Origin of the sequence: Qipengyuania algicola (assembly GCF_042492175.1) — a bacterium.
Taxonomy (GTDB): Bacteria; Pseudomonadota; Alphaproteobacteria; order Sphingomonadales; family Sphingomonadaceae; genus CAJXSN01.
This window is the reverse complement of the sequence record NZ_CP170453.1, coordinates 2212360-2269000: the sequence shown is the minus strand read 5'-3', so window position 1 is coordinate 2269000 and position 56641 is coordinate 2212360. Positions and strand designations below refer to the sequence as shown.

Here is a 56641-nt window from a genome sequence, read left to right as displayed (position 1 = left end):
GCCAGCAATATCGACGACAGCGTTGTCCATATCGGCGATCGTTTCCGCCTCGGCAGTGCGCTGCTGGAAATCAGCCAGCCGCGCCAGCCCTGCTGGAAGATCGAGCATCACTTCGGCACCAAAGGCATGGTCGCAAAGATCGTCACCAGTCACCGCTGCGGATGGTATTTCCGCGTGCTGGAGGAAGGCACGGCGCAGGCTGGCGACACTCTGGAACGGGTAGAAGAAGGCCACACGGATTGGTCCGTCGCGCGGCTGTTCGCCAAATTGTACGACAAGGCGCACAAGGCCTCGGCAGACGAATTGCGGGAAATCGCAGCGCTCGATCGGCTGTGCGATTTGTGGCGCAACAAGGTGCGCGAGGCGATCGCAGACTAACGCCTTGTCCTGCCGATTGGCTCGGCTCATCGCGGATTACGCCTGAAATCAAGGCGTTCAGCTGACGTTGTGGACCCGGAACGCTTGCAATGCATTCTGTCTGCATACCGTCTCAGTCGAAAGGACCAGACAATGAAGACACTCGCATTCGCCATCGCCGCATCGGCAATGACTCTCACCGGCGTTGCCGCCACGCCTGCGCTGGCCGACCCGCCAGCTCATGCCAAGGCTTACGGCAAGCGCGCCAAAGACGCCCGCATCTATGACGCACAGGGCCGCTATCTCGAGCCCCGCCGGATCAGCCGCAACGACCGTGTATGGCGCGGGAATGACGGCCGCTATTATTGCCGCCGCGACAATGGCACCACGGGTCTGGTGATCGGGGCCGGCGTAGGCGCTCTTGCCGGACGCGAGCTGGCGCGCGACCGGACGCTGGGCGCTGTGATCGGCGCTGTGGCAGGCGGACTGCTCGGCCGCGAAATCGACCGGGGTAGCCTCAGCTGCCGCTGATCCGCTGACTTCATACTGACAAAGAAGGGCGCGTTCTTCCGCTGGGAAGAGCGCGCCCTTTTTTGTGCATATGTGCGCTGCTGCGCTCTCACCGCTTTCCACCTTGGCCCTGCCGTGCTCAAAGGGGGCGTGCACACACAGAACCCATCGCAATTGCCGGCTGTCCTGATTACCGGCGGAGCGCAGCGGATCGGCGCCGGTCTCAGCCGCGCTTTCGGCGAAGCGGGGTGGCATGTCGTGATCCACTATCGCAACAGCGGCGCGCAGGCAGAGGCGCTTGCCGCCAGCCTGCCCAGCGCGGAGACGATTGGCTTCGATCTCGCGGATGCCGACGCGCTGGCCAATGCGGTGCAGTCCCTCGCCGCGCGTCTGCCCGATTGGCGCGCGCTGGTGAACTGCGCGTCGGTCTTCGCCTATGACAGTGTAACCGGGCTGGACCCTGCGACGTATAATCAGGCCATGACCGTCAATGCTCTTGCCTCCGTGACCCTCGCCCAGGGGTTTCTGAAACACGCGCAGGCGGCCGAAGGGCGGCGGGTGATCCAGTTCACCGACATGAAGCTGGAAAACACCAATCCCGACTTCTTCAGCTACACGATGAGCAAGCACGCCGTGGCCGGAGCCATTCCGATGCTGTCGATGGCGCTGCCCGATGCGCGTGACCGGATCTACGGGCTCGCACCCGGCGCGATCCTCGCCAGCCACGATCAGGCGGAGGAGGAAACCGATATCTCCCATCGCCTGAACCTGCTCAATCGCAAGACCGGACTGGAAGAGATCACCGACACAGCGCTGTTCATGGCCGGGGGCTGGCTGGAAAGCGGCACCACGGTATTCGTGGACAGCGGGCAGCATCTGCTGCAACAATCGCGCGACGTCATCTATCTTGCACGGGAAGGGTCAAACCAGGGGGTACCGGCATGACAAAACCAGCGAAGAAACACGCGCTAGCCACACGGCTATGGCACTGGACCAACCTGATCTGCATCGTAGTGCTGTTCATGTCCGGCCTGAACATCAGCAACGGCCACCGCCGCCTCTATTGGGGCGATTGGGGCTTTGCGCCGGAACATGCATGGCTGGAAGTGCCGCGCTTCCCCGGCTGGATGACCATTCCCGACTATTACAGCCTGTCGCAGGCGCGTGACTGGCATATCCTGACGGCATGGCCCTTCGCGCTTGCGCTGCTCCTGATGTGGATCGCCATGCTGGTGAACCGCCATTTCCAGCGCGACATCACCACCACCCGCCGTGAATGGAAACCCGCCGCGGTGTGGGCCGACATCAAGGCGCATCTCCGGTTCGATTTCGAGCATGCCGGGGGCAAGTACAACTTCCTGCAGAAGGTCGCCTATGGCCTCGTCTTCGGCGTGTTCCTGCCGATGATGGTGTTTACCGGCATGGCGATCAGCCCCGGCGTCGAACCATGGCTCGGCTGGCTGACCGAGGTGCTGGGCGGCCGCCAGAGCGCGCGCTCGCTGCACTTCATCTTTGCATGGGCGGTCTTCGGCTTCTTCGTGATCCATGTGGCGCTGGTGATCGTCCACAAACCGCTGCATCACTTGCGCGGAATGATAACCGGCGGACGGCTGGAGGAAAGCGACAAGCCCGCGGCAGACATCAAAGGGGAAACGACATGAAACGGCGCAACTTCCTCATCGCGATGGGTGCAGGCTTTGTCGCAGGATGCCAGAAAATCGGCGATACCGCTCCGGGCAAGGCTTTGCTCGAGGCCGCGCCCAATTGGCACAAGGCGGTGCACGACGCGCTTGGTGGGCGCACCGCACTTGCCCCTGAATTCGGCCCAGAAGACGTGTCGCCCTATTTCCGTGGCAATGGCTCCACCAATCCGACCAATGGCGACTATCAGGCGCAGGCCGAGGCCGAGTTCGCCAATTGGGAAATCGCGGTTGGCGGGATGGTCGACAATCCGATGCGCCTGACGATGGCGAATTTGCGCGCCCTGCCCCAGCGCACGCAGATCACCCGCCACGATTGCGTAGAAGGGTGGAGCGCGATCGGCGAGTGGACCGGACCGCAGCTGTCCACCATTCTCGATGCAGCCAAAGTGCAGGACGGCGCGCGCTTTATCGTGTTCCGCTGCGCCGACAATCTGAACGGGGACGACTATTACGAGAGTGTCGACATGCTCGATGCCTATCACCCGCAGACCATCGTGGCGCACAAGCTCAATGGTGAGGATTTGCCGATCAAGAACGGCGCCCCCGCCCGCATGCGGATCGAGCGGCAGCTGGGCTACAAGCACGCCAAATATGTGACGGGGATCGAGGCCGTCGCTAGCCTGGACGGCATCGGCGAAGGCAAAGGCGGGTATTGGGAAGACCGTGCCGGTTACCAATGGTATGCCGGCGTGTGATCAGTCCTCCGGATACAGGCGGAGCATGGCCTCCCAGTCGTTCCGGATCATCTCCTCCAGCACATCCATGTCCACATCGGCCAGCTTGTTGATGTAGAGGCAGCTTTTGCCGGTCTTGTGCTTACCGAGCTTTGTCAGCAATGCATCGCGCCTCTCGCCCGTTAGCTCGTCGCAATATCCGCCCATCAGATACAGCGAGTGCTTGGCCTTGCGGGGGCTGAAACCGGTCCGCAGCCAACGCACCTTGCGCCCGCTGGCATAGGTAGTGCGATAAGAGCCATAGCCCACGATGCTGGGGCCCCACATGGCCGGCTCGTGCCCGGTAATGCGGCGGAACAGGGCATCGATTTCAAACGCATCGTCGCGCTTGGCAGGTGGCTCGACCGCTTCCAGAAAGTCGGCTGGGTTGATCTTGGTTTGCTTGGTCTTTGCTTCGGCCATGGACCGCATCTTAGCGCGGTTATGGGCATTGCGCCAATTTATGGCATAGATGGTGCCCTTGGTCGCACAGCGGATCATCAGGGGGAGAGAGAATGAGCGTCCGACTTCTCAAGAAACTGCTCGGCAGCAAAGTTACCAAAGGCACTCTCGAACTCATCTCGCATGACGGCAGCAGCGAGACGTTCGGCCAGCCCACCGAAGGCTATCCCGACGTCGCGGTCCGGCTGGCTGACAGCAAGGTGGCGCGGGACATATTGCTCGATCCGCGTCTGGGCGCAGGGGAATGCTTTATGGATAGCCGCCTGATTGTGGAGCGCGGCGGGATCATGGAGATGGTCCAGCTGATCCGGATGAATACGCCGTGGGAAAAGGGCGGCAGGCTGAAAGCGCCCTCCCCGCTCAAACGCGCAAAGAACCATCTGTCGTTCCTCGCCAATTCGTTCAATCGCCCGGACAGCGCCAAGCGCAATATCGCCCACCACTACGATATCGGCAACGATCTCTACGCGCTGTTTCTGGACGAGAAGCACTGGCAATATAGCTGCGCCTACTGGCCCGGCTATCCGGAAAACAACGACATGACGCTGGGCGAAGCGCAGGAAGCGAAGCTGGCGCATATTGCCGCCAAGCTCGCATTGGAACCGGGGATGCGCGTCGTCGAGATCGGCTGCGGCTGGGGCGGCCTCGCCATCTATCTGGCGCGCAATTTCGACGTGCATGTGACAGGCATTACTCTCAGCGTCGAACAGGCAAAACTGGCCAAAGAGCGTGCCGAAGCCGCCGGAGTGGCCGACAGGATCGACTTCAAACTGATCGACTACCGCGAATTTGCCGAAAGCGGCGAACAGTTCGACCGGGTGGTCTCCATCGCCATGTTCGAAGCCGTCGGGCAACCGCAATTTGAGACCTATTTCCGGTGCTGCGGCAATCTGATGAAGGAAGATGGTGTGTTTCTGATGCACACGATCGGGCGGATGGGCGGCCCCGGCTCCACCGATGCCTTTACTTCCAAATACATCTTCCCGGGCGGCTATATTCCGGCCCTCAGCGAAACTCTGGCAGCCAGCGAAAAGGTCCGCCTGATCGCCACCGACGTGGAAACGCTGCGGCTGCACTATGCGCCGACTTTGCGGGCATGGTATGACCGGTGCGAGGCGAACAAGGACGCGATTGTCGACATGTTCGACCAGCGGTTCTACAATATGTGGACCTTCTATCTCGCCGGAGCGACAGCTGCCTTCGAAAGCGGGGGCATGTGCAACTACCAGGTCCAGTATTGCCGCAGCCGCGATGCCCTGCCCATCACGCGGGATTACATACAAGAAAACGAGCGCAAGCTGATGGCCCGGTAGGACTGTGATCGCCGGAAGCCGCCCACTTTTTAAAGACAGCATCTGAACCTCCTTCGCACCTCGCACGACCCTTGGTCATCGCCGCCCATGGCGACCACGCGAAGGAGGAACACATGATCAAGAATTTCACACGCATGGCCCTGATGGCCGGCACCATTGCAATGACCACCACCGCCGCATCGGCCGAGGACACGCACGCTATTCTCGCCGGCATGGATTGCGCCGCCGACGAGATGTTTCTCGACCGGACTTCCGGCTCGGAAGACAATTACGGCGGCGCTCTGGACCCGGCCACCCCGCGCGCCAATCTTGCGGATTCCCCGGCCATCGCAAATTACAACACGACAATCGGCGCGACCACCAACCGGCAATACGATCAGGGCGGCAACAACCGCTTCTTCATCGATACGATCCGCAATCTGCGCCCCGCCGGTAAGCAGGCCACGCAGGCGATGTTGCTGATCCGGATGAAATCGACCGGCGGCCAGTTCGATACCGATTCGCTTCTGTTCGGCGACCTGCGCCGTCACGGCGATACGTCACCCGGCGGCACGGGCCTCATGCAGCCAAGCGATTTCGCCTCGGCCAAGGCCGATAACATGGGCGCCACTGGTTGGAGCCAGACGGGCGACATCTATCACGCCGATCTCAGCACCATCATGACCCGCGACGGCAGTCGCTCGCTGCTCGACATTATCAATGCGGGCAATGACCGTTCGCTCGACGTGCTGGTGCAGGACGATGCGAATGTCGACTTCATCAAGATCGCGACCTGCGTCGCACCCTGATCGAGCTCTCGGCAACCATTCTGGCCGCTTCTGTCCCGCGCGGACAGGGGCGGCCATTTTGCATCCCGCCCAATCCAGCCCTTTGCAGCCGAGCCCCGCCCTGATACCGGCGGGCGCCTGCACCAAACAGAGGGTTCCAAATGTCGGATGTGAAGCGCGTCGTCCTTGCCTATTCGGGCGGTCTCGACACCAGTGTGATTGCCAAATGGCTCGAAGTGGAGCGCGGCTGCGAGGTCGTGACATTCACCGCCGATCTCGGACAGGGCGAGGAAATCGAGCCGGCCCGCGACAAGGCGCGCGCCATGGGCATTCCCGACAAGCATATCTTCATTGAGGACGTGCGCGAGGAATTTGTCCGCGACTACGTCTTCCCGATGATGCGCGCCAATGCACGCTATGAAGGCGACTATCTGCTCGGCACCTCGATCGCCCGCCCGCTGATATCCAAACGCCTGGTCGAGATCGCCCACGAGACCGGTGCCGATGCGATTGCCCATGGCGCCACCGGTAAAGGCAACGATCAGGTCCGTTTCGAACTGTCGGCCTATGCGCTCGATCCCGATATCAAAGTCATCGCCCCATGGCGCGAATGGGACCTGACCAGCCGCACTGCCCTGATCGCCTGGGCCGAGAAGCACCAGATCGCAGTGCCGAAAGACAAGCGCGGCGAGAGTCCGTTCTCCACCGATGCCAATCTGCTGCACACGTCCTCCGAAGGAAAGGTGCTGGAAGATCCATGGGAAGAGACGCCGGGCTATGTCTATTCTCGCACCGTCGATCCTGAAGACGCGCCCGACACCCCCGAATACATCACCATCGATTTCGAACGCGGCGACGGCGTGGCGCTGAATGGCGAGGCGATGAGCCCGGCCGGGCTTCTGGCCGCCCTCAACGACCTCGGCCGCAAGCACGGTATCGGCAGGCTCGATCTGGTCGAGAACCGCTTCGTCGGGATGAAGTCCCGGGGCATGTATGAAACGCCGGGCGGCGAGATCTATGCCCGCGCCCATCGCGGGATCGAGCAGATCACGCTGGATGGCGGCGCGGCGCATATGAAGGACGAGCTGATGCCGCGCTATGCCGAGCTCATCTATAACGGCTTCTGGTTCGCTCCCGAGCGCGAAATGCTGCAAGCGGCAATCGATCACAGCCAGCAGCGGGTATCGGGCACCGTGCGTCTGAAGCTGTATAAGGGGAATGCAAGCGTCGTCGGTCGCAAAAGCCCGCAATCGCTCTACTCCGAAGCGCATGTCACCTTCGAGGACGACGCCGGGGCCTATGACCAGCAGGACGCGCACGGCTTTATCCGGCTCAATGCGCTGCGCCTGAAACTGCTAGCGAAGCGAAATTCCGTTACGTAACCCAGGCTTTGCGGCGAAGCGTTGAGTTTTCCACCACCGTCCACAGGCAATATCGCCGAAAGGGGATAGCTCGCGCCTTACCCCCTTGCCCGACTCGGAAAACAGGCGCAGCTTCAGTTCATCAGAGAGGCAAGACAACTTCGAGGTTCCAGCCCTTAGGGGTTGAAATTACGAGGGAAATCGAACCGAACTGACGTGATGGCTACTGTCCACGCGAAGGAAGAGTGCCTGTTGGAAAAGGCTTAGGCTGGATCCAAAAGGCGCGATGATGCCGGAGCGAAGTGAAGCGATCACGGGCTGGAAGACCCGGTCGGATAGAGGTGGAAAGATGGAAATGCTTTGCATGGAAATCGGCCCGTCATAAGTCTGACCATCACGGGAAAGCCAGTCTCGGTAAGGACCGGACGAGGCCGGTACGAAAGGACACGCGAAAATCTTCGGATGGACGCGAGACCGGACGGCCCCTCAACCGACCAAGCCGGATGCCGGTGCGAGCGCCGGTGACAGACCTGCCCTCCCGGCTTGCCGGAGAAGCAGGGAAACACCAGGCGCCAAGCGCGCTTTGAAACGGCGGACCGCAAGGAAAGCCATGACGAAGTGACCACGCGGCGGTGAGAGTGGGGTCGGCAGCAATGCCGGCCCCATTTGCATTTCAGGGGTCCTTTTTGGGGATATCATCGCCGGAACGGGTCGGACCCGCTCGCCCCATCACCCTGAAATCGTGCAGGTTTTCTCCCCCGCGCTCTTGGCCTTGAACGCACCGCCCTGTTTGGTGCCCCCTTTTGTCGCAATTCGGCCACGATTCGGGACGAGTCGCACCGGAACCGCGCCGAGCGACCCCCGCGCCCCTTCACCTGACGTGTGCGTAAGGCGTATATCGCGCCCCATGATGAAGGCACCGTCTCTTTCGCTGTTCGTGCGCCCCGCCCTGTTGGCAGGCGCTGCGACGCTGCTCGCCCTTCCCGCTCAGGCGTCTGCGCCGGGCATCGCGCTCCCGCTGGCCCAGATGGCGGCGGGCGAAGCGGCTGCGGCCGATGCCGAGCCTGCTTTCGAGGAAAGCTTCGAACGGTTTGACGATCTGCCCGACGCGCCCGAACCGGTGGGCAATGTGGTCGATATCGACACGATCGAGCCGCCCATCGAAGTCGAGAAGCCCAAGCCTGCACCCGAGCCCGCCACCAATGCGCGCAGCGGGCGTTCGCTCGGCACCGGCATCGCCTCCTATTACGGCAAGCGGTTCCATGGCCGCCTGACCGCGAATGGCGAGCGGTTCAATATGAACGCGATGACCGCCGCGCACAAAACCCTGCGCTTCGGCACGAAGGTCCGCGTGACCAACCCGCGCAATGGCAAGTCCGTGGTGGTGCGCATCAATGATCGCGGGCCGTTTACGCCGGGCCGCACGATCGACCTCAGCCGCGCCGCAGCGCAGAAGATCGGCCTGATCCAGCGCGGCCATGGCCGGGTGAAGCTGGAACAGATCTAGGCGCGGGAGCGGGCCTGGCCCGCACGCGGTTTAACCGGCAATCGGAATATTGTTCGCCTGCGCGCAGCTGCGGGTGATGCCCATCACCTTCTCGCGGTCACCGCCCAGCACGTCGGTGATCTCCATGCCTTCCTCGGCAAGCCGGTCCACCATACAGCCGCACAGCGCCTCGCCCTTGGCCGCATCGCCGCCCGCCATGCGCCCGAACTGACGCTCGCACTTCGCCATGGAAGCCGCGCGCGCATCCTCCGGCGTAGCCGCCCCGCACCCCGCGAGAACCGTAGCCAAAGCGCCCAGCGCAATGATGCCGCGTGTGCGGTGTGTGTTGCCCGTCATGTCGCCTATCCTCCCGGCTGTGTGGGTCGGGAACGCTGTGTAGCTGCAAGAGAGTTGCGATTGCCTTAGCGCCGCGGCAAGGGCGCGTTGGGCCGACCCGCGCAAGCGCCTATCGGGGCGCCTCCCAACGCCTGCCATCCCGGCCGCCCCCTCCGTCATCCCGGGCGCCCCCTCCGTCATCCGGGCCTTGAGCCGGGACCCAGCTGCCTTTCAGCCCTATCGAGAGCCCCGCCCTGAAGGCCCCGAACAGGACAGTTGAGTGGGTGGTGTCGGGACCGACCTGGAGGTGAATCTACAAGGGTTCCTCCTTGGGGGGATTGAAGGGAACCGGGTTATCTATACAGGTTGGACATGCAGGACAGGATTAACGCATGGCTCATGACGCAACAGTTACCGAACTCGCAGCGGCCATCACCGCGTGCGCCCGGATGCACCGTTTCGGAGTATCGGCCCTGAGTGACAGGTACGACCTGAATGACGATGGCCCGGACAAAGAATTCCCTGAGGCGAAAGCGACGGGTTGTTACTTCATCTTCGATGCCGACGACCGCTTGCTCTATATCGGCAAAGCGTCACTAAAGAGCACGATAGGCCGCCGCCTTTCGACCTACTTCCGATGGAACGCGGGTCGCCTTAAATTACAGCACTCGGGCTGGTCACAGGGTAGAGAACCCGCCTTCGTGCGCGCTGTGTCTGTGGCGGAGCCATATCAGGCAGCATCGTTGGAAGAGTATCTGATCGATCGATTGCAGCCTTCGCAGAATACTCGAAAGTAGGCTTGCGCTATGGAGTAAATTGTCCCCGGAGTTTTGGCCTGAACAGTCCGGACAAGAAAGCCGGCTAGATCGTGGTATTGGCAAATCACAAGAAGCGTGTCACTTGCAAAACATCCCTGCGTAAGAGAAATTTAATGGACAGCAATATCGAGCAAATGAACTTATTTAACGACGACGGCGACGAGGAGCCCTTGCCTGTCCAGATACCTGTCCTTCCGGAAGGAGCGAGCGATCAAGACATCGAAGATTTCTTTCGAAAAGGGCGTTTGTCTGTACAAAAGGAAGAAAATAAGATTTTTCTTACTTATGTCGTTGATTTTATTCGGACTAAGCAGTGGGGGGAACTTCGCCCGGAGTATCAACGGCGACTTAGATGGGATAATAAAAAGAAATCTCGCCTCATAGAGAGCTTCCTAATGAACGTCCCGGTTCCACCAATATTCCTCTATGAGAAGAATATCGGTGAATTTGAGGTGATGGACGGACAACAACGACTTAACGCGATCATTGAATTTTTTGATGGGAACCTGGAGCTAGAAGGCCTCGAGGTTTGGCGCGCCCTAAACGGTCGTACTTTTGCGGGTCTGCCCCCTCTTGTTCGCAAGGGTCTCCAGAGAGCGACTATGTCCACGATTACGCTTACCCCGGAAGACGACGAAACTAATCCATATGCTCATGCTTTAAGGTCTCAGGTTTTTGATCGGCTGAATACAGGCGGCGAAAAACTCAATGCTCAAGAATTGCGCAATGCGCTTTATGGTGGACCATTCAACGAGCAATTGATCCGCCTCTCGGGACTTCCAAAGTTCACCGACGCTTGGAAGATCCCACGTCATGAAGCTCATACGCTTTCTGATGGCGCAGCAGATCAAGTCCTGAGGAATCACTCACTATACAAGCGAATGCTAGATGTAGAGATCGTGTTGCGTTTCTTTGCTTTTCAGGACCCGAAGAAAATTTCAGGATCTGTCCGAAGGATGCTCGACAACATGGCGGAGACTGGCTCCAAACTCAGCATTGCAGCTGCAAATCAAAAAGCTGAAGAATTCGAAACAACATTAAACCTCGCCCATACGGTATTTGGTGATCAACTATTCAGACTTGCACCCAAAAAAGAAGGGGGAGCTACAAGTCCATCACGCCCTCTTTATGATGCTGTCATGGTTGCACTTTTCCAAATGCTCCATGAGAAAGAGACAATTGAACATGCCGCCGATGAAATCCGGGAACGCGTAGTCGCGTTCACTTATAAAGATCATCAAGAATACGATACTTTGGTAGGCCGAGCAAATACGGCGTCTTCGATACAAGATCGAATTAAGCTCATTAAGAAAGAGATAGAAGCGGCTCTGTAAATGGCTCTACACGGCCCTCTTTCACTCGCTGGACTTGAAATAGAACTTGACGCTCTCAGTTCTACCTACGCTGCGCTAGAGACCCAACAAGGCGCGCTACAAAAGATCATCACTCAACACAACGTCTCGTCCTTCTTGCCAACAAATCTCGAGGCGCAAACTCGCCAAGCAACTTACATTCAAGGCATCGACAAAACCATCATAGAAACTTTTCTGTTTGTCGGGATTATCGCTAGTTTTCAGAAATTTATAAAAGTCTTGGTGTCTGACATCTTAACTCACCACACCCAAACCTCGGCGAGGTTCTCGGATATTAGCTCCGGCATACGCGAAGCATATTTGGTGGCGGCTGCAGGAACATATAGGTTCAAGAAAAGTGGCTCAGTGCGCGGAGTTCGCGTAAATTTCCATCGGGTTGAGCAATCTCTAAAAGAGTGCCTCAACGATACTGAAGATTTCACGCTTGAGGGTGAAGCAATAACTTCCGAGATGGGCAATCCAAGTCAGGCAGCCATAGAAAACATATTTGGCAGCTTGGGACTATCCTCACCTTTCAATAATGACTTTGGTGGCCGGCTTCGCGAGTTGGGTTGGTCTGAGGGAACGAGTGATGGCGACAATACCCGAAAGGCATTGGCCATGCTTTCAAGAAACATCGAAAGAAGGAATGACGCAGTTCACGGAATGAGCAAAGTCGTATTTGGCCCGAATGAATTCACCGACATACTAGAGTTTTTCAGAAAATTTGCGACTTCACTATTCGATCAGATCAACAACGGCTTTTAGCGCGCCAATATCTACTCCGCCGCCTCCCTCTGCCGCTCCAGCATCGGCTTCAAATACTGCCCCGTATAGCTCTCGGAAACTGCGGCCACTTCCTCCGGCGTCCCCTCCGCCACAACCTCACCCCCGCGCACGCCGCCATCGGGGCCGAGGTCGAGGATATGGTCCGCAGTTTTGATCACATCCAGATTGTGCTCGATCACCACCACGCTGTTCCCCTGATCCACCAGCCGGTGGAGCACTTCCAGCAATTTGCGCACGTCCTCGAAATGCAGGCCGGTGGTCGGTTCATCCAGAATATACAGCGTCTGGCCGGTGCTGCGTTTGCTCAGTTCCTTGGCCAGTTTCACCCGCTGCGCCTCGCCGCCTGACAGCGTGGTCGCCTGCTGGCCGACCTTGACGTAGCTCAGCCCCACCTCGTTCAGCATATGCATTTTGTCGCGGATGGGGGGGACGGCCTTGAAGAAGCTCTCCGCGTCCTCGATCGTCATGTCCAGCACATCGGCGATGGAGTGGCCCTTGAACTTCACCTCCAGCGTTTCGCGGTTGTAGCGTTTGCCGCCGCATTCCTCGCAGGTGACGTAGACGTCGGGCAGGAAGTGCATCTCGATCTTGATCAGGCCGTCGCCCTGGCACGCCTCGCACCGGCCGCCCTTAACGTTAAAGCTGAACCGGCCGGGCTTGTAGCCGCGCGCCTGCGCTTCGGGCAGGCCGGCGAACCAGTCGCGGATATTGGTGAAGGCGCCGGTGTAGGTGGCGGGGTTGCTGCGCGGGGTGCGTCCGATGGGCGACTGGTCGATCTCGATCACCTTGTCGCAATATTCGAGGCCGGTGACCTTGTCGTGCGCGCCCGCGATGACCCGCGCGCCGTTCAATGTGCGGGCGGCGGCGGCATAGAGCGTGTCGATGGTGAAGCTGGACTTGCCGCTGCCCGAAACGCCGGTGATGCAGGTGAAGGTGCCGAGCGGCAGGCTGGCGGTGACGTTGTCCAAATTGTTCGCCCGCGCGCCATGGACGGTCAGGGTGTGCCCGTTGCCCTTCCGGCGTTCCTTGGGGACCGCGATCTCCCGCCGCCCGGTGAGGTAGTCGGCGGTCATCGAGCGTTTCGAGCGCATGACCTGCTTGAGCGTGCCCTGTGCCACCACCTCGCCCCCGCGCACGCCGGCGCCGGGGCCCAGATCGACCACATGGTCGGCCTGACGGATGGCGTCCTCGTCATGCTCCACCACGATTACCGTGTTGCCGAGATCGCGCAGCCGCTTGAGCGTTTCCAGCAGCCGGTCATTGTCGCGCTGGTGCAGGCCAATGCTGGGCTCGTCGAGCACGTAGAGCACGCCGGAGAGGCCACTGCCGATCTGGCTGGCGAGACGGATGCGCTGGCTCTCCCCGCCGCTCAAGGTGCCCGAAGTCCGGTCGAGATTGAGATAATCCAGCCCGACATTGTCGAGGAAGCCCAGCCGCTCGTTGATTTCCTTAAGGATCGCCTTGGCAATCTGACTCTGCGTTTCGGTGAGCTGCGCGTCGAGGCCGAGGAACCACTCCTTCGCATCGGACACACTCATCCGCGTCGGCGCGCTGATATCGGTGAGCGCGACCTTCACCGCCCGCGCCTTCTCGTTCAGCCGCGCCCCGCCGCATGTCTCGCATGGCTGCGCGGTCTGGAATTTGGCCAGCTCGTCCTGCATCCAAGTGCTCTCGGTCTGCATCAGGCGGCGGTTGAGATTGCCGATCACGCCCTCGAACGGCTTATTGACCGTGTATTGCTTGCGCCCGTCCTTGAATGTCAGCGGCACGCGCGCACCCTTCGTACCATACAGGATGATGTCGTGGTTCGCCTCGCCCAGCTCCTCCCACGGAGTGGTCAGGTCGAAGCCATATTCCTTGGCGAGCGACCCCAGCACCTGCATATAATAGGGCGAAGGCGGATTGCTCTTGGCCCAAGGCACCACCGCGCCCTTCTTGAGGCTGAGTCCCTCGTTCGGCACCACCAGCTGCGGATCGAAAAGCTGCTTCTCGCCCAGCCCATCACAGGTCGGGCAGGCCCCCTGCGGCGAGTTGAAAGAGAACAGGCGCGGCTCGATTTCCTCAATCGTGAAGCCGCTGACCGGACAAGAAAACCGCTCGGAAAACACAATGCGGTTAGCCGGAATGCCAGCCCCCTTCATCGCGCCGCCTTCGGCAGCCTCATCCTCGCGCCCCGGCACCACGCTATCAGCCAGATCGACATAGGCCAGCCCGTCAGCCAGCTTCAGCGCTTGTTCGAAACTGTCGGCAAGGCGGCTTTCCAGCCCTTCCTTCACCGCCAGCCGGTCCACCACGACTTCGATGTCGTGCTTGAACTTCTTGTCGAGCGCAGGCGCGTCTTCGATGCCGTAGATCTCGCCGTCGACCCGCACGCGGGTGAAGCCGGATTTCTGCCACTCGGCCAGTTCCTTGCGATACTCGCCCTTGCGGCCACGCACCACGGGGGCCAGCAGATAGAGCCGCGTGCCTTCTGGCAGCGCCATCACACGGTCGACCATGTTGGAGACCGTCTGCGCCTCGATCGGCTCGCCGGTGGCGGGCGAATACGGCACCCCCACCCGCGCCCATAGCAGCCGCATATAGTCGTAGATTTCGGTGACGGTCGCCACGGTCGAACGCGGATTGCGGCTGGTGGTCTTCTGCTCGATGGAAATCGCCGGGGACAGCCCGTCAATATGCTCAACATCGGGCTTCTGCATCATCTCCAGAAACTGCCGCGCATAGGCCGAAAGGCTCTCGACATAGCGCCGCTGCCCCTCGGCATAGATCGTATCGAAGGCGAGCGAGGATTTGCCGCTGCCCGACAGGCCGGTGATGACGATCAGCGCGTCCCTCGGCAGATCGATATCGACGCCTTTGAGATTATGCTCGCGCGCGCCGCGTACGGAAATTTTTGTCAATGCCATAAGGGATGCGTGTTCCTGTTGTGTTCGGGCCTGTCAAGACAACTGGCATTGAAATGATGCCCCTACCCACCGCTTTCAATCGGCCAGACGATGTCCTTGTTCCCCCCGGAGGTGACACGAACGCGGAAATTCTCTAAAACCGCTCGACAACAGAAAAGAAATATCGGTCGCAATCTGCTCATCTTGGGGGAGAGAGACATGCGCCGTTTTTCGAAATTCCTTACCATCACTGCGTCTGCTGCACTGCTGTCCGGCTGCGCCGCGCAGCATCAGCTGCACCGCGTGGCCGTCGATTATAACGAGATGGTCGCCGAGACGAGCGACGAGTTGACACTGCTCAATATTGTGCGGGCAGCGCATCGCTATCCGATGCATTTCACAACGGTAAGTTCGCTGCGGGGTAATGCGAGCTTCTCGACTTCTGCGAGCCTGTCACCATCATTTCCCGGCACCAATGTGAGCAACGCACCGGGTGGAGAGACAATTTTTGATGAAGGCACCGACGTCAGCTCTAGCCTAGGCGTCAGCGCCAGCTCCTCGCCCAGTTTCGATGTGGCTGTGCTCAACACCGAGAATTTTCAGCGCGGGATCATGCAGCCGCTGCCCGCCAGCCTGATCGAGACGCTGATCGAGCAGGGGTGGCGCGACGATCTGATCGCCATGCTGTTTATCGAGAAGATCACGTTTTTCGGCGAGGACAACAAGGAAATCGGGGTGCTGCAGAACGACCCGGGGGATCCTGAAACAATCTGCTTTCAGGATTTCCTGTTCCGCCACAGACTGATGCCCGATACGATCGAGGCCGAAGATACAAAATTGTTTGACTGGGCCGATGTGCGGGGAAACACCTCGCTGAGCGAGATCGCGACCCTTGATGGTTCGAAATACGATATCGTCAATTCAATACTCGTCCGAAAGGTCAGCGACTCTTTTGTACTCAAGGCGGATCATCAGGGCCTGGGCACTGTCAACGCTGGCGAACGTACCCGCATCGACACGGAAGCGTCGGGAATCTGCAACCTGTCGCTCAGCGCCGATGCAACCGCCAAGGGCTCTTTGTCCTTCCCTGAGGAAGAAGGCGCGACCGACCTGAAAATCGCAGGATCGGGAGAGGAGCGAGAAGCCGGTTTCAAGAAAGCGACGATCACTTTCCGCTCAATCCAGGCAGCATTCTATTTTCTTGGGGAAGTCGTCAGGCCACCCGAAGATGAAAAAGACGTCAAACTTGCCTATCGTTTGCGCAATGGCGCAGCGCTGTTCCAACTACAGGGCAATGGCAGCGGCGCCATCTCGACCGCCTTTCGGGGCTCACGATACTCGGTCGCCGCGCCCGCTTACGATGACCGCTCGGTTCAGGTGATTGCCCTCCTGCAACAGGTTCTGAACCTGCAGAAGAACGCGAAAGACCTGCCGACGACCCAGACGGTCAATATCGTCCCGTAGCGCGAGAGTACCCGCCCCACCCGTTGCCTCACCGCGCCGAGCCGTGGACCGTTCGGGGTCCCCTATCCGTTGAATCAGTAAGACACCGGCCAATCGGCCCGACCAAACCTGATTTTCACAAGGACCCTATGCAAACCCCTGAAAAAATTCAATCTTCCAATTCACCAAATACCGTCAAAGAAGCGCTCCACACTGGCCGGAGACACCGGCGCCGTAAGCGTGACCGTTTAAAGAATGCGCTCCGCACGGCGCGAAACCGGACGCCGGGAGGGCGGCACATGTCGGGCAGCTCAGCCTCTTTCCTCCCCGCTGCCAAAAAGCCCCGGCCCCGCGGGTATAAGCGCAAGCGGGCAGCCCTGATGCTGGGCGGATCGGCCATGATAGTCGGCGCTCAGAGCACCGGAGCCTTCAGTCAATCGCAAGTGTCTGCGCCGCTGCCCGATTCCGTGCAGTCGGCTCCGGTAGAGGCAGCCCGACTACCCGCAGAAGCGCTCAATCCCAGCGACGAGCTGCTTGACGCCATTGTCGAGGAAGAGGGACTGAAATTGACCGTCTACTCCAGTGTGATTGGCAATCCGCTAGTCGGTGCAGGCCATTTGGTCTTGCCGAGCGACGGGCTGCAAGTGGGTGATACGATCAGCCACGAACGCGCTATGCAGTTTCTGAAGGCCGACACCGACCGTGCCGCAGAAGGCGTCCGCGATCTGGTGGGCGATTTGCCGCTCTACCAGAACGAATTCGATGCGCTGGTGGACCTCGTCTACAATGTCGGGATCGGCAAGGTATCGCTGGCCGAAAGCCCCAAGCTCAATGCGGCCATCGCGGCAGGCGATTACGAAGCCATGGCCGAGCAACTGGATTACAGCTCTGCTGCCGGAAAGGTTTTTGGCGGTCTCGAACACCGGAGCGACCGGCGCGCACAGATTTTCGCGCTGGGCCTGTATGACAACACACGCGTCTGATGGATACCAGACGTAGCTACCCATGAACCCCGCAACCGGTCTCGACATTGGTCGAGGCCGTTTGTGTTTTTGACGATAGCACCGGGCACCAGCGCCGCCCCGCCCTTGCATCCGGGGTCAATCTCCGGTTCAAGCGGCGGCATTAAAAGATCGGGGAACGCTGCGCACAGGGGTCGCCTCTGCGCCAAGGGAAAATCCCGCCAGAGAGAGATAACGCCACCATGACGAAACGACTGATTTCCTCCCTTTCCTCCAGCGCCGCGCCCGCCGTTCTGGGGGCCGCCCTTCTCGCAGGATGCTCTACCGTGACCGATACCGAAATGGCCTCCGCCTCCGACACTATGCCTGCTGAAGAAATGGTTGAAGACACAGTCGAAGAAGTCGCTGCCGTGCCGCAGGCCACTGGCTATTTCGCGCAGCCCAGCTCGCTGCCGCTGCAGGCGCCCGATTTCACCAAGGTATCGGATGATGACTACCTGCCTGCCTTCGAACAGGCGATGGCAATCCACAATGCGGAGCTGAGCGCGATCCGCGACAATCCCGCTGCACCGACTTTCGAGAACACCATCGTCGCGCTCGAAACCAGCGGAGCCATGCTCAACCGGGTCGGCGCGATCTTCTTCGCGCTCACCGGCTCCAACACCAATGACACCTTGATTGCCGTACAAACCGAAATCGGCCCGAAGCTCTCGGCGCATTACGACGCGTTCGTGCTCGATCCCGTGCTGTTCCAGCGGGTGAAGGCGATCTACGACCAGCGCGAGGCGCTGGGCCTTGAAGGTGAAGACGCGGTGCTGCTGCGCGAGACCTATGAAGGCATGGTTCAAGCCGGTGCGGAGCTGACCGAAGAGCAGAAGACCGAGGTCAAAGCGATCAACACTCGCCTCTCCGAAGTGACGACCGAGTTTGGCCAGCGCGTGCGCAATGCCACGGTCGAAAATGCGCTGATCGTCGATACGGCCGAAGAGCTGGCCGGCCTGTCCGATGGCGAGATCGAGGCCGCTGCCAAGCTCGCCGCGTCGAAGGACATGGAGGGCAAATACGCCATCGCGCTGCAGAACACGACGCAGCAGCCCAGCCTTCCCAATCTGGAGAACCGGGCTGTGCGCGAAAAGCTGTTCAAGCTGTCTTATAACCGCGCCGATCAGGGTGACGATAACGACACCCGCGCTCTGATCGCGGAAATTGCATCGCTACGGGCGCGCAAGGCGGCGCTGTTCGGCCAGCCCGATTGGGCCAGCTATGTCATGTATGACCGGATGGCCAAAAACCCCAAGACCGCGCTCGATTTCATGGAGCAGATGGTCCCGGCACTCGCCGCAACCCAGCGGCGCGAGGCGGCTTTGCTGAACGAGCAGATCGCGGCAGGCGGCGAGAATTTCGAAGTGAAGCCGTGGGATTGGTATCGCTATGCCGAGCAGGTTCGCAAAGAGAAGTACGACCTCGACGAGAACGCGGTGAAGCCGTATTTCGAGCTGACCCGCGTGCTGGAAGACGGGATCTTCTTCGCCGCGAACAAGCTTTATGGTTTGTCCTTCAAGCAGCGCACCGATCTGCCGGTCTATCACCCCACGGTGACGACGTATGACGTGTTCGAGGAAGACGGCTCGCAGCTCGGCATCTTCTACTTCGATCCGTTCCAGCGCCCCAGCAAGCGCGGCGGAGCGTGGATGAGCAATTTCGTGCGCCAGACCTATCTGGGCGGAACGAAGCCGGTGATCTACAACGTGCTCAACATCCCGCAGGCGGCCGAGGGTGAGCCGCAGCTGGTCAGCTTCGACAACGTCAACACGCTGTTCCACGAATTCGGTCATGCGCTGCACGGCTTCTTCGCGGACCAGAAATACGCCAGCCTGTCGGGCACGGCGACGGCGCGTGATTTTGTGGAATATCCCAGCCAGGTCAACGAGATGTGGGCGACCTATCCCGAAGTGCTGCAGAACTACGCCAAGCATTACGAGACCGGCGAGACGATCCCGACCGAATTGATCGAAAAGATCGAGGCAGCGGCGAAGTTCAACCAGGGCTATGATTTCGGCGAAGTGGTGGAAGCCGCGCTGCTCGACATGAAGTGGCATGCGCTCTCACCCGAAGAGGCGGCGCAAATCACCACGGCAGAGCAGGTCGATGCGTTCGAGCGCAACGCGCTGGAAGAGCTGGGTCTGGAAATCGGCCTGGTGCCGCCGCGCTATCGCAGCAGCTATTTCAACCACATCTTCTCCAGCCCGACCGGCTATTCGAGCGGCTATTACAGCTATCTGTGGACCGAGATGCTCGACCGCGACAGCCGCAAATGGTTCATGGACAATGGCGGCCTGACACGTGCCAACGGCCAGCACCAGCGCGACACCGTGCTCAGCCGTGGCGGCACGATGGACTATTTCGAAATGTTCGAAAACTTCGCCGGTCGCCAGCCCGATGTCACCCCGATGCTGGAAGCACGCGGGCTGATCGCGGGGGACACAGACGCGCTCGACACAGCAGACGGCGCGCTGCCGGGCCGGACTGTCGGCACGAAGTAAGCAGGATGGGCGCGGCGGGCGTTACAGCTTGCCGCGCCATTCCAGTGACTGCCGGTTGAGCGCGGCCAGGTCCACATCCCCGCCGATGGCCCCCTCACCCAGCGCGATTGCTGCCAAAAGCTGCGCGTCGCTTGCGTTGCGATAAGCAGGTGGCTTGATATGGTCGCGCCACATTCCGCCCACGGCATGATCCAGTAATATGCGCTGAAAGCAATGGTCGAAGCGGACCGGCCAGCTGCGCGCCTGCGCCACCGAGGGCATCTCTTCGCGGGTGAGTTCAAACCACCGGCGTTCCAAATTCTGTCGATCCATAGCGCCTAAACGACCGGGTCGACCACCAGTGCCCGTGCGCCTTCTTCACCGATCCAGCGGCCCTGCACACCCCAGACATCATTCAGAATGCGGGCAGAAAGCGCCTCTTCCGGCGCTCCATCAGCGGCCACCCTGCCCCGATCCAGCACAACCACGCGGTCGGCGTGGTTCATCGCCAGCGCCAGATCGTGCAGCACGATCACCACGCCCGCGCCCCCTGCAGCGCGCGCTTTCAGGCTGGCGATAAGCGCCAATTGATGCGCCAGATCGAGTGCGGCCAAAGGCTCGTCCGCGAGAATCCATTCCGGCTCTCCGGCAAACACGCGGGCCAGCAATGCGCGCGCCTTCTCGCCGCCTGAAAGGGTCGAGATCGGGCGGTCGGCCAGCGTCTCCAGCGACAATTCGCCCAACGCCGCGTCCACCGTATCATCGCCCAATCCGCCATGCGGCAGACGGCCCAAAGCAACGACGCTGCGCACCGCGATGTCCCATGCGGTTTCGCCCGATTGAGGCAGGTAGCCGAGCCGCTGCGCGCGCTCTTTAGGTGGCAATTCAGCGAGAAGCCGACCATCCAGAAGCACCTGCCCGCTATCGAGAGCCTCAAGGCCTGCGAGCGCGGAGAGCAGCGTCGATTTTCCCGCACCGTTGGGGCCGCAAATGGCGGTAAGCTGGCCTGATTCCAGCGTGGCGGAGACATCCTGCAAACGCTGGCCCAGAACCGCATTCCCGGCTGACAGTTGCCGCTTCATCCGATCAGCTCCCCGCGCCGCATTCGCAGCAGCAGCCAGAGGAAAAACGGCGCGCCGATCAGGCTGAGCGCAATGCCCAACCGCAGTTCTGTTACCAGAGGCAGAACGCGCACCACGCTGTCCGCCACCAGCACCAGCAGTGCCCCGGCCAATGCGCTGGGCAGCAGGAGTGAGGACGGCCGCCGGTCGGTGAGCGGGCGCACCAGATGCGGCACGATCAGGCCGACAAAGCCGATAATCCCCGCCACCGCCACGCCGCTGCCAACCGTCAGCCCGATCCCTGCGATCAGCCACCACAGCAGCCGCTGCGTATCGACGCCCAGCGAACGGGCCGCTGCATCGCCCAGCGTCAGCGCATCGAGATCGCGGCCCGCCAGTGCAAGAATGACAATTCCGGCAAGCGTCAAAGGCGCGGCGAGGTAAACATCGCTCCAGCTGCGATCGGTCAGCGCGCCCATCAGCCAGGTGACGATCTCACTCATGGCGAAGGCATTTGGGGCAAGGCTGATGGCAAGCGAGGTCAGCGCACCGGCAAGGCTGGCGATCATCAGGCCGGCGAGCGTGAACAGCGCGATCCCGCCCGTGCGCCCCGCAATCAGCGCCAGCAGCGCCATCGCGCTCCCCGCCCCGGCCAGCGCCATGGAGGGCAGCGCCCACCAGCTGGCCTGATAGCCCAGCCAGAAACTCGCGACCGCGCCGAGCGCCGCGCCCGGGGCAATGCCGAACAGGCCGGGATCGGCCAGCGGATTGCGCAAATATCCCTGCATCGCCGCCCCCGCCGCACCCAACCCAGCGCCGATGGTCATCGCCAGCAGGCCGCGCGGTAGGCGCAGTTCGGCAAGGATGATCGCTGCATTGGGCGTGGTGGCGGGATCAATCCAAACGCGCCCCGCCAGCATGGAGAGCGGGAACGCGATTGCCAGCAGGGCGGCGAGGATGAGCGAGGCGCGGGTCATTGGGCTCCCCTACCGCTTGCAGGAGGGGTTGCGATCTCTGCCCGCACTTCGCCCAATCGCTCCATCGCGCGAATGATCGTGGGACCGCCGCAATAAAGCAGCGACGCATCGAAGGCTTCGGTGCGCATATCGTTTATGGCTGCAATCGCCGGATGCTGCTGCGAACGCTCCCGCCCGGCGACCAGCAATAGTTCCGGCGGATCGGCCAGCATCGCCTCCAGCGGCAGGTAATCGGCCTGCTGAAGACCCCGCGCCGCCGAGTGGCTGGCGAGGCCCGCCTGCTCCATCATCCGGCTCACCAGCGCCCCATCGCCCGGCACGATACCGCCCGGTTGCCACAGCACGGTCTGGACCGGTTCGCCAGCGCCGGCAGCATCAGACCACGCTCTCTGCATCCGCTGGACCAGCGCCTCGCCTTGCGCCCGTGCTTCGGTGATGTCGGCCAGTTGGCGAACCTGCGCAACCGAGTCCTCAAGGCTGGCTGCGATGCCGACGGGCTCAACGCGAATATCCAGATCATCGAACGCCGCTCTGGTGGCAGGTGCCATGAAGGTGGACCCAACCACCACATCGGGGTTGAGCGCCAGCACTTCCTCCACCGTACCGCCGGTTGCGGGAAAGCGGCGGGCGGTCTGCAAATCCATCGAGCTGGAGCGCGGGTCGTGGCTATAATGCGAGATAGCGAGCAGATTGGCAGGCGCGATCTCGGCCAGAATGGCGTCGGTGCACGGGTTGAGGCTGACGACGGTGGGAGCGTCCGATGCCATCGGACCATCGTCCCCCGAACTACACCCCACCGTCATCCCCGCGAAAGCGGGGACCCAGAGACACATGACACAGCGTGCCACCCTAGGGTCCCGCGTCCGCAGGAATGACAGAAGAGTGATCTCGCTCAGAACCCGAACCTCACTCCGCCAAACACGCCGGTTCCCGGCTGGGCATATCCGGCAGCGGTCTGGTAATCTTGGCCGGTCACATTCTCGATCCGCCCGAAGAGCACGAGCGGCTTCTCCCCGCCCAGATCGTTCAGCGCCAGCTCGGCCCGCAGATCGAGCAGCAGGTAATCGTCGAGTGGCACGGTGTTGAAGGCATCGTCGAAACTGTCCGACACATAGCGGACATCGAAGCCCAGCGTCGGCGTAAGGCGCCCGGTTTCGGCCAGCGGCCAGTCCCCGCTCAGCGTTGCAGCATGCCTCGGACGGCGTGCCAGCGCATTGCCCTGTGTCGCGCTGCCTGCCGTGCGGTCTTCGCTGTCGACGTAGGCATAGGCGAGCCGGACACGCGCCGGTCCGAGCGCTGCGCCCGCCTCCACCTCGACCCCTTGCGAGCGGGCGCGCTCGACATTGTCATAGGTACCAAAGGGTCGACCGACGCAAATGCCGCCCGTCACGCCGAAGCAGGAGACGAAATCGATCAGGTCCTCGCTATCGCGGCGGAAGGCGGTGATCCCGGCATGGAAGGGCTGGCTGCGGTCTTTCCAGGCAAGGCCAAGATCGAAACCAGTACTCTTTTCTGGTCGCAGGGTCTCATTGCCAAAATCGGAGAACAGCTGGAACAGGGTCGGAGCCTTGAAACCCTCGCCCACGCTGGCGCGCAGACGCAGATCATCGGCCAGCTCATAGCTGATATCCGCACCAAAGCTGGTCGCTCCGCCAAAGCGCGCATGATCGTCATGACGGACGCCGAGATGGCCTGAAACAGCGCCGAATTCGATGCCCGCCTGCGCATAGGCACCGGCGATCCGGGTGGTCTGGCGGGCGGTGAAATTGGTTTCCAGCGACGTCCATTCCGCTTCCCCGCCAAAGGCCAGCAGAACCGGCCCGATAGGCCGCCACTCCCCGCGCAGATCGACGCGGTCGGAATGGCCATCGCTGGTGAAACCGGGCGCTGTGCCGAAGGCCGGGTTGAAATTGCTCCGCTCCGTATCGGCGAAGGAATAGCGCGCCTGCACGTAAAGCGGCCCGGTGTCGCGGGAAAGGCCGAGCGAAGCGCTGTATTGCCGCGTCTCCTGAAACTCATCCGTATCGTTCAGAGTGAAGGCGGGTGCAGGGAAGCCGTCAATATCGAGATCGCCCTCGGCGTAGCGCGCGCTGGCGAAGGCTTCAATGCTATTGGAGAGGAAAGCTGTACCGCGCGCGGACAGCGCGAACTGTTCGAACCCGTCGGCCTCGGTGCCGGCTTCGGCAGCGGAGAAACCGTCAGTGGTGAAGTAGCCGCCGGCCAGCCCGATAAAGCCCGCGTCGCCCTCCACACCGCCGGCCAGCGTACCGGTAAAGCTGTCGCGGCTGCCATATTCGGCGCTGCCGGTGAGCCCGGTCTCGGCGCGGGTCCGGATCGCCATTACCCCGCCAATCGCCTCGCTGCCCCAGATGGTGGAGTTGGAGCCGCGCAGCAGATCAATCTCGGCAATGGTGCCCGGCAGCAGCGTGCCGAAATCGAACCCGCCCGAGGGCGCCGCCGGATCGCCGACCCGCACGCCATCGACCAGAACCAGCGTCTGCTCCGCCTGCGCGCCGCGGATGCGCGCACCGGTAAAGCTGCCCGGCCCGCCATTGCGGCTGAGCGTAACGCCCGGAGCGCGGCGTAGAATGCGGGCAATGTCCGCGCCCTGCACCGCCTCGATCTCGGCGCGAGCGATGATGGTCACGGCCTGGCCGGTATCCTCGACCTCGATCGGAGTCCCGGTGGCGGTGACAGTGATGAGCCTTCGTGGAAGATCCACCACCCTCACCGGCTCGATGCCTGCCAACTCTCTTCGCGGCTCGGCATTGCAGTCGTAGAGCTGACACTCCTGCTCGTAGCGTTCTTCCTCGGTCAGCGGCGCATCTTGCGCCGCAACAGGCGCAGCTATCGCCACGCTAGTCAACAAAAACAGATATTTACGCATAGTTCTTAGTCACCAGCTTGCGCCGCTCGTGACGGAAGGCACGCCATTGGCGGCGCGCCCTTCCTCCGTTGCCATCGGTGCACCCCGCCCGCGGCTCAAGCAGCTGTCGCAGGCAGGTCTCCTGGCTCCCGGATCAGTGCTTTCCCGCCGCCTTCCCGGATGGTAACATCCAGTGGCGCATGGCGGGATTGCTCCCCGGTCACAGTTGCGGGGGCAGCCGGGACTTTGCATCCCGTTCCCTCTTAGGCCTGCGCTAACAGGCACCCGTGACAGACCTGCGCCCTTACCCGCGCCCATGGCGCTGCGCAACCGTATAACCCGCACAAATGCGCCGTTTTAGCGTAAGTCGCAGAACACGGTTAACCCGCTGGTTACCCCAAATGTTAAGCGCGTGGTTCAGCCTGTGCCGCCATAGGACGCCCCATCACACCGCGCTCGCCCGCGAGGGCTGCACCGGCTAGGTCCGGCAAATTCCAACACGAAGGCCGGACCCCGAATTCTTGACCCTTTCCCGCCCCACCCTCGATGCGCCCCGCCCTTCCCGGCGTGGACCCGCGCGCCGTATCGGGCCACGGATGAAGGCGACACTGATCCTTGCTGCGGCCATCGGCGTGCCCGCCTTTGCCGCGCCGACCGAATGGCGCAGCTTCCAGTCGGTGGAGCAGGAGACACAGCCTGAAGCGGTGACGCCGATGCCATTCGAGCAGGCGGGCGGCAGCTTCCCCGGCTCGGCTTTCTACTATCTCGACGATACGCCGAACATGGCCGCGCCGGTCAATGCCGCGCTGGACACCAGCGCTGGGGCCGGTTTCGCGTCCGCAACAATCGCCGGCGGCACGCTGGAAGACGGCACGCAGGTGTTCAATCCGCTGGAAGTCATCAGTGGCGATCCGTCCCAGGCGGTGGAAATCCAAGCTGCGGGGCCATCCGCCCGTGCGTTTCGCAACAGCGGCACCGGCATGGACCGCGCCCGCGCGTTGCAATGCCTGACGCAGGCGATCTATTACGAAGCCGCCAGCGAAAGCGTTGGCGGGCAGAAAGCCGTCGCGCAGGTGGTGCTTAACCGCGTTATGCACCCGACCTATCCGCGCAATGTCTGCGGCGTGGTCTATCAGGGCAGCGAGCGTCGCACCGGCTGCCAGTTCAGCTTTACCTGCGATGGCAGCATGCGGCGCAAGCCCTCGGCCGGTGGCTGGGCCAGAGCGCGCAGTGTCGCCGCCGCCGCCCTGTCGGGCGAAGTTTACGCACCGGTCGGCTACGCCACGCATTATCACACGATCTGGATCAATCCCTATTGGGCCAGCAGCCTCGACCATATCGGCACCATCGGCGCGCACCGGTTCTATCGCTGGAAAGGCAGCGCGGGTAAGCCAGGCGCCTTCCGTGCGGCGTATATTGGCGGCGAACGCATCCCCTCACCCACGCGGCGCAGCCTGACACCGATTCCGGCCAATGGCATTGCAGCGGATAAGGACAGCGCAGACGGCGCCGATCCGGTTGCTCTGGCCCGCGCATATGAAGAAGCCCGCGCCAAGGCCGCAGCCGAAGCCGGTCGGAGTGCACCCGCTCCGGTCTACACCGCAGAGGTCGAAGCCTCAGGCGGCGACGCGCAGTTTACTGGCGAAAAGCTGCCCGTTGCAGGCAGTGTCCGGCCCGAATATGCCAATGCCGGGCAATGGAAAGACACCGCTCAGTAGGTCAAAGCCGATAAGCCACGGGCAGACGACGCAAAAAAGCAAAACCTTAACAGCCGCGAAACCGTAAGCAGAAGCAATGGCTTAGGCCCCGCGCCCTATCAAGGCTGCAACCCCAGTCAACGCACCGGACTTGCTCCGTGCGTGCAATATCCGAAGGAAACCCCATGTCGATCCACTTCGCAGCCGCCCGCCGTACGACATGGTCTCCGGTGGCTCGCGCTCTGGCCCGTCGTGCCCGTGGGCGGGCAGCCAACGACAACAGCGATCTGCCGAGCATCGACAGCGATGTGCTGCTGCGCCGCACGCTGGAGCATCTGGGCGCGCACGGTCTGGGAGCGGGGCGCCACGCCTACAGCAAGGCCGAACTGGCGCTGATCAATCGCGACCGCGAAGAATTCGCCAAGTGGCACGCCATCTGCCGCGCGCTCGATCGCACGCTTGCGGAGCAGCTCGAGGCACGCCAGCGCCGTCTGGATCACTGCGCCTGACGCGCATCGACAGCGCTTTTCGGCAGCCCCGAAGCGCAACCATTATAGGCGCGTTAACCAAAAAATGACGCATTCCCCGTAAGCGGGCTGAATGTGGATCGCACGTCAATTTAAGCAGATGCGCAAAGCGGTGGGACGCAGCCTTGGCGGCGACGCTGTCAGCGAGCGCGTCAAACGCACACTGGTGCGGTCGCTCTATACGCAGCCGACCAGCCTTGCAGTGGGCGCATTCAACGGCATCGTGGTCAGCATGGTCGCTGCCTATGTCGTGCAGGATTTTGCCTTTACCGTCGTCGCCGTCCTGCTTTCCTTGATAGCTTTGGTGCGAACCGGGCTGGCATTCTCGCTATCACCTGATGACGAGCAACGCTCCACATCGGCTCTGGAACTGATCTACGAATTGGGGGCCTTCGCCTATGCCGCCGTGTTCGGATTCTTCGCGGCCATGTCGATCGTCATTCACGCAGGCGCACCGGTAGAGGTTCTGCTGTGCACCCACGCGCTGTGTTACGGCGTCGGGATTTGCGCACGCAATGCAGGCCGACCGTTTATCGCGATGGGCCAGATGGCACTGGTTTTCTTACCCGTCGCCATCGGATCGCTGATCGAAGGCTCGCTCCCGTTTCTGGTACTGGCGGGCAGCATCCCGCTGGTCATGCTGGCGATGGCGTCCATCACCAGCAACGTATTCAAGACATTGCACCAATCGATTTCCAGCGCGGATACCAGCGCTCGGCTGGCGGCGAAGATGGAGCATCTCGCGCGGACAGACGTAGTGACGGGTCTGGCCAATCGGGCCGGTCTCAATCACGAGCTGGTGCAAGCCATGATGCGCGTATCGGACGAGCAGCAAGTGGCGCTGTTCTGGCTCGATCTCGACCGGTTCAAGGAAGTGAACGACCTGCTGGGCCACCAGACCGGTGACCGGGTGCTGGCCGAAACCGCCAATCGTTTGCGCAAGATCATTCCCGAAAATGGCATTGTCGCGCGTTTTGGCGGCGACGAATTTGTCGTCTTCTGCGAGGTAGATAGCCGCGCCGAGTCCGAAGCGCTCGCCGGCCGTATCATCGAAGAATTGCACCGCCCGATGAAGATCGACGGCGAACGACTGGAGGTTGGCACATCCATCGGGATTGCGCTGATGCCGGACGACGGAAGAGACGCGGACTCGCTTCTGCAGGCCGCCGATCTCGCGCTGTATCATGCCAAGATGGAGGGGCGCGGTTGCAGCCGTTTCTTCGATGGCGTGATGACCCGCGATCTGGCCCATCGCCGCGAGATCGAGGCCGAACTGCGCCTCGCGATCCAGCGCGACGAGCTCTCCATATTCTTCCAGCCGATCGTCGATTTGCAGACCGGCAGGATCCGCACATTCGAGGCACTGGTTCGCTGGTTCCACCCGGTAAAGGGCGAGCTTCGCCCCGACCAGTTCATTCCGGTCGCCGAAGAAACCGGCGTTATCGTCACGCTGGGCAACTGGATCACCGCACAGGCGGCCAAGGCCTGCGCTGCGTGGCCTGACGAGGTATCGGTTGCCGTCAATCTTTCGCCCCTCCAGATCAAGGCGCCCGGTGCAGCACTGGGGATCGAGGCAGCGCTGCGGGATGCTGGTCTGGCACCTCACCGGCTGGAGCTGGAAGTCACCGAAAGTCTGTTTGTCGAGGACAGCGAAGGCACCGACCGGTTCATCACCGATCTTGCCGCGAAAGGCGTCCGCTTCGCTATGGACGATTTCGGCACCGGCTATTCCTCGCTCGCTTATATCAACAAATATCCGTTCTCGAAGATCAAGGTGGACCGCAGCTTCGTCTCCGGCCCCGATGTCGGCAAGAAGACCGAAGCAATCATCCGCGCCGTGGCCGAGCTTGGCTCGCAGCTGGACATGGATATTGTTGCCGAGGGACTGGAAGAGGTCGAGCAGGTGAACGCCGTGCGCGATGCGGGCTGTACGCTGGGCCAGGGCTATTATTTCAGCCGCGCCGTGCCAGATTATCTGGCGGCAATGTTACTCGCCCAGGAACGCGACGAAAACTCCGGCACTACGGGCCTGCGCGAGGCGGGTTGACCGCGGCGCGGATAGCGGCGGCGACTGACTGCCGACTCCTCTTATTGCAATTGCGAACTACTTGCAAAGATAGTGCCCGCCCCTAACGGTTTGGCGGTTGCAATCAGTGTTTTGCAGGCCTAGTCCGGAGCCCGAGTTTGCCGGGCGCGCTCCCTCGCGGGACGAATAGGCGCGCCTCTGGCTGTTTGGGCGGCACCCATCGTGCACCGCGCCCGTATGGTCGTCCCGCGCTGTTGGAAGGACGAATTCCCCTTATGGCTCACCACGCAGGACGCAAGAAGATCGCGCTCATCGGCTCCGGTATGATTGGCGGCACGCTCGCCCATCTCGCCGCGAAGAAGGAAATGGGCGACATCGTCCTGTTCGACATCGCCGAGGGTATGCCGCAGGGCAAGGCGCTGGACCTGTCGCAGTGCGGCCCGATCGAAGGCTTCGATGCCAAGATCACCGGATCGAACGATTATGCAGATATCGCTGGTGCCGATGTCATCATCGTGACCGCCGGTGTGCCGCGCAAGCCGGGTATGAGCCGCGACGATCTGCTGGGCATCAACCTGAAAGTGATGAAGGCCGTCGGCGAAGGCATCAAGAACAACGCGCCCGACGCATTCGTGATCTGCATCACCAACCCGCTTGACGCGATGGTCTGGGCACTGCGTGAATTCTCCGGCTTGCCGCACAACAAGGTGGTCGGCATGGCAGGCGTGCTGGACAGCGCGCGCTTTGCAACCTTCCTCGCGTGGGAGTTCGATTGCAGCGTGAAGGACGTAAACGCATTCGTTCTGGGCGGCCACGGCGACACGATGGTCCCCGTCCTCAGCTACTCCACGATCAATGGCATTCCGGTGAAGGACATGGCCAAGATCAAGGGCGTATCGGAAGACCGCCTCGACGAAATCGTCGCGCGCACCCGCGCAGGCGGCGGCGAGATTGTGAAACTGCTCGGCAACGGTTCAGCCTATTACGCCCCCGCCACCAGCGCGATCAGCATGGCCGAGGCCTATCTGGGCGACCAGAAGCGCATCCTGCCTTCCGCCTCCTATGTCGAAGGCAAGTACGGCGTTGACGGCATGTATGTCGGCGTTCCGACTGTGATCGGCGCTGGCGGCACCGAAGACGTGGTCGAGATCGAACTGACCGACGAAGAGAAAGCCAACCTCAAGGTCAGCACCGACGCGGTCGAGGAATTGCTCGAGGCGTGCAAGGGGCTGGATAGCTCGCTGGCTTAACCTTGGTTTACCTCCCACTCCTTGCCGAAGTCTGGCCTTTAGTTGTGCTCATCATTGGCGCGTGGCTGTTGATGCCCGCATTTCTGTTTTGGAAAGGGAGAACCCTCAGTGCTGCATATTCGGGAGCATTCGCATCGATTTGCTGGCTGATTCTGACCGTCTATCTGTTTGCCCTATCGGCTCGACCTCACTTTGCAGTAAGAGACGGCGCTGCTTTCGTTTCTTTGCTCGCGATCGGATCATTGCTTGCACTCCTGCCCACAATCGCATTCTCAATCACGATGTGGCGCGTCCACACCAGATCGAAAGGCATTTGAATGTCCATCCTCGTAAACAAAGACACCAAGGTCATCACCCAAGGGATGACCGGCAACACCGGCACATTCCACACCGAGCAGGCGATTGCCTATGGCTCGCAAATGGTGGCTGGTGTTACGCCCGGTAAAGGCGGCACCGAGCATGTTGGTGTACCGCAGTTCAACACTGTGTCCGAAGCGAAGGCCGCAACCGGCGCGACAGCCTCGTGCATCTACGTGCCGCCGCCGTTTGCCGCTGATGCGATCTGCGAGGCTATCGATGCCGAGATCGAATTGATCATTGCCATCACCGAGGGCATTCCCGTGCTCGATATGGTCCGCGCCAAGGCTGCCCTCACCGGCTCCAAATCGCGCTTGATCGGCCCCAACTGCCCCGGCGTTCTGACTCCGGAAGAATGCAAAATCGGCATTATGCCCGGCTCCATCTTCAAGAAGGGCAGCGTCGGCGTCGTCTCGCGTTCGGGCACGCTCACTTACGAGGCCGTGCACCAGACCACCATGGTTGGCCTTGGCCAGACCACCGCTGTCGGCATCGGCGGCGATCCGGTGAACGGCACGAACTTCATCGACGTGCTCGACCTGTTCCTCGACGACGAAGAAACCAAGTCGATCATCATGATCGGCGAAATCGGTGGCTCGGCTGAGGAAGAGGCCGCCGAATTCCTGAAGCAGGAAGCCGCCAAGGGCCGCAGCAAGCCGACCGTCGGCTTCATCGCAGGCCGCACGGCGCCTCCGGGCCGCCGCATGGGCCATGCGGGCGCCATCGTTTCGGGCGGCAAAGGCGGCGCGGACGACAAGATCGCGGCGATGGAAGATGCGGGCATCCGTGTTTCGCCCTCGCCTTCGGAACTTGGCACCACTTTGGACGCTATGCTGAAAGAGCTTGCGTAACTTCCCCTCCACCTCCTCCCCGGAGCGCCCTATGGGTAACGAAACACACGACTTCCTTCCCGAAATGGGCGATCAGGAAGGGCCGCAGCCCGGCCCCAGCTGGGCTAATCCGCGCTGGCTGGAGGAGGCGGTGGATGCCGATGCCGACCTGACGCAGGCGCTCGATCCCACGCAGATGAAGCAGGCCGTCGCCGCCGCTGCCCAGAAGGCGGGCAAAGCGATGGATGCGGGCGCTGTGGAGGAAGCGGCGGGCGATTCCATTCGCGCCATGCTGCTGGTGCGGCTCTACCGTGTGCGCGGGCACATGGCGGCCGATCTCGATCCGCTGGGCCTTTCCAATATGGAAGAGCCTGAAGACCTGCAGCTTGAATGGCACGGCTTTGCGGGTCAGGAAGACAAGGAAGTCTATGTCGGCGGCGTGTTCGGCTACGAATGGGTCACCGTGCGCGAGCTTTATGCCGCGCTGCGAGCGACCTATTGCGGCGAAGTCGGCCTCGAATACATGCACATCGCGGACACCGAGGAACGCCGCTTCCTGCAGGACAAGTTCGAAACGCCCGAAGACACAATCCAGTTCACCCCCGAAGGCAAGAAGGCCATTCTGGGCGCGGTGATCCGCGGCGAACAGTTCGAGGAATTTCTCGGCAAGAAATATGTCGGGACCAAGCGCTTCGGCCTCGATGGCGGGGAATCGATGATCCCTGCGCTCGAAGCGGTGATCAAATATGGCGGCGCGCAGGGCGTGCGCGAGATCATCTACGGCATGGCCCACCGGGGCCGCCTGAACGTTCTCTCCAACGTGATGGCCAAACCGTACAAGGTCATCTTCCACGAGTTCCGCGGGGGCAGCGCCAATCCCGATGATGTCGGCGGTTCGGGCGATGTCAAATATCACCTCGGCACCAGCACCGACCGCGAATTCGACGGGATCGAAGTGCATATGAGCCTCGTCCCCAACCCCAGCCATCTGGAAGCGGTGGACCCTGTCGTATTGGGCAAGACACGCGCGCAGCAGGCCATCCGCGACGATCTGGCCGAGCACCAGCAGGTGCTGCCCGTGCTGATCCACGGCGATGCGGCTTTCGCAGGCCAAGGCGTGGTGTGGGAAAGCCTGAGCCTGTCGGGCGTGCCGGGCTACAACACCGGCGGCTGCATCCACTTCATCATCAACAATCAGATCGGCTTTACCACTTCACCTAAATTCGCGCGCTCGTCGCCCTATCCCAGCGATGTTGCAAAGGGCGTTCAGGCGCCGATCCTGCACGTCAACGGCGACAGTCCGGAAGCCGTGACCTTTGCATGCAAGCTGGCCGTCGAATACCGCCAGAAATTCGGCCGCGACATTGTGATCGACATGTGGTGCTATCGCCGCTTCGGCCACAATGAAGGCGACGAGCCCAAATTCACCCAGCCGCTGATGTATGACGCGATCCGCTCGCACCCCAAAGTCAGCGTGATCTATGCCGACCGCCTGATCGAGGAAGGCGTGCTGGAAAAAGGCACTGCCCCGCAAATGCGCGAGGAATTCGTCGCCCAGCTGGAAGAGGATTTTCAGGCGGCCAAGAGCTACAAGCCCAATGAAGCCGACTGGTTCGGCGGTCGCTGGGCGGGCCTCAACAAACCCGCCGATGCCGAAACCGCGCGGCGCAATGTCGACACGGCAATCGAGAAGAAGCTGTTCGACAGCCTCGGCAAGACACTGACCGAAGTGCCCGATGATTTGACCATCCACAAAACGCTGGGCCGCGTGCTCAAGGCGAAGAAGGAATGGTTCGACAGCGGCGAAGGATTCGACTGGGCAACGGCGGAAGCATTGGCGTTCGGCAGCCTTGTCACCGAGGGCTTCGGCGTGCGCCTGTCCGGGCAGGACAGCGGCCGCGGCACCTTCAGCCAGCGCCACGCCGTGTGGGTCGATCAGAAGGACGAGCGCAAATACATCCCGCTCACCACGCTGCCGCATGGCAAGTTCGAGGTCTATGACAGCACGCTGTCCGAATATGGCGTGCTCGGCTTTGAATACGGCTTCGCCATGGCAGAACCCAAGACGCTGGTGATGTGGGAAGCGCAATTCGGCGATTTCGCCAATGGCGCGCAGATCATGATCGACCAGTTCATCGCCAGCGGTGAAGCAAAATGGTTGCGGGCCAATGGCTTGGTCATGCTTCTTCCGCATGGATATGAAGGTCAGGGGCCGGAACACAGCTCCGCCCGGCTCGAGCGTTTCCTGCAATTGTGCGCGAACGACAATATCCAGGTGTGCAACATCACCACCCCGGCGAATTACTTCCACGTGCTTCGCCGCCAAATGCTGCGCCCGTTCCGCAAGCCGATGGTCATCATGACGCCCAAGTCGCTGCTCCGCCATCCGATGGCGAAGAGCACGGCGGAGGAGTTCATGGGCGACCATCACTTCATGCGGATCAAGTCCGACACCACCGAAATCGCCGACGAGAAGATCAAGCGGCTGGTGCTGTGCAGCGGGAAGGTCGCCTACGATCTGATCGAGAAGCGCGACGAGGAAGGTCTGGACGATGTCTCCATCGTTCGCATCGAGCAGCTCTATCCCTTCCCCGGCGAGCCTCTGGCTGTCCGGCTGAAGCGGATGACAAACCTCGAAACCGTGGTCTGGTGTCAGGAAGAGCCGCGCAACAATGGCGCATGGTTCTTCACCGACGGCAAGATCGAAGCGGCTCTGAACGAGGCGGGCCATGACGGCATGCGCCCGGTCTATGCCGGCCGCGACGAAGCCGCATCGCCGGCCACTGGCTACGCCGCGCGGCACAAACAGCAGCAGGATGCACTCGTCGCTGACGCCCTTGGTCTGGGCGATGGCACGAAGAAACAAGGGTAAGAAATGGCTACTGAAATCCAAGTTCCCCAGCTCGGCGAATCCGTTACCGAGGGCACGATCGGCGAATGGCTGAAGTCTGTCGGCGATGCGGTCGCCGTGGACGAGCCGATTGTCAGTCTCGAGACCGACAAGGTCGCGGTCGAGGTCCCCTCCCCCGTTGCTGGCGTGATTCAGTCGCTGTCCGCCGAGGTGGGCGACACGGTCGAAGTCGGCGCGGTCATCGCCACGGTGGAGGAAGGCGCGACCGGCGCCGCCACCGGCGAAGAAGCGGGCCGGAAGGAAGAAGCTGCACAGGAAGGCAAGGAAGAGCGCAGCGCCAGTGAGACCGCTTCGGCCGCCTCCGATGCCTCGCAGACGCTCAGCCCGGCGGTGCGCCGCGCGGTGCTGGAACACGGCGTCGACCCGTCCACCATCAAGGGCACCGGCAAAGATGGCCGCCTGACGAAGGAAGACGTGATCGCGGCAGCCAAAGCCAAGGGTGATCCTGCCCCCGCTTCTGCTCCGGCCCCAGCGCCCGCTGCCGCGACGACCGGCGAGCGCCGCGAAGAACGGGTCAAGATGACCCGCATGCGCCAGACCATCGCCAAGCGTCTGAAGGGCGCGCAGGACAATGCCGCTCTGCTTACCACCTTCAACGATTGCGACATGAGCGCGGTGATGGAGGCACGCAGCAAGTACAAAGAGCTGTTTGCCAAAAAGCACGATATCAAGCTCGGCTTCATGGGCTTCTTCGCCAAGGCTGCCTGTCTGGCGCTGAAGGACGTGCCCGCTGCCAACGCCTATATCGACGGGGACGAGATCGTTTATCACGACTATGTCGACATCTCGGTCGCGGTCAGCGCGCCCAACGGCCTGGTCGTGCCGGTGATCCGCGATGCGCAGGCCAAGGGCTTTGCAAGAATCGAGAAAGACATCGCCGATTTCGGCAGCCGCGCCCGCGAAGGCACGCTGACGATGGACGACATGAAGGGCGGCACCTTCACCATTTCGAATGGCGGCGTGTTCGGCTCGCTGATGAGCACCCCGATCATCAACCCGCCGCAAAGCGCCGTGCTGGGCTTGCACCGGATCGAGGACCGCCCGGTTGTCGTGAACGGCGAGATCGTGATCCGTCCGATGATGTATCTGGCGCTCAGCTACGATCATCGCCTGATCGACGGGCGCGAAGCCGTGACGGCGCTCAAGATCATTAAGGAAGCGATCGAGGATCCCACCCGGATGCTGATCGATTTGTAATTGCAAACCCCGCGCGCGTCCTTCGACAGGCTCAGGACGAACGGGGCATTGACTGATATACCCAGTCCGTTCGTGCTGAGCCTGTCGAAGCACGCGCGCCACGGAGTTGAAAATGGCTGACCAGAATTACGATTACGACGTCCTTGTTATCGGCGCTGGCCCGGGCGGCTATGTTGCTGCGATCCGTGCCGCGCAGCTGGGCCTGAAGACGGCCTGCGCGGAAAGCCGCGATGCGCTGGGCGGGACTTGCCTGAATGTCGGGTGCATCCCGTCCAAGGCGCTGCTCCATGCCAGCGAGCTGTTCGAGGAGGCCGAGGGCGGCCACATGGCCAAATGGGGCATGAAAACCTCCGTCGAGCTCGACATATCCGCGATGATGGCGGAGAAAACCAAGGCCGTGGGCGAGCTTACCGGCGGGATCGAGTTCCTGTTCAAGAAGAACAAGGTCGACTGGAAGAAGGGCCATGCGACCTTCGTCGATGCGCACACCGCAGAGATCAATGGCGAGAAGGTCACCGCCAAAGACATCGTCATCGCTACCGGCTCCAGCGTCACGCCCCTCCCCGGCGTCGAGGTCGACAACGCCAAGGGGCGGATCGTGGACAGCACCGGCGCGCTCGAAATCGGCGAAGTGCCCGAGCATCTGGTGGTGATCGGCGGCGGCGTGATCGGGCTGGAGCTGGGCTCTGTTTGGCGGCGTCTGGGCGCGAAGGTCACCGTGATCGAATATCTCGACATGCTGCTGCCCGGCATGGACAAGGACATGCGCAAAGAAGCGGGCAAGATCTTCAAGAAACAGGGCATGGATCTAAAGCTGAAGAGCAAGGTCACCGGCGCCACGGTCAAGGGCAAGAAGGTCCATGTGACGGTTGAACCAGCCGCAGGCGGGGACGCGGAAACCATCGAGGCGAGCCACGTGCTGGTGTCGATCGGGCGGCGTCCGAACACTGACAAGCTGGGTCTCGATGCCATCGGACTGGAACTGAACCAGCGCGGCCAGATCGAGACCGACCACGATTTCCGCACGAAGGTCGACGGCGTCTGGGCGATCGGCGACGTGATCCCCGGCCCGATGCTCGCGCACAAGGCGGAAGATGAGGGCATCGCCGTGGCGGAAAACATCGCCGGACAGACCGGCATCGTGAACCACGCGCTGATCCCCGGCGTGGTCTACACCATGCCCGAATTCGCCGATGTCGGCATGACCGAGGAAGAGGCGAAGGAAGCGGGCCACACCATTAAGGTCGGCAAGTTCCCGATGATGGCCAACAGCCGCGCCAAGGCCAACCGCGACACCGACGGCTTCGTGAAAGTCATCGCGGATGCGGAAACCGACCGCGTGCTGGGCGTGCACATCGTCGCCAGCCTTGCCGGCACGATGATCGCAGAGGCGGCCATAGCGATGGAATTCGGCGCGACAAGCGAGGACATCGCCTACACCTGCCACGCCCACCCGACCCACGCGGAAGCGGTTAAAGAGGCTGCGATGGCCGTTCAGGGCAAGCCGATCCATATCTGATAGCAATGACAGGCAGCGCGGCGATAATTGGTGCGGGGCAGATCGGCTTTGCTGCCGCAACCGCCTTCGCCACCGCCGGTTGGCAAGTCATCGTCTACGCGCGAACCCGCCCGCGCTGGTTGAAGGGTGCGCTGTCGTTCGAGCCCTACCAGCTCGGCGAAATGTCGGCGCCCGCTGCCGATTGCGTGGTCGATACGCTAGCCTTCGATGCCGACGACGCCGCGCGCTACGATCCGGCGAAAGTCGGCCGATTGATCGTCGTCTCTTCGGCCTCTGTGTACCGTGACGCGAACGGGCGAACGCTCGACGAAGCGGCGCAGAATGGCTTCCCGGATTTGCCTGTCGGGATGGACGAAGAGCAGGCCACGGTTGCGCCGGGACCGGAGACCTATTCCACCCGCAAGATCCGCATGGAGCAACAGGCTATCCGGAACTTTTCGGAACGCGCGACTATAGTGCGGCCCTGCGCGATCCACGGCCCTCACAGCCGCCATCCGCGTGAATGGTGGTTCGTCAAACGCCTACTCGACGGACGCCTGCGCATTCCGCTAGCGCTGAACGGGGAGAGCCGTTTCCAGACGACCGCTGCCGCAACAATCGGGGCTTTCGCGGTGCACGCTGCCGCCCATGCGCTGGGCGGCGTTTACAACCTCTCCGATACCGTTGCGCCCAGCGTGCGCGACATCGGCGAGATGGTCATGGCACGCATCGAAGCCAGCACCGAGCTGGTCGGGATGGACAACTACCCCGCGCATCAGGTCGGCCGGACGCCTTGGTCGATTCCGGCTCCGTTCGTAGTCTCGGCAGAAAAGGCCATACGCGCGGGATTCGCCGGGGCCAAACTCTATCACGAGAGCGCGGGTCCGGCAGTCGATTGGCTCCGCACCGTGCCAGTGAAGGGGTGGGAACACGCTTTCCCGCAGCTTGCCGCTTACCCGTGGGATATGTTCGATTACGCCAGCGAGGACGCGCTGCTTTGAACGAGCTGCCCACACCCAAGCAGCGGCTGCCTGCCCTGCTTGCGCTGGCTCTGCCGGTTTTTGCGGGCCTGATCTATCTGACCTTGGCCGGTGCACCGGCCCCATATGTCATCATTAACGCCGCCGCGTTTTTGATTGCCGCGCTATGGATTGTGTTCGGGCGGGCCCCTGGGTCGGATCGGGGGCGCAGGATATTGGTCGTGGCGCTCTTGGCGCTGTGTTTTGTGCCGCTGTTCACCGGTCCGTTCGTCAATAGCCCGTTCGTTGATGGCCCGTCCGTTGATAGCATTGCGCGTTGGATACCGCTGGGTGGCTTTACCCTCCACGCCGGGTCCATGCTGTTCCCAGCCATCGCCGTGCTTGCCGCGCGGGACCTGGATTTTGCCCCGCCCATCCTGCTGACCGCGCTTCTGGCGGCGATGGCCCAACCCGACGCCGCCTTTGGCTTCGCCATCGTTTTCGCTGCAGTCGGCCTGCATGACCAATCGCGCGACTGGCGCGATGGGATGGTCGCCATTGTCGGCTTTTTCGCGGCGTTGATCATGGCGGTTCAGGGAGAATTGCCGCCCCAGCCGTTCGTGGAGCGGGTCTTTGCGGACACGGTGGCGGTCTCTCCCATAGGCGGGATCGCGCTCCTGCTGGCGCTCGCAGGCGGTCTGATGGCGATGCTGCACGCCGCTCCGTTCGAAGCCCGTGCGCGCTATGCCCTTGCCGGATCGCTGTTCGGGTTCGGGATCATGTCGATCATGTCGCATTATCCCAGCGTGCTGATCGGCTATGGCGCGGCACCGATTCTGGGCTACGGACTGGCCCTCGGGCTGGCCCAGCATGGCCCCGCGCAAAGGACCGACACATGACCATGCCTCCCTTCCACCTCGCCTTCCCGGTGCATGATCTGGCGGCTGCGCGCCGCTTTTACGGCGATCTGCTGGGCTGCCCGGAGGGGCGGTCGTCAGACGAGTGGATCGACTTCGACTTTCACGGCCACCAGATCGTCGCCCATCTCTCACCCGGTGGGGGCGATGCGGCCACCAATGCCGTGGACGGCCACGATGTACCGGTCCCGCATTTCGGACTGATTCTGGGCATGGAAGAATGGCGCGCGCTGGCGGATCGGCTGACCGCTGCGGGCACGGAGTTTGTCATGAAGCCGACTGTGCGCTTTGCCGGGGAGGCGGGGGAGCAGGCGACCATGTTCTTCCGCGACCCCAGCGGCAATGCGCTGGAGATCAAAGCGATGGCGGACCCTAACGCATTGTTTGCGAAGTAGGTCCGTGGCACTCTGCCTGCACAAGGGGAGAGAAACATGGCCTATCCGACACTGACCGAGGAACCGGGCGCGCTGGAGCTGGCTGCGCAGATCCGCGAGGGCGCTTTGTCACCCGGCGAGGCGGTGGAAGCGGCCATCGGTCGGATCGAGGCGCAGGACGGTTCGATCAATGCGGTCGTGGTGCGCGACTTCGAGCGGGCCCGCGCCACGGCGAAGGCGATGGATGGCACCGCCCCCCTGCCCCACCAACCGCTCTACGGCGTGCCGATGACGATCAAGGAAAGCTTCGCCATCGAAGGCCTGCCATCATGCTGGGGCCTGAAAGAGTTTGAAGATCAGACCGCAACAGCCGACTCAACCGTCGTCCGCCAGTTGAAAGCGGCAGGCGCGATCCTGCTGGGCAAGACGAATATCCCGCCCAATCTGGCCGACTGGCAGAGCTTCAACCCGGTCTATGGGCGAACCAACAATCCGCACGACATGCGCCGCAGCGCAGGTGGCTCCTCCGGCGGATCGGCCGCGGCGGTGGCGAGCGGAATGGTGCCGGTGGAATATGGCACGGATATCGGCGGATCGGTGCGGGTACCCGCGCATTTCAACGGGGTATGGGGCCACAAGACAAGCTGGGGGCTGATCTCCAAGCAGGGCCATGATCACCCGATGGCGGCAGGCAAAGACATGCATGACGGCGTGCTGAGCATTGCCGGCCCGCTGGCCCGTAACCCGCAAGATCTGGCGCTGATGCTGGAATTGACCGCCACATTGCCCCTGCGCCGCCATGACAAGCCGCTGGACCAGATGCGTTTCCTGCTGCTGGCCGATCATCCCCCCAGCCCGATCGACGATGCGGTGCGCGGGCCGATAGAGGCAGCGGCAGCGGCGCTTCGCAGCGCAGGAATAGCGGTGGACGCCGCAGCCGACGACATGCCCGATCTGGAGGGCGATCAGGTAGCCTATCTCAAGATGCTCAATATCGCGATGGCGCGCGGTGCTCCGGGGCCGGACGGGTCGCGGGCGAGCGCAACCGACTGGTTCGATCTGCTCGATGCGCAGGCACGCTGCGAACTGGCCTGGGCACGTTTGTTCGAAGCCTATGACTTTGTCCTTGCTCCGCCCGCCAATATCCTCGCCTTCCCGCACCGCGACGAGCAGGTATTCCAGGGCAAAGTCACCATCAACGGACAGGAACGCGATGCAGCGGAGGGCCTTGCATGGGCGGGGATCGCCACCTTCCCTAATCTGCCCGCGACGGTCCTGCCGGTGGGCGCTACGGACGGACTGCCCTGCGGCATGCAGGTGATCGGCCCGCGCTGGAGCGACTTCGATTGCATCGCAGCGGCCGAGGCCATAGGGGCGCTGCTGCACGGTTAGGGCGCGCTGCGCAGGAGGGCATTGATGGCACGGCAGTTGTGGATGGCGCGGTTCGCCCGCTGGCATATCTGGCTGGGGTGGCTGATCGGCGTGCCGCTGGTCCTGTGGACCGTGACCGGCCTTGTCATGGTCGCCCGCCCGATCGACGAAGTGCGCGGCAATCACTTGAGGAAGGACTTGGCGGCAGAACCCCTGCTAACCGGCAATCCCGCTCCGATTCCATTCCAGCTCGATGGCAGTCAGCGCTACAGCGAGATGCGGGCGATCATGCAAAATGGCCAGCCGGTGTGGCTGCTGACCCGCGAAGACGGATCGATCGAACGCCGCTCTGCTGCTGTCGATGGACCCGCACTGCCCCCGGTAGACGAGGCCTATGTCCGCGCGCTGGTTGCTGCACGCATCGTGGGCGGGGATGACCCCGTCAGTATCAGGCAGTTCGCGGCCGACGAAGCACCCTTTGATTTCAGGCGGGCTGTGCCCTCTTGGCAGGTAGCGCTGGCGGATGGCACCAATGTCTATGTCCATGCGCAGACCGGCGAGATTGCCGCTGTGCGCACGCGTTTCTGGCGGGTGTTCGATTTCATGTGGGGCCTGCACATCATGGATCTGCAGACGCGGGAGGACACCTCGCATCCGATCCTGATCCTGTTTGCCGCCCTCGCGGCCATCGGTTCGGTCATCGGCTGCATCCTGCTGTTCCGCCGCCGCCGGGCAAGGAAACGCGCATGATCCCCGACCCCACAATCATTCTCACTCCGCTGCTCGATTGGCTGGATATTGCCGGAGTGGCGGTGTTCGCCCTGTCCGGCGCGCTGATCGCGGCAAAGGAACGCCAGACCATCGTGACGGTCGTTTTCTTCGCGCTGGTCACCGGGGTCGGCGGGGGGACGGTGCGCGACTTGCTGATCGATGCGCCGGTGTTTTGGATCAAGGATGCCTGGGTGGCCGCCACCTGCCTTGTGGTCGCGCTGATCGTCTGGTTCACCCCGACCCGCTGGTGGGAGGGGAAGCTGCTGGATTATTCGGATGGTCTGGGTCTCACCGCCTATGCCGTGCTCGGCAGTGCGAAGGCGCTGACTTACGGAATACCGCCCGTGCCGGCGATGATGATGGGCGTGGTGACCGGCTGTGTCGGCGGCGTGATCCGCGATGTGATTGCAGGCCGTCCTTCCATCCTGATGCGGCCCGAACTCTATGTTACCGCCGCCGCCCTGTCGGCCACGATCTGCGTTGCCGGAGAGACGCTAGGCGGCCCGCGCGAGGTCGTCTGGCCACTCGCCACCGCCGCCGGACTGATCCTGCGCAGCGCGGCTATCCGGTATAATCTGTCATTACCGAGCTATCACGAGCGACTGGCGGCTACCGACGCAGAAGGGGCGGAAGCCGAAGCCCCCGCCCCTCAGATTGCGTCATCGAAAGAGTTCCGGGAAGAGACCCCGGCAAAGGCGGATTAACCGCCAAAGCCGTCCTCATCACCATATTGCGGCTGACCCGGTACCGGGCCGCCGGGATAGGCTGGCTGCGGGCCGTTCACATCCACTGCCGGACTATCCGCTGCTGGCTGGTAGGACGGCTGCCCGCCCGACTGGCCATAAGTGGCTTGCCCGTAGGTTGTCTGCCCATAAGCAGGCTGCGCGCCCGGCACATCGGGTTGGGAATACCCCGCCACAGTCCGTGCGCGGGCATAGGTGCTGTCATCCCACTGGCGGTCGGTCCCGGTCGTCGCCGAGGGTTGGAAGCCGCCAGCGGACGCGCCGTACTCGATCCCTTCGATCCGGCCATTCGAACCGATCTGACAGGAAAAGCCCTGCCCGTTATAGAGCGAGCCGGTGACCAACCAACCGGATGCGGTGCGGTCCACGCCGTTGATGTCGCCAATGCGGACATTGCGTTCCACTTCGCGAACGCACTGATCGACTGCGCGGTCCAAGCCGCTGCTGCGGTTATAGTTTGGCGCGGAGCTGGGATAGCGGCGGTCACGGTAGCGATCGCGGTTGCGGTTCTTGCTGGCCGCGCTGGCAATGGCGGCGATACCGCCCAGAATGGCAACACCGGCGATCACGTCGCCTGCATCCACCCGATTGCGGTGGCGGTATCCACGATAACCACGATAGCCGCGGTAACGATGGTTTTCGGCGTTCTCGCCATCCGCGTCATAGGCGGTGACAGGCGCAATATCGCTGCGCTGGGTGGTCACGGGAAGCTCGGCGGCGACAACGGGTGTTGCGGCGAGCGAAAGCGTCGCGGCGCTGGCGACAAGTGCAGTGCGGATGGTCATAGTCTGGCCCCCTGAATAATCGGGCGGATGGATCGGGTCGCGGGCAAATACGAAAAAGCCGCAACGAATGGATACAGAGCTAGGCGGTCCAGCCTGTCATCAGGCTGAACCGCCCGGCGGGTGGTTTCATGCGGGTTCTATCTCAGGCCGCGGATGCCGTCGAAATCGATATCGACGACCCGGCCCCGCTGGATATCGCAGGTGAAGCTGCCGAAGTCCTTGGAGTTGGCATTATAGCCATACCGGCCGTAATTGTTCCGGTCGTACCGGACATTCCGGTTGTAGCCGCGCTGATCGCGATAGCCGTAGCGTTGATCACGGTAGCCATTGCGGCGATCTTCATCGACCGCGACCCGGCCCTTCACGCGCCAGCCATAGCGGGTGTCGTTCACCCCGCGAATTTCAGGGATATTGACGCCCCTGAAGCCATAGCGCGCGGCCTCGCTGCGCACGGCGTTGACGCAGATATCGACCGCCGAGCGCGGATTGCCGCGTGCCTGGTAATACTGATCACGGTAGCTGGTATTGTAGCGGTAATCGTCGCGGTAACGGTTGCGATCCTTGCCGATCGACGATGCGATGGCGGCAATCCCACCGAGGATCACAGCCCCTGCAATCACTTCGCCAGCGGAAATGCCATCATTGTGGCGATCGCGGGCAGCTGCAGGGGTTGCAGACGTTACCGCCATCGCACCAGCGGCGACGGTACCGAGCAGGGCTTTGGAAACGGTGTTCATCTCTTCTTCCTCGTATTCAACCAAAGCGGAAGTGCCTTGATTGATTATGGGTATAGAGATGCCGGAATGAGGTGAGCCTGAAGGTGCTCGACAGGGTCCGTTCATACAAGTGGATACTTTTATGAACGGACCCTGCGAGGCAAATTAGTCCTCGAATTTCAATCCGGTAAAGTAACCAAGGAAGCCGAGAACATCGGCTGCTTCCTCGATTGCCTTGTCTGTCGGCTTGCCCGAACCATGGCCCGCACGGGTCTCGATCCGGATCAGTTGCGGCTTCGCGCCCAGATCGGCGGCCTGCAAAGCAGCGGCATATTTGAAGCTGTGCCCGGGTACCACGCGGTCGTCGGTGTCGGCTGTGGTCACCAGCACGGCGGGGTAATCCTCGCCGCCCCGAACATTGTGATAGGGCGAATAGGCCAGCTGGGCTTTGAAATCGGCTTCTTTGTTCGGGTAGCCATAGTCATCGACCCAATACCGCCCGGCAGTAAACCGGTCGAAGCGCAGCATGTCCATCACGCCCACAGCAGGGCTCGCCGCGGCAAACAGGTCGGGCCGCTGATTGACCACAGCCCCCACCAGAAGGCCGCCATTGGAGCCGCCATTGATGGCAAGGCCGCCTCCCATTGTAATGCCCTGATCGATCAAATATTCGCCAGCCGCGATGAAATCGTCGAACGTGTTCTGCTTGTTCTGAAGGCGGCCCCCATCGTGCCATGCCTTGCCATACTCTCCGCCACCACGGATGTTGGCGACCACATAGGCCCCGCCCGCTTCCATCCATGCGAGGCGCGAGGCGCTGAAGCCGGGGGTGAGCGAGATGTTGAACCCGCCATAGCCGTAGAGCAGCGTCGGCACAGCCTCGCCGCTCATCGCGACTTCCTTGCTGCGCACGATGAACATGGGCACGCGCGTGCCGTCCTTGCTCTCGTAGAACTGCTGCTCGACCACGAAGGCGTCGGGATCGAAAGCAATCTCGGGCTTGGCCCAGACGGCGCTTTCCCCGCTTTCCATATCGTAGCGATAGATCGTCGCCGGGGTGTTGTAGCTGGTGAAGTAGTAAAACGTCTCGGAGGCGTCCGTATCGCCGCCAAAGCCGCCCGCGCTGCCGATACCGGGCAATGCGACCTCGCGCACCACCTGGCCGTCGAGGTCGAAAATGTCGATCTGGCTCTTCGCATCGCGCAGGTAGCTGGCGACCAGCTTCCCGCCCACCAGCGATACGCCGCCCAGCGTTTCTTCTGCCTCGGGGATCACCGTGGTCCATTCGGGGGTGTCGGCAGAGATATCCGTTTTCACCACCTTCTCCAGCGGAGCGCCATCATTGGTGGTGAAGAAGAACGTGCTGCCGACATTGCCGACATAGGAATAGGAATGCTCGAAACCGGGAACGAGCGTGCGCGCGTCGCCCGTGTCGCGGTCGATCAGCGTCACTTCATAGCGGTCGTCGGTGCCGCTGGAGCTGGTGACGATCACAGTGCCGCCATCATCGCTGACCTGCGCGATGTGGTTGAGCTCCGGCTGGTCCGGAGTTTCGTAGACGAGCTTGTCCTGCTCCTGCGCTGTCCCCAGCGTATGGAAATAGACCGTGTGATTGGTGTTGAGCGCCTGAAAGGTCTCGCCCTCGCCCGTGGCGGGGAAGCGGCTGTAATAATAGCCGCTGCCGTCCTTGGCCCATTCGATGGCGGAGAATTTCACCCATTCGACTTCGTCCGAAGCGGTTTCGCCGGTGGCGACATCCATCACCTTGACCGTGCGCCAGTCGCTGCCGCCATCCTGAATGGTGTAGAGCAGCTTGCTGCCGTCGGGGCTCGGCTCCCACCCGCCCAGTGCTGTCGCATCGTCATCGGACCATTCATTGGGATCGATCAGCAGGCGCGGTTCGCCGTCCAGCCCTTCACGGACATACAGCACGCTCTGGTTTTGCAACCCGTCATTGCGAGTATAGAAATAGCGCCCGCCCTTTTCCTGCGGCAGGCCGAAGCGTTCGTAATCGGTCAGCTCGGTGATCCGCTCCTTCAGCGCCTCGCGCCCCGGCACCTGCGCCAGAAAATCGTCCGTCGTCGCATTCTGGCTTTCGACCCATGCGGCCACTTCCTCGTCCACGCGGACATCGTTTTCCAGCCAGCGATAGGGATCCGCCACGGCCACACCGAACTGTTCTTCGACGACATCACCCATGCGCGTGTCGGGATAGGCGATATCGGTCATGGTGGTGGTGGTTTCCTCAGCTGTCGAGTGGTCGTGGGCGGATGCGGCGGCCATCGGCGCGCCGAGCGCAAGCAGGCTGGCCGATGTCGCCAGAAGGGTGGAACGGATCATGGTGGGGCAGCCTCTCGTTTGTCGTTTTCGCTTAAACTCTACGTGTCCCTGATATGGACGTTCCGGTGGGAGGTTCAATCCTCCATCGCGGCGAGCACGTCGCGGGTGAAAGCTTCCAGATCGAAGCCACCCATGCCCGCCAGATCCTCGCCGCGGCGCACGATGACCACGTTGCGGCTGGGCACGACGACCACGAATTGCCCGCGATTGCCGCGCGCGGCGAAGGTATCGTCCGGAATGCCTTCCATGCCGCGCATCAGCCACCAGCTCGCGCCATAGCCATAGGCGCTTTCCGGCTGCGGGCCGGTGGGGCTGGAGACATAGTCTACCCAGCCTTCGGGCAGGATACGCTCGCCCTCCCACACACCGTCTTGCGCATGCAACTGGCCCAGCAGCGACAGATCGCGCGCCGTGGACCACACCTGGCTGGAAAGCATGTGATCGCCCTGCCAGTCGCGCTCGGCCACGGTCGCATTCATCCCAAGCGTTTGAAACAGGCCGTCGAAGCCGGGCTCGTCCTTGAACGGATCGAGCGGTGCCAGTGCCATCAGCGTATCGTTATTGGCATAGCGAAACACCGTGCCCGGCGGATGGACTAGCGGCCAGTCGCCTGCCCGCTCGGTCACGCTCGCCCCGCCCCAATACATCGGATCGGTCCGGTTCCCCGGCGTATCGGAGGAGCGCCCCGAGGACATGCGCAGCAATTGATCGATGGTGATGGCGCGGCGCGGATCGTCTTCGCTCTCCCCGATCCCTGCCGACTGGTTCACATCGATGATGCCACCTTGCTGGAATGTGCCGACAATCGTCGCGGCGATGCTCTTGGCCACCGACCATGTGCGCTGCGGCGTGTTGGGGCCAAAGCCATCGGCATAGCTCTCGGCAATGATCTCGCCGTCCTGTCGCACCACCACGGCGGTGGTGCGGCTGTGCTCTCCGAAGGTGCCGTCAAACGCGGTGGCGATTACCGGAGCGAGCGCCTCGTCCGGTTCGACGATCTCGGAGATATCCGGTGTGACAACCGTCGGCGTCGGGAGCGGTACGGTAGACCGCGCGGGAATTTCCATGCCGATGGGCTGCACCGCGCAGCCGGTGTCCCGCGAATAGGTCGCAAAGCGCGCCGGCATATCGTCTGACCACTCGACCTCGACCCGGACGATCTGCCCGGCCTCTCGGACCACTGTGTGCGGCAGCGTCCGGATGATCGGATCGAGCGCGGGATAAATGCCGGTCAGTTCCCACTGTGTCACATGCCGGTCGGTGCGCGCCGCGCCCTGCGCTTGTGAATGAGCCATCGCCCCACACATCATCAGCGCCTTGTAGCCGGCAGCCAGAGCCCGCTCGTAACGCTGCTCCAATTGCTGCTGCGGACTGACCTCGGCGCAGGCTGGCAGGGCAATCAGGAGGGCGGCGGCGGGAAGGAGGATTGTTCGCATGGGCGCGGACCCTAACCGCGCCTGCACAAAAGAAAAGGGCCGCCGGATTGCTCCCGTGCGGCCCTTCTTTCTTGCTGCCCCGCCTTCGCAGGGGAGAGAGACTTACGCCTCTTCGTATTCGTCTTCGTCGCTCATCACCGGGCCGCTGTCCTGGCCCTTGGCATCTTCGTCGCGGTCGACCAGTTCGATCACGGCCATCTGCGCCGCATCGCTCGCGCGGTAGCCCGCCTTGATGATGCGGGTGTAGCCGCCATCACGGTCGGCATAACGCTCGGCCAGAACGTCGAACAGCTTCTTCAGCTGCGTTTCGTCGAGCAGGCGCGACTGCGCGAGACGACGGTTGGAAAGGCCACCACGCTTTGCGAGCGTGATCAGCTTCTCGACATAGGGACGCAGTTCTTTCGCCTTGGGCAGCGTGGTGACGATCTGCTCGTGCTTGATGAGAGCCTGGCTCATATTGCGGAAAAGAGCCTTACGGTGGCCCGACTTACGGCTCAGCTTACGCTGGGAAAGACCGTGACGCATAATTTGTATCCTTCAGTTCGTTATGGGCCCGTGTGAGGTAGCCCGTAGCTGGTGATAAATGGGTATCACCGGTCCCTCGATCCTCTGCTCGTCATCCCCGCGAAGGCGGGGACCCAGTGTGAGAAGGCACGCGGTGCCATCCTAGGTTCCCGCTTTCGCGGGAATGACGAATAGAAGTATCAGTTAGCCCAACAACTCTTGCTCGAGCTTCTTGGCCATTTCTTCGATGTTCTCCGGCGGCCAGCCAGGGATATCCATCCCGAGGCGCAGACCCATGCTGGAGAGCACTTCCTTGATCTCATTGAGCGACTTGCGGCCGAAATTCGGCGTACGCAGCATCTCGGCTTCGGTCTTCTGGACCAGATCGCCGATATAGATGATGTTGTCGTTCTTGAGGCAGTTGGCGCTGCGGACCGACAGTTCCAGCTCGTCGACCTTCTTGAGGAGGTAACGGTTGAGCTGGTTGGCGTCCGATTCCTGCGGCTCTGCAGCCATGCCGATCATCGCGGCCTGCGGCTGCGGAATGCCTTCTTCGAAGTGGACGAACAGGGTCAGCTGGTCCTGCAGAATGCGCGCGGCGTAAGCCACGGCATCGTCAGGCGTGACCGTACCGTCGGTTTCGATGGTCAGGCTCAGCTTGTCGAAGTCCAGTTCCTGGCCAACACGGGCCTTCTCGACCTTGTAGCTGACCTGACGGATCGGCGAATACAGGCTGTCCACCGGGATCAGACCGATCGGCGCATCGGCCGGACGGTTCTGCACGGCAGGCACATAGCCGCTGCCGACATCGGCCGTCAGTTCCATGTTGAGGTTGGCGCCGTCATCCAGATGACAGATCACCAGATCCTTGTTCATCACTTCGATGTCGCCGGACACAGCGATGTCACCGGCGGTAACTTCGCCCGGACCGGTTGCGGAAAGCTGCAGGCGCTTGGGCCCCTCGCCTTCCATCTTCAGTGCGATCTGCTTCACGTTCAGAACGATGTCGGTCACGTCTTCACGCACGCCGGCGAGCGACGAGAATTCATGCAGCACATTCTCGATCTTGATCGAGGTGATCGCCGCCCCCTGGAGGGAGGACAGCAGCACGCGGCGCAGCGCGTTGCCCAGCGTCAGACCAAAGCCGCGCTCGAGCGGTTCGGCGATGAAGGTGGCTTTGCGCTTCTTGTCGCCGCCTTCCTTGACTTCAAGCTGGTTGGGTTTCTTCAGTTCCTGCCAGTTCTTGTTATTGACGGACATGGATTTCCCCTGGTTCGGATGCGGGTAGGACCGGAGCGCTGCGGGAGGCGCATCCGGTCCAACAAAAGGGTTCCGGCAGCCTCAGCACGAGGCCATCGGAAAATTGCGGATCAGACGCGGCGACGCTTGGATGGCCGCACACCATTGTGCGGGATCGGCGTCACATCGCGAATGGATGTAATGGTGAAACCGACAGCGGCAAGACCGCGCAATGCGCTCTCGCGGCCCGAGCCCGGGCCCTTCACTTCGACTTCCAGCGTGCGGACGCCGTGTTCGGCGGCCTTCTTGCCGGCATCGTCTGCGGCGACCTGGGCAGCATAGGGCGTCGATTTCCGGCTGCCCTTGAAGCCCATCATCCCGGCGCTGGACCAGCTGATAGCATTGCCCTGTGCGTCGGTGATGGTGATCATCGTGTTGTTGAAGCTGGCGTTGATATGCGCAACACCGCTGCTGATATTCTTACGCTCGCGGCGCTTAACGCGGCCTGGTTCGCGTGCCATGATGAAATTCCTCGTATTCGTCTAAGCTTGGGAAAGATGAAGGCGCTTGCGCTTACTTCTTCTTACCAGCGATCGGCTTCGCCTTGCCCTTGCGGGTGCGAGCGTTGGTGTGCGTGCGCTGACCGCGAACGGGCAGGCCGTTCCGGTGACGCAGGCCGCGATAGGAACGCAGGTCCATCAGACGCTTGATGTTCATCGCCGTGTTGCGACGAAGGTCACCCTCCACCTGATAATCGGCGTCGATCGTCTCGCGAATTTGCAGGACTTCGGCGTCGGTCAGGTCCTGAACGCGGACGGTATGATCGATGCCCAGCTTGTTGGCGATTTCCACGGCGGTCGTGCGACCAATGCCGTGAATATAGGTCAGCGCGATAATCACACGCTTGTTGGTGGGGATGTTTACCCCGGCAATACGAGCCACTTAATTCTCCATGCTCCACAAGGGATTAGCGCGCAGCTGCACCCCTATCTCATAGCTACAACTCATCGATAGCAGCGGTTGAGCGGTTTCTTCGCCAATGCAAAAAAGCCCGGTTGTGGCGCGCGTCAAATGGCTGCGGCCGGCCGGACTGCTCAAAGATGTATCGAATGAAAGGCGCGCTTACGTCGATTCGACGCGCACGTCAACCGCAAGCGCACCCTTCAAGCGCGAACCCGATATGGGTTTCGCAGCGACGAAGACAAGTGCCTTGTTCCTGATTGTGTCAGCAGCCTAACCCCGGGCTCCGCCTGTGTCAAAAACGAGCGAAGAAGGCGGACCTATTCGCCCCTGGTTGTCGCCAATGCATCGAGTGCATCCAGCACGTCGGCGGCATCGATCGCCCGCTTCGGAGGCGCTTCCGCTGTCTCTTCAGGGGAGTCATCCCCGCCCTCCCCTGCGGCATCGCTTCCTTCGTCCCCGTCGACGGACGCGTCGTCGGCTTCGGGTTCATCGGCTGGCTCGTCAGTCGTTTCGTCAGCTTCGGGCGAAGGAACAGCATCGCGGCCACCGACAGCGCCGCCCAGCTTTTCGGTCAGGCCGGTCAGCTGCTGGCTCATCACGCCGTCCACCGCCTTGGCGATGACTGGCACTTCGAAACGCATGTGCCCGCCCACGACATAGGTCCAGTTGATCTGCGTCTCGGTGTTGTCCTCATTGCCCTTCATGGTGATCGTCAGGACACCATCCGCAGGTTCGCTCTGCAAAGGCCCGAGGCCGCCGCGCATGCGCAGCACCCGGCGGGGAAAGGACTGGATGACAGTCATATGCCGGACGCTGCCGGCGAGGCCGATGGCTCCGTCTTCCTCGGTCGCCGGAATACGTTCGCAAAAACAGCCATTGGCTTGCGGTTCCAGCGTCATATTGCCCGCATCGCCCGACCACGTATGCGCGTCGTTCCACCATTCGCCCGGCGAAATCAGCGCCAGCCATACGGCCTGCGGAGAAGCATTCACCGTGGCCCCGTCCTGCGTGACGAAGCCGTCATCCGACTGGTCGATGACCTCGGCCGCTGCAGGCGCGGATAGGATCAATCCCGCCGCACATGCGGCAGTAGCGAATGTCTTTGAATACATGATGGCCTATGCCCTCCTCGCTCATCTCCTAACGCAAGCGCGCGGAGCGGGAAAGAGAGCTATCAAGCCGGCTCAGGCGAGGAGCGCGTCGATCGCCTTGCTGACTTCCTCGATGGAGGCCATGCCATCAACGCGGGAGACCAGATCGCGGGCCTCGTAATGCGGCAGGATCGGCGCGGTCTTGCCGCGATATTCCTGCATCCGATTGCGCACGGTCTCTTCGTTATCGTCGGGACGCCGCTTGAACTCGGTCGACCCGCATTCGTCGCACACGCCGTCTTTCGCCGGCGGATTGGCTGTGTCGTGATACAGCGCTCCGCATTCGGCGCAGGTGAAACGGCCCGTGATCCGCTCGACCAAAGCGTCTTCATCCACACCCAGCTCGACCACACGTGTAAGTTCGCGGTCGTGCTTGGCGAGGAGATCGTCGAGCTGTTCGGCCTGCGCCTGTGTGCGGGGGTAGCCGTCGAAAATCACGCCGACATCGTCGCCCATGGCGGTCAGCTCTGCATCGATCAGCGCTGTGACAATCTCGTCGGACACCAGATCGCCGCGATCCATCACGGCCTTGGCTTCCAGCCCGACGGGCGTCTCGGCCTTCACCGCAGCGCGCAGCATGTCGCCGGTGGACAGCTGGCGCATCCCGTAATGTTCGACCAGACGGTGGGCCTGAGTGCCCTTACCAGCGCCCGGAGGGCCAAGCAGAATGATGTTCACGCCGTAAAAACCCCCATTTGGACAGCTCTGTTCGGGAAGCTCTGCCGCAGCCGTAGCCTAGCGCTTCCGCCCCTTCAGCTTCGCCTTCTTGATCAGATCACCATACTGGTGGGCCAGCAGATGGGATTGGACCTGAGTGATCGTATCCACAGTCACATTGACCACAATCAGCAGGCTGGTTCCGCCCAGGAACAACGGAATACCCGTCTGCGCGATCATATATTCCGGAATGACGCAAACCAGCGTCAGATAGATCGCCCCGACCACGGTGATCCGGGTCAGCACATAATCGAGATAATCCGCCGTGCGCTTGCCCGGACGGATGCCGGGGATGAAGCCCCCATTCTTCTTCAAATTCTCCGCATGCTCTTCGGGGTTGAAGACAACCGCGGTGTAGAAGAACGCGAAGAAGATGATGCCGATCGCATACAGCGTCATGTAGATCGGTTGGCCGTGCTGCAGATACTGGTTCAGCGTCACGATGAAGCCGCCCGTGGCGCTGTTCGTGTCGACCGAGTTGCCGGCAAACTGGCTGATCGTCAGCGGCAGCAGCAGCAGCGAACTGGCGAAAATCGGCGGGATAACCCCGGCGGTGTTCAGCTTGAGCGGCAGGTGCGAGCGATCAGCCTGCATCATGCCGCGCTGGGTCGCGCGCTTCGGATACTGGATCAGCAAGCGCCGCTGCGCCCGCTCGACAAAGCAGATGAACAGGATGAGCGCGACGACCATCACGATAAAGCCGACGATGATAAAGGCGCTGATCGAGCCGGTCCGTCCGCCTTCGAACATATTGGCGGCGAAGCTCGGGAACTGGGCCACAATGCCCGCCATAATGATCAGCGACACACCGTTGCCGATGCCACGCGCGGTGATCTGCTCACCCAGCCACAGCAGGAACATCGTGCCGCCGACAAGGCTGATGACAGCGCCCACACGGAACATGACACCCGGATCGACCACCGCCTGCATTCCGCTGGCAGCACCGAAGCTTTCGAGGCCCGTCGCCAGGAACCAGCCCTGAATGGCGGTGAGGAACACCGTACCGTAACGGGTGTACTGGTTGATTTTCTGGCGCCCCGAAGCGCCCTCTTTCTTCATGGCCGCCAGTGTCGGGTGCAAGGCTGCGGCCATCTGCACCACAATCGAGGCGGTAATGTAGGGCATCACGCCCAGCGCGATGAGGCTCATCCGCTCCAAACTGCCGCCCGAGAAAGTGTTGAACAGATCGAGGATCCCGCCCCGCGTCGTGTCATACAGGCTTTCGAGAACCAGCGGGTTCACACCCGGCAGCGGCACGAAGCTGAGGAAACGAAAGACGATCAATGCCCCAAGCGTGAACCAGATGCGCTGACGCAGCTCGGTTGCCTTGGAGAAATTGGCGAGGCTCATATTGCTCGCGATATTGTCGGCGCGTGATGCCATCGGAACTTTTCAAATCCTGAACTGTCGCCGGCCCTCCCGGCTATGCGGGACAGGACATAGGGAGCGGCGGGCCCGATGTCGAACCCGCCGCCCTATTTTTTCGTCTTATTTGGCTTTCTTCGGCTTGTCAGCCGCAGTGCCGGTCTTCTTCTCGCCCTTGACGGTGCTCGGCTTGGACGAAGGCGTTTTCACCTCGACCACTTCGACCGAACCGCCAGCCTTTTCAACGGCTTCAACGGCACCCTTCGACGCACCGGCGACGATGAATTTGACCTTGGCAGAGATCTCGCCCTTGCCCAGCAGACGCACACCGTCCTTGCCGCCACGGGCAAGGCCGGCTGCCTTCAGCGCAGCGTGGTCGATATCTTTTTTCGCATCGAGCTTCTTCGCATCGATGAACTTCTGGACCATGCCCAGGTTCACTTCGGCGAAATCCTTGCCGAACGGGTTGTTGAACCCGCGCTTCGGCAGACGCATGTGAAGCGGCATCTGGCCGCCTTCGAAGCCCTTGATAGCCACACCGGAGCGGCTCTTCTGGCCCTTTTGGCCTCGGCCAGCGGTCTTGCCTTTGCCCGAACCGATACCACGGCCCACACGGATGCGGGTCTTACGGGCGCCGGGATTGTCTCTAAGATCGTTCAGTTTCATGATCTGCACTCGCTTTCGCTTTTCTACGCGCTGGATGTTGCCATCCTGAAAAAGGTCAGCCCCTCGCGCTGTGGCGGGACCTGACCGGCTGGTAACCGGGTGATTTCCTCGGACACGATATCGGCACCGCAGCCCTTGGGCACACCCGCTAATTCCGGAGCTTCTCTCAGCAGCATAACCGCCTTGTGAAAAGCCTCCTCCTCATCGGCCGCCTCGACCCAGCGGGTCGCATAGAAGCCCATGAGCTGGCCCTCCCCTTGCGTTTCGATGGGGAAATTATCCCCCCGCAAGAGCAGGCGCCAGAAGGTCAATCGACCAGAGCCACCATATGCGGCAGCTTGGCAATAGCACCGCGCACTTCGGGAGTATCTTCCAGCTCCACCACGCGGTTCATTTTACCCAGACCCAGGCCAATCAGAATTTTCTTCTGGCTGGCCGGGCGGCGGATCGGCGAACCGATCTGCTTGATCTTGATTTTCGCCATGTGTCTTACTCCACCACAGCTTCGGCGTCGGCTTTCGCCTCGGCTTCGCTGGCTCCGCCGCGACCCAGCAGGTCGGCGACTTTCTTGCCCCGGCGCTGCGCCACCGATTTCGGCGACGTCTGGTCGGTCAGCGCATCGAAAGTAGCGCGGATCATGTTGTAGGGGTTGGACGTGCCGACCGATTTGGTCACCACATCGGCCACACCCAGGCTTTCGAACACGGCACGCATCGGACCACCGGCGATGATGCCGGTACCCGGAGGCGCTGTGCGGATGGTCACCTTGCCGGCACCGAAACGGCCATTGCCATCATGGTGCAGCGTGCGGCCTTCCTTCAGCGAAACGCGGATCATCTTCTTGCGCGCTGCAGCGGTTGCCTTGGTAATGGCTTCCGGCACTTCGCGGGCCTTGCCCTTGCCGAAGCCGACGCGGCCCTGGCCGTCACCGACCACCACGAGAGCGGCGAAACCGAAGCGTTTACCGCCCTTCACCGTCTTGGAGACGCGGTTGATGTGGACCAGCTTCTCGGCAATGCCATCATCGGGCTCGTCACGGCCGCCACGGCGATTGTTGTCGCGGCCACCACGGCCCCGGCCACCGCCGCCGCCGCGATTGTCACGGCCACCGCCGCCACCGCGTCCGCCGCGCGCATTCTGCTGCGTGCGGGCATTGCCGTCATCGCCCTGTGCAGGGCTCTGGTTGGCTGCCGCTTCGGAAGGCGTATCGGCCACAGCCGGCTCTTCCTTGGTCACTTCGGGACCGCTTTCAGCAGTCGCCGGAGCGGCAGCTTCAGCAGGCTTGGCTTCGTCGGTTGCAGGCGTTTCGCTCGCATCCGGGGTTTTGTTTTCATCAGCCATGATCAGAACTCCAGCCCGCCTTCACGGGCGGCATCGGCCAGCGCTTTTACGCGGCCATGGAACAGGAACCCGCCGCGATCGAACACGACAGTGGTTACGCCAGCCTTCTTGGCAGCTGCGGCGATATCGGACCCGACTGCCTTGGCAGCGTCCATATTCGCGCCGGAACTCTTGCCGCCCAGCGTCGAGGCAGCGGCAACAGTCTTGCCGGCAGCGTCGTCGATGATCTGGGCGTAGATATGCTGGCCGGTGCGATGCACGGACAAACGCGGCTTGTCGCCGGAACGCTTGCGCAATGCCGAGCGCACACGGCGGCGGCGACGTTCGAAAAGAGAGAGCTTTGCCATCTTACTTCTTCTTCCCTTCCTTGCGGAAGACGTATTCGCCCTGGTACTTGATGCCCTTGCCCTTGTACGGCTCGGGCTTGCGCCATTTGCGAATGTTAGCGGCGAATTCGCCGACAGCCTGTTTGTCGATGCCCGAGACGATCACAGTCGTCTGGTCGGGCGTTTTCACCTCGAGGCCCTCGGGCACGTCGAGATCGACATCGTGGCTGTAGCCGAGCTGAAGCTTGAGCTTCTTGCCCTGCGCCTGTGCACGATAACCGACACCGGAAATTTCCAGCGTCTTGGAGAAACCGTCGGTCACCCCTTCGACCAGATTGGAAACCAGCGTGCGCTGCATGCCCCAGAAGGAACGCGCCTGCTTGGTGTCGTTGGCCGGCTTGACCTGGATTTCCTCACCCTCGACCTTGTAGTCGATGAGGTCGGACAGACCCAGAGTGAGAGTGCCCTTGGGGCCCTTCACGGTCAGCGTACCGTTGTCGATGCTCGCGGTCACACCACTGGGAATGGCCACGGCTTTTTTACCGATGCGGCTCATCAGAAGACCTCCGCAAGCACTTCGCCGCCGACATTCTCGGTGCGGGCTTCGTTGTCCGAAAGCACACCGCGAGGGGTCGAGACGATGGTGATACCAAGGCCGTTGCGTACGGTCGGAAGTTCTTTCGAACCCGAATAGACGCGGCGGCCCGGCTTGGAAACGCGGGACACGTGCTTGATCGCGGGCTCGCCTTCGAAATATTTCAATTCGATGCGCAGCGCAGGATGCTTGCCGCTGTCGTCCGACGAATAGCCACGGATGTAGCCTTCGCGCTGGAGAACCTCGAGCACGTTTGCACGCAGTTTGGATGCAGGCGACAGGACGGAGTCCTTCTTGGCCTGCTGTCCGTTACGGATGCGGGTGAGCATATCACCCAGGGGATCGGTCATAGCCATCTATCAGGTCCTCACCAGCTCGATTTCGTC

Annotated in this window: 56 protein-coding genes and 1 riboswitch (2 of these 57 running past the window's edge); of the genes, 29 read left to right on the top strand and 27 right to left on the bottom strand. The window is 61.9% G+C overall.

Annotated features, from left to right (window positions below):
* From ACFCW2_RS10790 to ACFCW2_RS10770, 5 genes are all read left to right on the top strand, one after another.
* A protein-coding gene (locus ACFCW2_RS10790; protein WP_379546314.1) for an MOSC domain-containing protein crosses the window boundary here: on the top strand, positions 1–378 show its 3' portion. The gene continues 270 nt to the left of window position 1, outside the view; the window shows 378 of its 648 coding nt (coding positions 271–648); its start codon lies beyond the left edge, outside the window; the stop codon is at positions 376–378.
* A 132-nt stretch (positions 379–510) separates the two neighbouring features.
* Positions 511–888: a glycine zipper 2TM domain-containing protein gene (locus tag ACFCW2_RS10785; protein ID WP_379546312.1), complete on the top strand. Its 378-nt coding sequence runs from the start codon at positions 511–513 to the stop codon at positions 886–888.
* 129 nt (positions 889–1017) lie between these two features.
* The gene (locus ACFCW2_RS10780) at positions 1018–1812 is read left to right on the top strand and encodes an SDR family NAD(P)-dependent oxidoreductase (protein WP_379546310.1); all 795 of its coding nucleotides are present in this window, start codon (positions 1018–1020) and stop codon (positions 1810–1812) included.
* Positions 1809–2528: a cytochrome b/b6 domain-containing protein gene (locus ACFCW2_RS10775; RefSeq protein ID WP_379546308.1), complete on the top strand. Its 720-nt coding sequence runs from the start codon at positions 1809–1811 to the stop codon at positions 2526–2528. The genes ACFCW2_RS10780 and ACFCW2_RS10775 overlap by 4 nt, the downstream gene beginning before the upstream one ends.
* The gene (locus tag ACFCW2_RS10770; RefSeq protein ID WP_379546306.1) at positions 2525–3265 is read left to right on the top strand and encodes a molybdopterin-dependent oxidoreductase; all 741 of its coding nucleotides are present in this window, start codon (positions 2525–2527) and stop codon (positions 3263–3265) included. Before ACFCW2_RS10775 ends, ACFCW2_RS10770 begins: the two co-directional genes overlap by 4 nt.
* Here the strand turns inward: ACFCW2_RS10770 and ACFCW2_RS10765 are convergent, their stop codons facing one another.
* Complete coding sequence (locus ACFCW2_RS10765; RefSeq protein ID WP_379546305.1) at positions 3266–3706, bottom strand: DUF1801 domain-containing protein; 441 nt, start codon at positions 3704–3706, stop codon at positions 3266–3268.
* Positions 3707–3798: 92 nt separating this feature from the next.
* On the opposite strand from ACFCW2_RS10765, the gene ACFCW2_RS10760 reads away from it, so the two are divergent.
* The 4 genes from ACFCW2_RS10760 (at position 3799) to ACFCW2_RS10745 (ending at position 8693) form a co-directional block, all read left to right on the top strand.
* Entirely contained in the window at positions 3799–5058 is a 1260-nt protein-coding gene (locus ACFCW2_RS10760; RefSeq protein WP_379546303.1) for a class I SAM-dependent methyltransferase, read from the top strand.
* A 113-nt stretch (positions 5059–5171) separates the two neighbouring features.
* Entirely contained in the window at positions 5172–5846 is a 675-nt protein-coding gene (locus ACFCW2_RS10755) for a hypothetical protein (protein ID WP_379546302.1), read from the top strand.
* A gap of 140 nt (positions 5847–5986) precedes the next feature.
* Complete coding sequence (locus tag ACFCW2_RS10750) at positions 5987–7207, top strand: argininosuccinate synthase (RefSeq protein WP_379546300.1); 1221 nt, start codon at positions 5987–5989, stop codon at positions 7205–7207.
* A gap of 886 nt (positions 7208–8093) precedes the next feature.
* On the top strand, positions 8094–8693 hold the full coding sequence (locus tag ACFCW2_RS10745; RefSeq protein WP_379546298.1) for a septal ring lytic transglycosylase RlpA family protein: 600 nt from the start codon (positions 8094–8096) through the stop codon (positions 8691–8693).
* A 30-nt stretch (positions 8694–8723) separates the two neighbouring features.
* On the opposite strand, the gene ACFCW2_RS10740 is transcribed toward ACFCW2_RS10745, so the two are convergent.
* Entirely contained in the window at positions 8724–9029 is a 306-nt protein-coding gene (locus tag ACFCW2_RS10740) for a hypothetical protein (RefSeq protein WP_379546296.1), read from the bottom strand.
* Positions 9030–9400: 371 nt separating this feature from the next.
* Here ACFCW2_RS10740 and ACFCW2_RS10735 point away from each other — a divergent pair, with 371 nt between their 5' ends.
* The 3 genes from ACFCW2_RS10735 to ACFCW2_RS10725 all read left to right on the top strand — a co-directional run bounded on the left by ACFCW2_RS10735 (position 9401) and on the right by ACFCW2_RS10725 (position 11946).
* Positions 9401–9805: a GIY-YIG nuclease family protein gene (locus ACFCW2_RS10735; RefSeq protein WP_379546294.1), complete on the top strand. Its 405-nt coding sequence runs from the start codon at positions 9401–9403 to the stop codon at positions 9803–9805.
* Between the two features lie 134 nt (positions 9806–9939).
* Positions 9940–11160: a DUF262 domain-containing protein gene (locus ACFCW2_RS10730; RefSeq protein ID WP_379546292.1), complete on the top strand. Its 1221-nt coding sequence runs from the start codon at positions 9940–9942 to the stop codon at positions 11158–11160.
* Complete coding sequence (locus tag ACFCW2_RS10725) at positions 11161–11946, top strand: HEPN domain-containing protein (RefSeq protein ID WP_379546290.1); 786 nt, start codon at positions 11161–11163, stop codon at positions 11944–11946.
* 11 nt (positions 11947–11957) lie between these two features.
* On the opposite strand, the gene uvrA is transcribed toward ACFCW2_RS10725, so the two are convergent.
* Positions 11958–14873 carry an excinuclease ABC subunit UvrA gene (gene uvrA, locus ACFCW2_RS10720; protein WP_379546288.1) on the bottom strand — a complete coding sequence of 972 codons (2916 nt, stop codon included), beginning with the start codon at positions 14871–14873 and terminating at the stop codon, positions 11958–11960.
* Positions 14874–14969: 96 nt separating this feature from the next.
* On the opposite strand from uvrA, the gene ACFCW2_RS10715 reads away from it, so the two are divergent.
* The 3 genes from ACFCW2_RS10715 to ACFCW2_RS10705 all read left to right on the top strand — a co-directional run bounded on the left by ACFCW2_RS10715 (position 14970) and on the right by ACFCW2_RS10705 (position 19800).
* Positions 14970–16316: a hypothetical protein gene (locus ACFCW2_RS10715; protein WP_379546286.1), complete on the top strand. Its 1347-nt coding sequence runs from the start codon at positions 14970–14972 to the stop codon at positions 16314–16316.
* A 278-nt stretch (positions 16317–16594) separates the two neighbouring features.
* Positions 16595–17278 carry a lysozyme gene (locus ACFCW2_RS10710; protein WP_379546285.1) on the top strand — a complete coding sequence of 228 codons (684 nt, stop codon included), beginning with the start codon at positions 16595–16597 and terminating at the stop codon, positions 17276–17278.
* Between the two features lie 221 nt (positions 17279–17499).
* A complete protein-coding gene (locus tag ACFCW2_RS10705) occupies positions 17500–19800 on the top strand; it encodes a M3 family metallopeptidase (protein ID WP_379546283.1) in 2301 nt (766 codons plus the stop codon).
* Between the two features lie 21 nt (positions 19801–19821).
* Here the strand turns inward: ACFCW2_RS10705 and ACFCW2_RS10700 are convergent, their stop codons facing one another.
* The 5 genes from ACFCW2_RS10700 to ACFCW2_RS10680 all read right to left on the bottom strand — a co-directional run bounded on the left by ACFCW2_RS10700 (position 19822) and on the right by ACFCW2_RS10680 (position 24704).
* Complete coding sequence (locus ACFCW2_RS10700; RefSeq protein WP_379546281.1) at positions 19822–20112, bottom strand: GCN5-related N-acetyltransferase; 291 nt, start codon at positions 20110–20112, stop codon at positions 19822–19824.
* A gap of 5 nt (positions 20113–20117) precedes the next feature.
* Positions 20118–20861, bottom strand: coding sequence for an ABC transporter ATP-binding protein (locus tag ACFCW2_RS10695; RefSeq protein WP_379546279.1), 744 nt, complete (start codon positions 20859–20861; stop codon positions 20118–20120).
* Complete coding sequence (locus ACFCW2_RS10690; protein WP_379546278.1) at positions 20858–21817, bottom strand: FecCD family ABC transporter permease; 960 nt, start codon at positions 21815–21817, stop codon at positions 20858–20860. The genes ACFCW2_RS10695 and ACFCW2_RS10690 overlap by 4 nt, the downstream gene beginning before the upstream one ends.
* Positions 21814–22584, bottom strand: coding sequence for an ABC transporter substrate-binding protein (locus ACFCW2_RS10685; protein WP_379546276.1), 771 nt, complete (start codon positions 22582–22584; stop codon positions 21814–21816). Before ACFCW2_RS10685 ends, ACFCW2_RS10690 begins: the two co-directional genes overlap by 4 nt.
* Before the next feature lie 125 nt (positions 22585–22709).
* Positions 22710–24704, bottom strand: coding sequence for a TonB-dependent receptor plug domain-containing protein (locus ACFCW2_RS10680; protein ID WP_379546275.1), 1995 nt, complete (start codon positions 24702–24704; stop codon positions 22710–22712).
* Between the two features lie 94 nt (positions 24705–24798).
* Positions 24799–24987: riboswitch (cobalamin riboswitch) on the bottom strand.
* Positions 24988–25279: 292 nt separating this feature from the next.
* Between ACFCW2_RS10680 and ACFCW2_RS10675 the strand changes: the two genes are divergently transcribed.
* From ACFCW2_RS10675 to ACFCW2_RS10610, 14 genes are all read left to right on the top strand, one after another.
* Positions 25280–26401 carry a cell wall hydrolase gene (locus ACFCW2_RS10675; RefSeq protein WP_379546274.1) on the top strand — a complete coding sequence of 374 codons (1122 nt, stop codon included), beginning with the start codon at positions 25280–25282 and terminating at the stop codon, positions 26399–26401.
* 164 nt (positions 26402–26565) lie between these two features.
* Entirely contained in the window at positions 26566–26889 is a 324-nt protein-coding gene (locus tag ACFCW2_RS10670) for a hypothetical protein (protein WP_379546272.1), read from the top strand.
* A gap of 91 nt (positions 26890–26980) precedes the next feature.
* Positions 26981–28954 (top strand): putative bifunctional diguanylate cyclase/phosphodiesterase, encoded by a 1974-nt coding sequence (locus ACFCW2_RS10665; protein WP_379546270.1) that lies wholly within the window; start codon positions 26981–26983, stop codon positions 28952–28954.
* A 254-nt stretch (positions 28955–29208) separates the two neighbouring features.
* Positions 29209–30183 (top strand): malate dehydrogenase, encoded by a 975-nt coding sequence (gene mdh / locus ACFCW2_RS10660; RefSeq protein ID WP_379546269.1) that lies wholly within the window; start codon positions 29209–29211, stop codon positions 30181–30183.
* Positions 30184–30500: 317 nt separating this feature from the next.
* The gene (sucD, locus tag ACFCW2_RS10655; RefSeq protein ID WP_379546267.1) at positions 30501–31391 is read left to right on the top strand and encodes a succinate--CoA ligase subunit alpha; all 891 of its coding nucleotides are present in this window, start codon (positions 30501–30503) and stop codon (positions 31389–31391) included.
* A gap of 31 nt (positions 31392–31422) precedes the next feature.
* Entirely contained in the window at positions 31423–34242 is a 2820-nt protein-coding gene (locus ACFCW2_RS10650; RefSeq protein WP_379546266.1) for a 2-oxoglutarate dehydrogenase E1 component, read from the top strand.
* 3 nt (positions 34243–34245) lie between these two features.
* A complete protein-coding gene (gene odhB / locus ACFCW2_RS10645; RefSeq protein ID WP_379546265.1) occupies positions 34246–35478 on the top strand; it encodes a 2-oxoglutarate dehydrogenase complex dihydrolipoyllysine-residue succinyltransferase in 1233 nt (410 codons plus the stop codon).
* Positions 35479–35590: 112 nt separating this feature from the next.
* Positions 35591–36997 (top strand): dihydrolipoyl dehydrogenase, encoded by a 1407-nt coding sequence (gene lpdA, locus ACFCW2_RS10640; protein ID WP_379546264.1) that lies wholly within the window; start codon positions 35591–35593, stop codon positions 36995–36997.
* Positions 36998–37002: 5 nt separating this feature from the next.
* Complete coding sequence (locus ACFCW2_RS10635) at positions 37003–37977, top strand: hypothetical protein (RefSeq protein ID WP_379546263.1); 975 nt, start codon at positions 37003–37005, stop codon at positions 37975–37977.
* A complete protein-coding gene (locus ACFCW2_RS10630) occupies positions 37974–38834 on the top strand; it encodes a hypothetical protein (protein WP_379546262.1) in 861 nt (286 codons plus the stop codon). Before ACFCW2_RS10635 ends, ACFCW2_RS10630 begins: the two co-directional genes overlap by 4 nt.
* Entirely contained in the window at positions 38831–39247 is a 417-nt protein-coding gene (locus tag ACFCW2_RS10625) for a VOC family protein (RefSeq protein ID WP_379546261.1), read from the top strand. The genes ACFCW2_RS10630 and ACFCW2_RS10625 overlap by 4 nt, the downstream gene beginning before the upstream one ends.
* A 36-nt stretch (positions 39248–39283) precedes the next feature.
* The gene (locus ACFCW2_RS10620) at positions 39284–40618 is read left to right on the top strand and encodes an amidase family protein (RefSeq protein WP_379546260.1); all 1335 of its coding nucleotides are present in this window, start codon (positions 39284–39286) and stop codon (positions 40616–40618) included.
* Positions 40619–40642: 24 nt separating this feature from the next.
* The gene (locus ACFCW2_RS10615; protein WP_379546259.1) at positions 40643–41347 is read left to right on the top strand and encodes a PepSY domain-containing protein; all 705 of its coding nucleotides are present in this window, start codon (positions 40643–40645) and stop codon (positions 41345–41347) included.
* Positions 41344–42072 (top strand): trimeric intracellular cation channel family protein, encoded by a 729-nt coding sequence (locus ACFCW2_RS10610; RefSeq protein ID WP_379546258.1) that lies wholly within the window; start codon positions 41344–41346, stop codon positions 42070–42072. Before ACFCW2_RS10615 ends, ACFCW2_RS10610 begins: the two co-directional genes overlap by 4 nt.
* Here the strand turns inward: ACFCW2_RS10610 and ACFCW2_RS10605 are convergent.
* The 19 genes from ACFCW2_RS10605 to rpsN form a co-directional block, all read right to left on the bottom strand.
* Positions 42069–42896 (bottom strand): hypothetical protein, encoded by an 828-nt coding sequence (locus ACFCW2_RS10605; RefSeq protein ID WP_379546257.1) that lies wholly within the window; start codon positions 42894–42896, stop codon positions 42069–42071. The two genes, ACFCW2_RS10610 and ACFCW2_RS10605, sit on opposite strands and share 4 nt — an antisense overlap.
* 137 nt (positions 42897–43033) lie before the next feature.
* Entirely contained in the window at positions 43034–43657 is a 624-nt protein-coding gene (locus tag ACFCW2_RS10600) for a hypothetical protein (RefSeq protein WP_379546256.1), read from the bottom strand.
* 120 nt (positions 43658–43777) lie between these two features.
* The gene (locus ACFCW2_RS10595) at positions 43778–45952 is read right to left on the bottom strand and encodes a prolyl oligopeptidase family serine peptidase (RefSeq protein WP_379546255.1); all 2175 of its coding nucleotides are present in this window, start codon (positions 45950–45952) and stop codon (positions 43778–43780) included.
* Positions 45953–46026: 74 nt separating this feature from the next.
* Positions 46027–47388, bottom strand: a complete 1362-nt coding sequence (locus ACFCW2_RS10590) for a serine hydrolase domain-containing protein (protein ID WP_379546254.1) — start codon at positions 47386–47388, stop codon at positions 46027–46029.
* Between the two features lie 102 nt (positions 47389–47490).
* The gene (gene rplQ / locus ACFCW2_RS10585; RefSeq protein WP_379546253.1) at positions 47491–47913 is read right to left on the bottom strand and encodes a 50S ribosomal protein L17; all 423 of its coding nucleotides are present in this window, start codon (positions 47911–47913) and stop codon (positions 47491–47493) included.
* Between the two features lie 183 nt (positions 47914–48096).
* On the bottom strand, positions 48097–49152 hold the full coding sequence (locus ACFCW2_RS10580) for a DNA-directed RNA polymerase subunit alpha (protein ID WP_379546252.1): 1056 nt from the start codon (positions 49150–49152) through the stop codon (positions 48097–48099).
* Positions 49153–49262: 110 nt separating this feature from the next.
* Positions 49263–49652, bottom strand: coding sequence for a 30S ribosomal protein S11 (rpsK, locus tag ACFCW2_RS10575; RefSeq protein WP_379546251.1), 390 nt, complete (start codon positions 49650–49652; stop codon positions 49263–49265).
* Between the two features lie 52 nt (positions 49653–49704).
* The gene (rpsM, locus tag ACFCW2_RS10570; protein ID WP_379546249.1) at positions 49705–50073 is read right to left on the bottom strand and encodes a 30S ribosomal protein S13; all 369 of its coding nucleotides are present in this window, start codon (positions 50071–50073) and stop codon (positions 49705–49707) included.
* 338 nt (positions 50074–50411) lie between these two features.
* Positions 50412–51206 (bottom strand): SRPBCC family protein, encoded by a 795-nt coding sequence (locus ACFCW2_RS10565; protein ID WP_379546248.1) that lies wholly within the window; start codon positions 51204–51206, stop codon positions 50412–50414.
* A gap of 72 nt (positions 51207–51278) precedes the next feature.
* Positions 51279–51923, bottom strand: a complete 645-nt coding sequence (locus ACFCW2_RS10560) for an adenylate kinase (protein WP_379546246.1) — start codon at positions 51921–51923, stop codon at positions 51279–51281.
* Between the two features lie 57 nt (positions 51924–51980).
* Entirely contained in the window at positions 51981–53345 is a 1365-nt protein-coding gene (gene secY / locus ACFCW2_RS10555; RefSeq protein ID WP_379546245.1) for a preprotein translocase subunit SecY, read from the bottom strand.
* 105 nt (positions 53346–53450) lie between these two features.
* A complete protein-coding gene (gene rplO, locus ACFCW2_RS10550) occupies positions 53451–53993 on the bottom strand; it encodes a 50S ribosomal protein L15 (protein ID WP_379546243.1) in 543 nt (180 codons plus the stop codon).
* A gap of 23 nt (positions 53994–54016) precedes the next feature.
* A complete protein-coding gene (locus ACFCW2_RS10545; RefSeq protein WP_379546242.1) occupies positions 54017–54235 on the bottom strand; it encodes a hypothetical protein in 219 nt (72 codons plus the stop codon).
* A 65-nt stretch (positions 54236–54300) separates the two neighbouring features.
* Complete coding sequence (gene rpmD / locus ACFCW2_RS10540; RefSeq protein WP_379546240.1) at positions 54301–54477, bottom strand: 50S ribosomal protein L30; 177 nt, start codon at positions 54475–54477, stop codon at positions 54301–54303.
* A 5-nt stretch (positions 54478–54482) separates the two neighbouring features.
* On the bottom strand, positions 54483–55337 hold the full coding sequence (rpsE, locus tag ACFCW2_RS10535) for a 30S ribosomal protein S5 (protein ID WP_379548972.1): 855 nt from the start codon (positions 55335–55337) through the stop codon (positions 54483–54485).
* On the bottom strand, positions 55337–55681 hold the full coding sequence (gene rplR / locus ACFCW2_RS10530; protein WP_379546238.1) for a 50S ribosomal protein L18: 345 nt from the start codon (positions 55679–55681) through the stop codon (positions 55337–55339). Before rplR ends, rpsE begins: the two co-directional genes overlap by 1 nt.
* Position 55682: 1 nt before the next feature.
* Positions 55683–56216 (bottom strand): 50S ribosomal protein L6, encoded by a 534-nt coding sequence (gene rplF / locus ACFCW2_RS10525; RefSeq protein ID WP_379546236.1) that lies wholly within the window; start codon positions 56214–56216, stop codon positions 55683–55685.
* The gene (rpsH, locus tag ACFCW2_RS10520) at positions 56216–56611 is read right to left on the bottom strand and encodes a 30S ribosomal protein S8 (RefSeq protein WP_379546234.1); all 396 of its coding nucleotides are present in this window, start codon (positions 56609–56611) and stop codon (positions 56216–56218) included. The genes rplF and rpsH overlap by 1 nt, the downstream gene beginning before the upstream one ends.
* Before the next feature lie 11 nt (positions 56612–56622).
* Positions 56623–56641, bottom strand: the final stretch of a protein-coding gene (rpsN, locus tag ACFCW2_RS10515; protein ID WP_379546233.1) for a 30S ribosomal protein S14. 287 nt of this gene lie beyond the right edge of the window; the window shows 19 of its 306 coding nt (coding positions 288–306); its start codon lies off the right edge, out of view; it ends in the stop codon at positions 56623–56625.

Excerpts from the sequence above, each read along its gene's own strand:
- ACFCW2_RS10750 (WP_379546300.1), top strand. The coding sequence starts at position 5,987 with ATGTCGGATGTGAAGCGCGTCGTCCTTGCCTATTCGGGCGGTCTCGAC.
- ACFCW2_RS10605 (WP_379546257.1), bottom strand. The coding sequence starts at position 42,896 with ATGACCATCCGCACTGCACTTGTCGCCAGCGCCGCGACGCTTTCGCTC.
- rpmD (WP_379546240.1), bottom strand. The coding sequence starts at position 54,477 with ATGGCGAAAATCAAGATCAAGCAGATCGGTTCGCCGATCCGCCGCCCG.
- ACFCW2_RS10595 (WP_379546255.1), bottom strand. The coding sequence starts at position 45,952 with ATGATCCGTTCCACCCTTCTGGCGACATCGGCCAGCCTGCTTGCGCTC.
- ACFCW2_RS10675 (WP_379546274.1), top strand. The coding sequence starts at position 25,280 with ATGAAGGCGACACTGATCCTTGCTGCGGCCATCGGCGTGCCCGCCTTT.
- lpdA (WP_379546264.1), top strand. The coding sequence starts at position 35,591 with ATGGCTGACCAGAATTACGATTACGACGTCCTTGTTATCGGCGCTGGC.
- rplF (WP_379546236.1), bottom strand. The coding sequence starts at position 56,216 with ATGAGCCGCATCGGTAAAAAAGCCGTGGCCATTCCCAGTGGTGTGACC.
- sucD (WP_379546267.1), top strand. The coding sequence starts at position 30,501 with ATGTCCATCCTCGTAAACAAAGACACCAAGGTCATCACCCAAGGGATG.
- ACFCW2_RS10685 (WP_379546276.1), bottom strand. The coding sequence starts at position 22,584 with ATGGCATCGGACGCTCCCACCGTCGTCAGCCTCAACCCGTGCACCGAC.
- rpsH (WP_379546234.1), bottom strand. The coding sequence starts at position 56,611 with ATGGCTATGACCGATCCCCTGGGTGATATGCTCACCCGCATCCGTAAC.
- secY (WP_379546245.1), bottom strand. The coding sequence starts at position 53,345 with ATGGCATCACGCGCCGACAATATCGCGAGCAATATGAGCCTCGCCAAT.
- ACFCW2_RS10730 (WP_379546292.1), top strand. The coding sequence starts at position 9,940 with ATGGACAGCAATATCGAGCAAATGAACTTATTTAACGACGACGGCGAC.
- ACFCW2_RS10785 (WP_379546312.1), top strand. The coding sequence starts at position 511 with ATGAAGACACTCGCATTCGCCATCGCCGCATCGGCAATGACTCTCACC.
- ACFCW2_RS10545 (WP_379546242.1), bottom strand. The coding sequence starts at position 54,235 with ATGGGCTTCTATGCGACCCGCTGGGTCGAGGCGGCCGATGAGGAGGAG.
- ACFCW2_RS10740 (WP_379546296.1), bottom strand. The coding sequence starts at position 9,029 with ATGACGGGCAACACACACCGCACACGCGGCATCATTGCGCTGGGCGCT.
- ACFCW2_RS10690 (WP_379546278.1), bottom strand. The coding sequence starts at position 21,817 with ATGACCCGCGCCTCGCTCATCCTCGCCGCCCTGCTGGCAATCGCGTTC.
- ACFCW2_RS10680 (WP_379546275.1), bottom strand. The coding sequence starts at position 24,704 with ATGCGTAAATATCTGTTTTTGTTGACTAGCGTGGCGATAGCTGCGCCT.
- odhB (WP_379546265.1), top strand. The coding sequence starts at position 34,246 with ATGGCTACTGAAATCCAAGTTCCCCAGCTCGGCGAATCCGTTACCGAG.
- ACFCW2_RS10770 (WP_379546306.1), top strand. The coding sequence starts at position 2,525 with ATGAAACGGCGCAACTTCCTCATCGCGATGGGTGCAGGCTTTGTCGCA.
- ACFCW2_RS10650 (WP_379546266.1), top strand. The coding sequence starts at position 31,423 with ATGGGTAACGAAACACACGACTTCCTTCCCGAAATGGGCGATCAGGAA.
- rplR (WP_379546238.1), bottom strand. The coding sequence starts at position 55,681 with ATGGCAAAGCTCTCTCTTTTCGAACGTCGCCGCCGCCGTGTGCGCTCG.
- rplQ (WP_379546253.1), bottom strand. The coding sequence starts at position 47,913 with ATGCGTCACGGTCTTTCCCAGCGTAAGCTGAGCCGTAAGTCGGGCCAC.
- ACFCW2_RS10760 (WP_379546303.1), top strand. The coding sequence starts at position 3,799 with ATGAGCGTCCGACTTCTCAAGAAACTGCTCGGCAGCAAAGTTACCAAA.
- ACFCW2_RS10700 (WP_379546281.1), bottom strand. The coding sequence starts at position 20,112 with ATGGATCGACAGAATTTGGAACGCCGGTGGTTTGAACTCACCCGCGAA.
- mdh (WP_379546269.1), top strand. The coding sequence starts at position 29,209 with ATGGCTCACCACGCAGGACGCAAGAAGATCGCGCTCATCGGCTCCGGT.
- ACFCW2_RS10670 (WP_379546272.1), top strand. The coding sequence starts at position 26,566 with ATGTCGATCCACTTCGCAGCCGCCCGCCGTACGACATGGTCTCCGGTG.
- ACFCW2_RS10665 (WP_379546270.1), top strand. The coding sequence starts at position 26,981 with ATGTGGATCGCACGTCAATTTAAGCAGATGCGCAAAGCGGTGGGACGC.
- ACFCW2_RS10625 (WP_379546261.1), top strand. The coding sequence starts at position 38,831 with ATGACCATGCCTCCCTTCCACCTCGCCTTCCCGGTGCATGATCTGGCG.
- ACFCW2_RS10590 (WP_379546254.1), bottom strand. The coding sequence starts at position 47,388 with ATGCGAACAATCCTCCTTCCCGCCGCCGCCCTCCTGATTGCCCTGCCA.
- ACFCW2_RS10565 (WP_379546248.1), bottom strand. The coding sequence starts at position 51,206 with ATGTATTCAAAGACATTCGCTACTGCCGCATGTGCGGCGGGATTGATC.
- ACFCW2_RS10610 (WP_379546258.1), top strand. The coding sequence starts at position 41,344 with ATGATCCCCGACCCCACAATCATTCTCACTCCGCTGCTCGATTGGCTG.
- ACFCW2_RS10705 (WP_379546283.1), top strand. The coding sequence starts at position 17,500 with ATGACGAAACGACTGATTTCCTCCCTTTCCTCCAGCGCCGCGCCCGCC.
- rplO (WP_379546243.1), bottom strand. The coding sequence starts at position 53,993 with ATGAAACTGAACGATCTTAGAGACAATCCCGGCGCCCGTAAGACCCGC.
- ACFCW2_RS10710 (WP_379546285.1), top strand. The coding sequence starts at position 16,595 with ATGTCGGGCAGCTCAGCCTCTTTCCTCCCCGCTGCCAAAAAGCCCCGG.
- ACFCW2_RS10735 (WP_379546294.1), top strand. The coding sequence starts at position 9,401 with ATGGCTCATGACGCAACAGTTACCGAACTCGCAGCGGCCATCACCGCG.
- ACFCW2_RS10725 (WP_379546290.1), top strand. The coding sequence starts at position 11,161 with ATGGCTCTACACGGCCCTCTTTCACTCGCTGGACTTGAAATAGAACTT.
- ACFCW2_RS10775 (WP_379546308.1), top strand. The coding sequence starts at position 1,809 with ATGACAAAACCAGCGAAGAAACACGCGCTAGCCACACGGCTATGGCAC.
- ACFCW2_RS10755 (WP_379546302.1), top strand. The coding sequence starts at position 5,172 with ATGATCAAGAATTTCACACGCATGGCCCTGATGGCCGGCACCATTGCA.
- ACFCW2_RS10615 (WP_379546259.1), top strand. The coding sequence starts at position 40,643 with ATGGCACGGCAGTTGTGGATGGCGCGGTTCGCCCGCTGGCATATCTGG.
- uvrA (WP_379546288.1), bottom strand. The coding sequence starts at position 14,873 with ATGGCATTGACAAAAATTTCCGTACGCGGCGCGCGCGAGCATAATCTC.
- ACFCW2_RS10620 (WP_379546260.1), top strand. The coding sequence starts at position 39,284 with ATGGCCTATCCGACACTGACCGAGGAACCGGGCGCGCTGGAGCTGGCT.
- ACFCW2_RS10765 (WP_379546305.1), bottom strand. The coding sequence starts at position 3,706 with ATGGCCGAAGCAAAGACCAAGCAAACCAAGATCAACCCAGCCGACTTT.
- ACFCW2_RS10580 (WP_379546252.1), bottom strand. The coding sequence starts at position 49,152 with ATGTCCGTCAATAACAAGAACTGGCAGGAACTGAAGAAACCCAACCAG.
- ACFCW2_RS10635 (WP_379546263.1), top strand. The coding sequence starts at position 37,003 with ATGACAGGCAGCGCGGCGATAATTGGTGCGGGGCAGATCGGCTTTGCT.
- rpsK (WP_379546251.1), bottom strand. The coding sequence starts at position 49,652 with ATGGCACGCGAACCAGGCCGCGTTAAGCGCCGCGAGCGTAAGAATATC.
- ACFCW2_RS10745 (WP_379546298.1), top strand. The coding sequence starts at position 8,094 with ATGATGAAGGCACCGTCTCTTTCGCTGTTCGTGCGCCCCGCCCTGTTG.
- ACFCW2_RS10695 (WP_379546279.1), bottom strand. The coding sequence starts at position 20,861 with ATGAAGCGGCAACTGTCAGCCGGGAATGCGGTTCTGGGCCAGCGTTTG.